A 57,671-nucleotide genomic window follows, 5' to 3' on the forward strand; every position below is an offset into this window, starting at 1 on the left:
ATGCTACCCGTGTTGTCATCAGGCGGTCATGACAATGATTCCATCCTTGAAACACTTCGCCAGACCCTGCAGAAGAGTCTCGGTCCCAGGCGATACCAGAACTGGTTCGGAGGTTCCACTCGTATGGAACTCGCCGGAGCGCAGCTGGTCCTGCACGTCCCCAGCCCCTATCTGGTCAAATGGGTGCAAAAGCAGTTCGAAGCAGAACTGCTGAAAATCGCCTCGGGCATCGTCGGTCCCGACGTCAGCATCCGCTACGAAGTCGGAAACGAAGTCACACTGACTCCGGTCGCCATCGCACCTGCTCCGGCAGTGGAAGCGACAGCTCAGCCAACGATGCAGTCCAGCTTCGCCCGTCGAACCACCGCAGGTCCAGGAACCCGCGACGTCCATGGCCGCAGCAAACGCATCTACTCCCTGAACGATTTTGTCGTAGGGGAAGCGAATGCTCTCCCCATGGCTGCCGTTCAGCAGTTCCTGACCGAGCCATCCACCGTCTCGCCCCTCTACCTGCATGGGGGAGTCGGAAACGGGAAGACACACATTCTCGAAGGAATCCGGGCACGTCTGCGAAAGGATTATCCCCAGCTGCAGGTGATGCTCCTGACCGCAGAACAGTTCGGAAACTACTTCACCCAGGCATTGGCAGGTCGCAGCCTCCCGAGCTTCCGTGCGAAGTTTCGCAGCGTTGACGTTCTGCTGGTCGACGATGTGGACTTCTTTGACGGGAAGAAAGGTTTCCAGGAAGAGTTCCTGCACACCGTCAAGCAGTTTGAACAACATGGGCGGCACATCGCCGTCACTGCGAACCGTCATCCACGACTGCTCACCCGCACTTCTGATGAACTGGTCAGCCGGTTTCTCTCCGGTCTGGTCGGCCGCATCGAAAGTCCCGACGAAAAGATGCGGATTGAAATTGTCAACCGCCATGTCGTGCGAACGAAAGCCAAGTTCACTCCCGATGCCATTGAACACGTGGCTTCCCGGTTCACCGGCAATGTGCGCGAGCTGGAAGGGGCTGTGAACGTCCTCTCCACCTGGTCACAGATGACACGCCACAAGGTCACCATCTCCTCAGCCAGACAACTGCTGGGAAGACTGGAACGCGATTGCCTGAAACTCGTCCGGGTCAGTGACGTTGAAAACGCGGTCTGCGAGTTCTTCGGAGTGGAAGCGGAGTCGCTGCGTTCCTCCTCCCGGAAGCGTTCGCTGTCACAGCCGCGCATGCTGGCAATGTATCTCTCCCGCAAGTTGACCCAGTCCGCCTACAGCGAGATCGGAACCTACTTCGGAGGTCGTAACCACAGCACGGTCATGTCAGCGGAACGCAAGATCGCTGGCCAGATCAACTCGCAGGAAACAGTCCGGGTTGCTTCGGAAAGCTGGACAATTCAGGACATCCTCCAGACACTGGAAGATCGAATCAAAGCGGGGTAACGGAGAGAAATCCGAAGCACGAATCTCGAAATCCGAAACAAATTTGAAATTCAAAAATGTATTTGAGTTTTCTGGTTTTGGATTTGTTTCGGATTTCAAGATTCGGATTTCGAATTTACAGAAGAGATGTCCGATGCCGAAATTTGCTGTCATCCTGGCTGCGGCCGGCAAAAGTTCACGCTTCGGCGACCCTCACCGCAAGAAGCCGTTCATCGATCTGAAAGGACGGCCGATCTGGGTTCGGGCCATTGAACCCTTTGCCAATCACAAAGATGTCGTGCAGTCCCTGGTGGTAGTCTCGCCGGAGGACATGGACTGGTTCAAGGAGAAGTTCCGTCCCAACCTGGCGTTCATGAACGTCGATCTGATTGCCGGTGGGAAGGAACGGGCCGACTCTGTTCAGAACGCACTGGCCCACGTGAAGTCAGATGTCGACTTTGTCGCTGTCCATGATGCCGCCCGCCCCCTCATCACAAAAGAATGGATCGACGCTGTATTCGCTGCAGCCGTTCAGAGCGGAGCAGCGATCCCCGCTTCCCCCATCTCCAGCACGGTCAAACGTGTCAGCAGCGGATCGATCATCGAAACAGTCCCGCGTGAACAGCTCTGGGGTGCACAGACCCCGCAGGTGTTTGATCGCAAGATCCTGCTGGAGGCTTATGCAAAGCGGGATGGCTTCGTCGCGACTGATGAAGCACAGCTGGTCGAGCGAATTGGCCAGAGGGTTTCCGTCGTTGAGTGCTCTCCGCTGAACCTGAAGATCACGACTCAGGAAGATTTCCGCATGGCGGAAGTTCTGCTGAACGCACTGCCGCAGGGAAAGTCTCTGAAGTCACTGCATCCGTTCGCTGCGGACAACCCGCATCATTTCCTGGGAGATGAGTAACGAAGTCAGGCGGGCATCAACTCTTCTGCAGCGCCCACCAGAAGTGCCAGTCCCGTTCATTGAAACCCAGATTGTTGCCGGTCATTTTCTCCAGGGCACTGAGCACCGGCAGATTCTTGAACTCACGTGTGACGGTCACCTTCTTCATCGCCACAGGGACATTGTTCGGAACCACTGTCGCTCCATAGGGAAGCTGACCGGTCCTCGCAGCAATTTCGACCCCCGGCGGAAGTGTTCCAGAAAGTGGACCGATCGCCCCGCCGTTGGAGAACGTGATTCCCTGATTCGCTGGGACCTGAATCTGAACCGGATGACGTGTGACGAGGGCATCAATGAGAGCGGGAACCGCGCGGAGGTCCCCAATTTCCCCAAGTGCTTCGGCTGCATGACAGAGTACCGTGTTCGATTTATGCCGTAATGCAGCGATCAGAGCGGGAACAGCGGCAGCGTGTCGCGCGGGAGTCAGGCCTCGCAGGGCAGCCCCCCGCACGAAATGACTGCCGTCCATCAAAATACGGTCCACGAGTGGCGGAACAGAACGGGGACCTTCCATTTTGGAAATGATGTCGACGAACAGGAGCCGCACATCCTCCTGAGGATGCTGCCCCAGATGTTTGTTCAGCGCTGCAATTGCGTCGGGGTCTTCAATTTTCTTCAGTTCTGCCAGTCCGTTGGCAGATCGCTGAGCGTCGTTCCCGGTCAGCCACATCAGCCAGACGCGAACTTTCGGCATCCAGGCAAGTTCTGCTTCCTGTTGACTGGCGTTGGCGAGTTTGAGTTCCAGTTCCTGCCGGGTCACCCATCGTCCGTTGTGCCGCAGATAACCTCGTTCTGCCATCTCATCTTCGCGGGTCATCCACCGTCCGAGATGCCGCACGTAACCCAGAATCTTCCGCGCCGCTTCGTGATCGGGATCAATGTCGAGAAGTTCTTCGAGCTGTTCTTTTCGTTCATCCAGCAGATTTTGTGTCCGGCACCATTCAGCCAGTTCCCACTTGGCCTCAGCGGTCTGAGGAATCTGCCGCGAGCGTGTGATGTATTCCTCCATCAGCGGGCTGCGACGTTCGACGAAATCGATCTCTTCCCGATCGATCGTGATGCGTGTCCCGGACTGAGTCTGAACAGAAGTGGATGCCTCCTGAGAACCGCTTCCGAGAATCTCGCCCCGGACTTCGCCCCCTTCGCGCAGGCGGACCACATCCGCGTACGCCATGCCCGTCAGCGCCAGGCAGGCGCAGAGAATTTTCCAGGAGTGATCGTATTCCGCAGACATCGTGGATTGACCGGATTTCAGCTGCCCATCGTCCTTAGATCATACGGCAGGCAGCAGAACCGACTCAATTCGAAAGCGGTGAAAGTCGAACGATTTCGACGAAGGCACCAGGATTTCCGATTTCACTCCTGTGCCATCCCTTTGGCGAGTGCAGCTTCCGGCAGATCCTTACCGGTAATCGCCTTGAACTGACCGGCGATCTGCTGCTGATAGGTGCTGAAGCTGTCAATCACCCGACATCCCCGGTCGCGGGCCTCTCCCATCAACGACGATTCGATGGGGAGGTTACCGACGTCCAGGACGGTCATCGTCGGACGAAACAACGACGGATTGACCTGTCCGTGCCTCGTCCCCGAAGTGACGCGGGCATCCGCGACAACGACAATATCAGCCAGAGTTTCATACAGATTGTGAAACGGAACGTAGCGACACTTGCACTCGCCAGCCATCTGCTGGGCCGCTTTATCATCAGCTCCACACAGACTCACCAGCCCTTGCCGCTGGCTGATGGCATGAACCATGGAATGGGCAATCCCCCCATTCCCGATGACGAGCGTATTCTGATTGGCCAGCGAACGCGAACGCGTTGCCAACTCTGCTTCCAAGGCCTTCAGCCCCGAGCGCCAGAGAGTGTTGTACCCGTACCAGCCGTCATCCCGTTTCAACAGCAGGTTCAAATAGCCGCTGCGGGCATCGTGTGCATCGACATGCTCGGCCAGCTGCATGAGGGCACTCCCTTGCAGTCCCTGCACGAGAATCGCTCTGACCCGCAGGACGTCCAGCATCTTCTTCAGGTGCTTGAACTCTCCCACTTCAATCGGCAGGCAGCGGACATTCAGATCGAGTTCCTGGAACCCGGCATTCAGCACGCGAGTCGTGATGACTTGGGATGGTCCGAAACCAGCCACAGCAACAAAGGCGGTCTTGGAATTGATTTCGTGACAGTGATACGTCTCCGTCAGTTCAAAGACGGTCGCCTGTCCGGGATGTGCTTCCATTCCCTGTTCCAGAGCAGCATAGATCCACGGTGATCCGTACTTCGCTCCGAGCAGAGAAAAGGTGAGTTCCGGCCGCCCCAACCCCATTCCCACGACCGGGACCATTCGTTTCTGGCTGACCGCAGCCAACAGCGGCCAGGCTGCGTCCAACGTCGGAGTCGGCCAAGTGAATTTGACGATATCCGCTTTGGCGTTGGTCGCTTCATCGAAGATGGCATCGACATCCGTTTCCGGTCGATCAAGCCGGGTGAAACTGATGACCCGCTGTGTCTTGCCGAACCGTGGAATACTGTTGGCGATGTCCAGATCCAGTTCGACATAAGCCGGCCCCGCGACAATGGCCTGCCGCAACAGCATCATCCGCTCTTCTTCGGTCCCCTGCCATTTCCCGCCATCCTGAGGGCGACGGCACGAGATGATCATCGGCTTGTCGATCGCCGAAATCAGATCTTTGACATCCGGCTCCTTATGGAAATGATCGAGACACAGCTCGACAATGTCCCCCTGACGGGCAGCGTTTAATAAGTCGGCTTTCGCAAGCGTCCGTGAATTGGGGGTGACCGTGACGCAGATCATGTGGCGGAATCCCGGAGAGATGCGTGAACGAGGAGATTCAAGAAGGTGAAATCATACCTCATGTTCCAGAGCTTGTCGCCGCGCGCCAATCACTTAAGGCCGTCAGCGAAGGACGCTGGTCTCCCAAACCACAAAATGAGTAACCACGGAAGAGACGGAATTCACGGAAAGGGTTCAGAGACTCAACCGCGAATCAAGCGAATAGAGCGAATGAATTCCCAACAGTTCAGAGCCCTGCTTCTGCTTAAGAAAACTGGTGCGATCCAGTCGGCTCTTCAATGATTCGCTAAATTCGTTTGATTCGCGGTTCTTGTCTTCTTTCCGTGAATTCCGTCTCTTCCGTGGTTCAAAATTCCCGGATCCGGGGCGGTCACTCCGTCATCTGTGGAACGAAGTTTCGCCAGCATTCGTATTTGCTCAGCGAGAGCTGTCGGCTCAGCAGCGGGCTCCGTTTCGGCTTGAGCGGTTTCTGCAGCAGCTTCATTCCAGCTTCTGCAGGAGTCCGGCCCCCTTTATCGACGTTGCATTTGAGACAGGCGCAGACGATGTTCTCCCAGGTATCGGCCCCTCCCCGGCTCTTAGGCAGCACGTGGTCGAGACTCAAACGCGGAGTACTGAATCGCTTGCCGCAATACTGACACCGGTGTCCATCCCGCAGGAAGATATTCCGACGGTTGAATTTGACGGTGTTCCGGGGAACCCGTTCATAGGTCAGCAGCCGAATCACGCGCGGCGCCTGAATATCGAAGTTCACCGAGCGAACCCAGTCTTCGTACTCGTAGCGTTCGCCCATCTCGGTTTTGAGCTGGCAGAGTTCACGCCATGCAGCGAAGTCGTAGGCGCTGTAATGGCCCCCTTCGACATGGATGATTTCCGCCAGATCCTTAACCAGCAGACAGAACGCGCGACGGACGGTGATCACCTGAACCGCGAGAAAATTGCGGTTGAGTGCCAAGACGTTCGCCTCAAGCGCGGACGATGAGGATCGCCTGTGCGGAATAGGCTCTTCGAGGGCCGAAGAGTCTGGAACGGGAAACTGCGCAACGGAAACCATGCACGCTCCTGAACCACCAATTTGCTCTTCCGTCCAAGCCACGCTGAGCACTCAGCGACACTCTCCGGAAAGGCAGCATCTTCGATGTTCGGAAAATTCTAGTAGTCGGGACGAATCCTGACAATATTTCCGGTTATGAAGTTCGGGGGGAGCCGGCCAGAAGAAGGATTTGAACCACGGAAGAGACGGAAATCACGGAAACCAGAAAAGAAAAAGAACCGCGAATCTCGCGAATCGAGCGAATGAATTGAAGACAGTCTGGGATCAAACCCAACGACGCGGGGATGATCAGCTTCACTCTGTCAGTCGACCGATTCGCTAAATTCGTTAGATTCGCGGTTCCCTTTTTGGCTTTTATTTCCGTAACTTCCGTGCCTTCCGTGATTCAAATCCTTTTTGGGCTCAGTCCGCTGAGCCCGTCCTGCGGTAGGCCAGAATTGAGAGGTCATCCGGCTTGGAGGGGTGGTCCAGGCTGGGGACCAGCATGCGGTCGCGAGCCAGTTCCCCCAGCGATTTCACGCAGTCCGCCAGCTTCCCTTTCCGCACGCAGTCGACAATCTCTCCCTGCATCAGGTTGTCGAACAGTCCGTCCGACGCCAGCAGCACGGTATCTCGCGGCGAAAGAGTGACCCACGGCCCGAGTTCCACCGACATCTGGTCGCTCCCGATCACATTGGAGACCAGGTGACGATCGGGATGGAACAGGGCCTCTTCCTGAGTCAGCATCCCCGATTCGACTGCATATCCAATCGGAGAATGGGAAATGCTCGAGAACTTCAGACGCCCGCGCTGACTGACGATCAGGATCTCCGAATCCCCCACATGGTAGCTGCGAACGCGGTTGCCGTTCACCTCCACCAGTGCGAGGGTGGTTGCGGATCCGACTCGCGAGCGAAGCAGCCGCTGGTTGACCCGTTCAATTTCGTTCAGAATCCAGTCCCGATGATCCTGTCCGACCTCGTCTCCCTTCGGGGCCTGTGTCGGGACCGGGACGACTCCGCTGATGGTCATCGCGGTGCCTGGATCGGGCGAGGTGATCCGTTTGGCTCCCCGGTTCAGCAGGGTCTTGACCAGATGGGACGCACGCCGCCCCCCTCGATGTCCTCCCAGTCCGTCAGCCACCATGAGGAGTCCCTGCTGGGAGTTCAGCGGGAAGACGCCCACTGCATCTTCGTTGGCGGTCAGTTTTCCGGGGGACTTACAGGTCAGCCAGGCGGCATTGCCGGGCCCGACTCTCGACTGGCTGACAGCGGGCAGTGGTTCGACTGAAGGAAGCAAAGGAAAAGGGACTGACGTGACCTCTTCCCTGTCCCGTTTCCCCTCATCCGGTTTCCCCGCATCAGGCAGATCGAATGCGGCGGCGTTCGGCATGGTTCAAAACCCTCGGCTTCAATCTCAGGAAGGCGTTCCGCATCTGCTCCGCATCTCGAAAACGCCGTCGAGGATCAGCATCGATCGCCTTCTGCAGAAATGCAATGAAATCCGGGTGCATTCGTGTCCGTAACTTCCGAATTCCCGGAGGGGGCCAGCTATACGGCCATGCCGGCCATTCGCCCGAGAACATCCGGTAGATGATCAATCCAGCGGAAAAAACGTCGGATCGCTGGGAGGGCTTGCCCATCGCCTGCTCCGGAGCCATGTAACCGATGGTCCCGGTCCCCGAGCCTTCAATGGTCTTCTGAGCAAACTTGGCGATCCCGAAATCGGCCAGTCTCAGCCGGTCTCCGGCAAAGAGCACCATATTCTCGGGCTTTACGTCACAGTGAATGATTCGTTGCTGATGAGCGTACGCCAGCGCTTCGAGCATCTGTTCCGCGAAGTACATCGCCGACCGCAGCGAAAGGCGGCGGGAAAGCCGGTCGGAAAGTGTCCGCACCCCCAGCGGGAAGGTGATGACGAAGTATTCCTCGATGACCGAGGCATCCTTCAGCGGCAGAATATTCGGGTGTTCGAGCCGGGCAGCCAGACGAACTTCGTGCCGGAAGAGCTTCAGCGAATCTTCGCTCGGCTTGGGCCCGCGAGGAATTTTCAGGGCGACATGCACCCCTTCGATGGTGTCAAAAGCCTGATAGACAGTCGCGAAGCCCCCTTCGCTCAGGCGCTTCTCGATGCGGTATTTACCCAGCTTTTGACGTGCTCGAAGTGACAAACCCGCGCCGCCCTTCATCCCGGATTGACAGTGGAACGATACCTCGAAAACAGCTGGAAGCACTGGAAATGGAAGAAGATTCTCCCAGTTTCAGCCCGCCCTGAAATGCCCGCATCCAGACGAGCGCACAGGGACAGTTGCTAACATCGGCAAAGCCCCTGCAAACGGCCATCCGAACTCCGACTGCCTGCAGACTCAACCAGACCGGCACATCTCCACATGCGGCCGCCAGCCAAGGGAGCAGAGCCCGTCCGCCAGCATGGGACGATGAAACTGAGCAGAAGGGAACACAGATGCTGCCCGGTGCCGTTTTCCTCATGCCGGAATCGACGATCTCCGCAGGCTCCCTCCATCCTCGTCGATGCCTATTCTTGGAACCGGAGTGACAGAAAGGAAGAGGCTTCCAACCACAATTTTCATCCTCAAAACCGGGCTTGGCCTCAATCGTTGTCGATCATCGTGCCGAAATCCGGTCGGACTTCCGCGCCCGCGAGAGAATCCGCAAGGAATCCTCTCAATTTTCCCTCCCGGGCGTGTAGAATGGGCGCTCCCCGCCACCTCCCTGCGGCAGTCGTCCGTCCGGGATCGACGGAGACGAACACAGAAAGAGATCCCGGAAATGCTGTCGTTCTCACCTGTTTCCCGCCGACTGCTGTGCAGCCTCATCGTCATCGGGATGATCGGCGGAACGGCCGTGAGCGCCGTGCAGGGGGCGGAGAAAGACCCGCAGTCGGACCGGGCCGCCAGCCGGGCACTGGAATTCCTCGCCCGGGAACAGCGTCGACAAGGGTATTGGGAAGCCAACAGCGGGCAGTACCGGGTCGCCATGACAGCCTTGTGCGGAATCGCACTTCTGACAGAAGGCTCGACGACGACGCGGGGCAAGTACGCCCGGAATGTCAGCCGCGCGGTCGACTTCCTTCTCGACACCGCCCAGCCGGGGGGGCTCATCGGCTACGCGGACGACTACCACTACACGTACGGACACGGGTTTTCGATGCTATTTCTCTCCGAAGTCTATGGAGAGGAAGAGGATGAAGAGCGTCGCCGGCAGATCAAAACGGTTCTTGAAAAGGCGGTTCGCTTCAGTGCGGAAGCCCAGACCACCAAAGGGGGCTGGGGATACGTCTCAGCCCGCGACGGAAATGACTTCGACGAGGGGTCAACCTGTGTGACGCAGGTGCAGGGGCTGCGGGCCTGTCGAAACGCTGGAATCCCAGTTCCGCGAGAGATCATCGACCGGGCAAAGCAGTACATTCACGAATGCCTTTCGCCCGAGGGGGGAGTGCAGTACAGCATTCGCGGAGGAGGAGCGCGGGCTCCGATCACAGCTGCAGCGGTCGCGAGCATGTTCAGCGCCGGGGATTACGGCGAATCCGACGACGTCCGTCGCATGCTCGATTACTGCAAAAGCAACATCTGGCCGCAGGGGGGCGCCATCAAAGCCAACGGCTTCGGACACTGGCATTACCTGCACTACTACTACGCCCAGGTGATGTACCGCGACGAGGAACTCTGGCCGAAGTATTACAATGAACTCAAACAGGTTCTGCTCGCCACGCAGTCCGCGGACGGAAGCTGGCAGGATGCCCAGGTCGGCAACGTCTACGTCACCGCCATCAATCTGACGATTCTCCAGCTGGAAAAAGGCTATCTGCCCAGCTACCAGCGATAACTTCCAGGATTTGTCCTTCCGAAAGGATGAAGATGTCTTCGCCAGCTGCGTCACGGCAGGCGACGTCGAAGCCGGAAAATATCGAAAAATGAGGGCCGATCCTTCACAAATTCCGTCTGCACCTGCACAGCTGTCTGACGAAAATTCTCCGTCCCTTCGTGTCTCCGTGGTGAAATCTTTACTATAAAAGAAGATCCAATACCCAGGCTCGGACTCGTGAACATCTCCATTGAGTCCCAGGAATTTATCGACCAGGAAAGTGTTATGTCGGCTGCTCAGGTGTCTCCCAATCTTCAAGCTGCGGATCCGGATCTCTGGAACGCCATTCAGCAGGAACGTGGCCGTCAGGTCGATGGCCTCGAGCTGATCGCCTCCGAGAACTACACAAGCGCCGCGATCCAGCAGGCTGCCGGCACGATCCTGACCAACAAATACGCGGAAGGCTACCCGGGGCGTCGCTACTACGGCGGATGCGAGTACGTCGACGTGGTGGAAACACTGGCACGCGACCGGGTCTGTCAGCTCTTCGGTGCTGATCACGCCAACGTCCAGCCTCACGCCGGCTCGCAGGCGAACATGGCTGTGTACATGTCGGTGCTGAAGCCGGGCGACACCATTCTCGCAATGAATCTCGCACACGGGGGTCACCTCACGCACGGGATGCACCTGAACTTCTCCGGACAGCTCTACAACGTCATCCCCTACGGCGTTCGGGAAAGCGACCATCGGATCGACTTCGATCAGGTCGCCAAACTCGCCCGCGAACACAAGCCGAAGATGATCGTCGCGGGAGCCAGCGCTTACCCTCGCGAAATCGATCACCCGAAGTTCGCTGAAATCGCCAAGGAAGTGGGAGCCTACCTGTTCGTCGACATGGCTCACTACGCCGGACTGGTGGCTGGGGGAGTGCACAACAACCCAGTCAAGGTCGCGGACTTCGTCTCTTCCACCTCACACAAGACGCTGCGTGGTCCTCGCTCGGGCTTCGTGCTGTGCAAGGAAGAACACGCCAAGGCTCTGGACAAGACCGTGTTCCCGGGACTGCAGGGGGGGCCGCTGATGCACATCGTCGCTGCCAAAGCCGTCTGCTTCCATGAAGCACTTCAGCCTTCCTTCAAGGCGTATGCCCAGCAGGTGGTGGCAAACGCCAAGACCCTTTCTGAAGTTCTGATGGCGGGTGGAATCCGGCTCGCCAGCGGTGGAACGGATAACCACCTGATGCTGTGCGATATGACTGCCATCGGCCTTTCCGGAAAGATCGGCGAAGAAGCCCTGGATCATGCTGGGATCACCGTCAACAAAAACATGATCCCCTTTGACCAGCGGAAGCCGCTCGACCCCAGCGGAGTCCGCATCGGGACTGCTGCTCTCACGACTCGCGGGATGAAGCAGGATGAAATGAAGAAGGTGGGCGCCTGGATTCTGGAAGTGCTCAAGTCACCTGAAGACAAAGCGGTCGCTGCCCGCGTGCGGGGAGAGATCGCTGAGTTCGCCCGGAACTACCCGGTTCCCGGAATTGAATCGTAGGCCGCTGATTGAAGGCGCAACAGAGCTTGAACCACGGAAGGGCACGGAACTCACGGAAAGAATTAAGACAGGAGAGAACCGCGAATCGCGCGAATGAGGCGAATGGATTGAAGACAGGGATCGACCTGTGATGGGTTGATTCTTCTCTTCAGTGTCGGTCAGCAGTGGAATGAATACGCCAAAGTCATTCGATTCGGGGTTCCCCAAGTCCTTGTAATCTCTTCCGTGAATTCCGTGCCTTCCGTGGTTCTCTTAACTTTGAACATTGAGAACAACCCTTGCGATACAAAAAGAGCCACACACTCACGAGTGCGTGGCTCTGACTTTTTCTCAGGACCTGTCGGTCAGTTCTGCTTGCGACGAACTACTTCGCCGGAGCAGCTTCTTTGTGCTCGTGATCGTGATCATGGCCATGATCGTGGTCATGAGAGATCTTGCCGGTCGATTCCTTGCCGGCGATGATCAGAACAACTTCGCCCTGCAGGTCTTCGATGTCGATGATTTCGACAGGAATCAGTTCAGCGGCAGCAGTGAAGCGGCTGGTCTTGCCGTCAGTTTCCCCGTCCTGCGGAGCCGCTGTCAGAGCGATCTCTTTCTTCTCATTCCCCACCTGAGCGTGCAGCTTGGCTGATGCATCTGCCACTGGCACCGCAGTCGCTGCGTCGTCGCCGAGGATGTAGACGGTCACGTTGCGACCATCATCCATGACCACTTCGCCGTGGAAGTCCCCCAGCTCGATGATGTGGCCGCCGTGCGGGCCGGCGTCGTGGTGATGATCGTCCGGATGGGTGTTGGTCACGTCATCCTTGGCCCCCATTTCGCGATACCCGTCTCCCTTGGGAGGGCATCCCATCATGAGCGGCAATGCACAGGCCCCGATCAGTAGAGCTGACCGCGCCTGAATGCATCCCAACTGAAATCGTCCTGTGATCATGATTGCGCTTTCTGTCTGGAAGTGAGTTGATTTGACCGTTTGATCAAAGCTGAACGGCACAGCGTCCCTTGAATGCGTTCCGATGAAATCGCGCATTCAAGGCATCTGGCTTATTGCATCCCCTCATCGCGATTCGACCACCAGGGCAGGGAGATTCCTCCGTCCATGAGCAGAGTGCTTCCGGTCATATAGTCACAGACATCACTCATGACGAAGTTCACGAGCCGGCCAATTTCGTCCGGCTGCCCCATGCGCTGCCAGGGGATCGACTTCGCTGCCTCTTTGAGTTGCTCATCGGTGAAGAACTTGCGTTCTCCCGGTGTGTCGATCCAGCCTGGGTGAATGACGTTCACACGGATCCGGTAGCGGGCGAGTTCGATGGCAGCTGTGCGGGCCATGTGATCGATCGCGGCTTTGGCCATATTGTACGCCATGGCCGTGGGGATCGGGATGACCGCGTGCGGCGAACTGACGACCGCAATGGATCCCCCGTGTCCCTGCTCGACGAGCTGCTTGGAGACCGCTCGCACCGCGTAGAAACCACCCCACATGCTGACGTCGATCGTCCGACGGAATCCCGCCATATCAGCGTTGATCATCCGTTCCCGGTCGCTGTAGGCGGCGTTCGAGACCAGACCGTCAATCCCCCCCCATTCAGCGACGACCTTTTGAACCATGCCGTCGACATCTTCCTGATTGGAAACGTCTCCCTGCACCAGGATTGCCCGCTGTCCCAGCGCGCGGATTTCATTCGCAACTTCCTCTGCTTCTTCGGGATGCGAACGGTAGTTCACAGCGACATCTGAGCCCCCGCGGGCCAGCTGAACGGCACATCCCCGACCAATTCCACGAGAAGCTCCAGTTACGAGAATTCGCTTGCTAGCCATAAGATCGACACGTTTCCAATTTCTGCCAGCGGATGGCTCCCATGCGAGTGAATCCACTCAAAACATGTCGTCCGTAGTCGCGTGGCGGTTGTTATGAAAAAGGGAATGACAGAACTTCGACGACTCTAAGTCGCCAGAATACCACATCCATGGGCTCCTCCCAACGGAGCGGACATTACGGGGAAAGGCCCTACTTCAAGATCAGACGTTTCCACCTGAGAGAGGGACAAAGAACAAAGTGCCGCCTGCTGATGCGTATTTCTACTCATCCTGATTCAAACTGTTCCCGAGTTTGAGAACTGTTCTCAACTGTCTCGGCAGGAAGAGAATTCCTCTATGTCACCGCTGCATTGCGTTCTAAGATGAGATTCTGGTCCGGCACATCAAGGAAACGATCTAATGCCTGCGAGAAGAAACGCGATTCAGAAGCAGCCCTCCATTTTGAAACTGCAATCGCGATCCAGCGAACTGGCAAGACTGCAGAAAGACATGGTCGGACTGGAGAGGCTCCACGCTCTGCAACTGACCTTGATGCAGGAAATCCGACGGCAGATCGAAGATCTGGTTACCGCTGAGGAGTTGAAAGGCTTCCTGGAGTAATCGCAGAAGGTCAACAGACCGGCGCTTCGTTCTGCCTCCGCTGGAGGAGTCGCAGTTCTGGACAGCCTTCTGTCAGATTTCCAGAATTTTCGCAGCAACTTCATCGACATGGCCTTTGACCTTCACTGAAGGCCAGACCGCCTTGATCTTTCCGTCTTTCCCGATCAGAAACGTGGTCCGGTGAATCCCCATGTAGGTCTTCCCGTAGTTCTTCTTCTCCGCCCAGACTCCATATTTCTCCGCGACAGCGTGATCGACATCCGCCAGCAGCGGAAACGGCAGTGAAAACTTGTCCGCGAACTTCTGGTGCGATTCCACTTTGTCGGGACTGATCCCCAGAACGACCGTGTCCTGATCCTGAATCCGGGCGATGTTGTCCCGAAAGTCACAGGCTTCCTGCGTACAGCCGGGAGTGTTATCCCGCGGATAGAAGTACAGGACGACATTCTTCTTGCCGGCAAACTCGCTCAGTTTCACAGTTCCGCCCGACGAGGAAGGAAGTGAAAACGCGGGAGCCTTCTTGCCTACAGCCGGGATGTCAGTCATTGCTTGGAACCTTTCCGAGAGGGATCATTTGGCCTCCCGCGAGTGATTGTCATGGAGTCGGTTGCGAGTCGCCTTCTCTTGTTTCAGCGACTTCCACGCAACATAGATTGCCGCGGAAATCGAAAAGACGCTGGCGATAAGGCCATGTTCCCAACTGTCAGGCGGGAATGGTAACAGCAGTAAAAACAGGACATCAAAAAATGTCAAAGCAAACAAAAAATAGGCAACGGCTTTCAATGCCGTTTGAAGTTTTTCAAAAAGAGGACGATTGAAAATCACTCGATCACTGGACCTGAAAAATTCTACCATGATCGACCCGAGCACGGAGAGTCGCTAGCAGCCCTGCCCTCTGCCCTCTGCCCTCTGCCCTCTGCCCTCTGCCCTCTGGACTCTGGACTCTGGACTCTGGACTCTGGACTCTGGACTCTGGACTCTGGACTCTCCGACGAGCGGCCGGCACCGGACGGGTGGCTTGGAAGTCCTGTTCGCTTGCAATATTCTCTACGATTCCCGCGAAGCCATCTCGCGTCGGCGAATGTTTGCACTAAGTATTTCAAAGGACTTCACGTGTCTCAACTCGGCCTCGATCACTTCTCAAAAAAACATGACTTTCTGATCGGCATCGACTCCGACGGCTGCGCATTCGATTCCATGGAGATCAAGCACAAAGAATGCTTCATCCCCAACTTTATCAAGTACATGCACCTGCAGCCGATCTCCAAGTACGCCCGCGAAGCTGCCGAGTTCACCAACCTGTACTCCAAGACACGCGGAGCCAATCGCTTCCCGGCATACCTGCTCGCCCTGGACCTGCTCGAAAAGCGAGAGGAAGTCATTGCCCGCGGCGTTAAGCTGCCCAAGTTGCAAGGCCTGCGGGACTGGGTCAAACGCGAAACCAAGCTCGGCACCAAGACGCTTGGACCGGAAGCTGAGAAGACGGGCGATCCGGACCTGAAGCAGGCCTATGCCTGGTCCAAGGCGGTCGACGACAGCGTTGCCGACCTTGTTCATGACGTCCCTCCCTTCCCCGGCGTGCGTGAAGGGCTCGAGAAGATGAAGGCCAAGGCCGACCTCATCGTCTGCTCAGCCACTCCCAATGCAGCTCTTCAAAAGGAATGGCAGGAGCACAGCATCGACCAGTATGTGCAGTGCATCTGCGGTCAGGAATCGGGCAGCAAGAAGGAATCGCTCACTGCCTGCAAGAACATGGGTTACGAGCCTCACAAGATGCTCATGATCGGTGATGCCCCTGGAGATCAGGCCGCCGCTGAAGCAGTCGGCGCTCTGTTCTATCCGATCAATCCCGGACATGAAGAAAAGAGCTGGGAACGCTTCAACGCAGAAGCTTGCGACAAATTCTTCGCAGGAACCTTTGCTGGAGACTACCAGAAGAAACTGATTCAGGAGTTTGAGAAGTACCTGCCGGAACATCCGAGCTGGTAAGAATTGAATTCGGCGAGCGGGGGGCATCAGCCCCCCGATTGTTTTGTGCACGCCATTGAGTCTTGATCGGGAGACGAACGTCTCCTGCTCGCACGCTTCAAAATCGCGAGTCTTTCATTTGGACCGTTACCGCAAACAGACGTTGTTCTCCGGAATCGGCGAGTCCGGTCAGCAGCGTCTCCGTGGCAGCCGGGTGACGTTGGTCGGCTGCGGAGCACTTGGATCGGTGATCGCGGAGTCGCTGGTCCGTGCGGGAGTCGGTTTCCTGCGAATCGTCGACCGCGATTTCGTCGACCTCTCCAACCTGCAGCGGCAGGTCCTCTACGATGAACAGGATGTCGCTGACCGGCTTCCCAAGTCGATCGCAGCCGCTGAGAAACTTCGCCGCATCAACAGTGAAGTCACCATTGAGCCCCATGTGGGTGACGTCACCCATGCCAACATCCTCGAGTTGATCCGCGATGCCGATGTCATCATGGATGGCACCGACAATTTCGAAACCCGATTCCTGATCAATGACGCTGCTGTCGAAACGGGAACCCCCTGGGTCCACGCTGGATGCGTCGGAAGCCAGGGTCAGGTGATGAGCATCATCCCTGGCCAGACCCCCTGCTTCCGCTGCCTGATGCCCGACATCCCCGGCCCGGGTACGAGCGAAACGTGCGATACCGCCGGCGTGCTGGGGTCTGCCGTGCAGATCGTGGCATCAATCCAGGTCGTCGATGCCCTGAAGATTCTCACTGGGCAGCAGCACCTGATTCAACCTGTGCTGACCATTGTGGATGTCTGGGATCACACCTGGAGACAGTTGAATCTGGAGAGTCTGCTGAGCCAGCGAAACTGCCCGTGCTGCCAGGGGACAGAGAGAACCTGGCTGGCGGGGGCTTCCGGAACCCAGACCAGCGTGATGTGCGGACGGAACTCGGTCCAGATTTCACCCGTTGCAGGTTCGCAGCTTGTGCTCGCACAGCTGAAGTCCCGCCTGGAAGGTTCAGGGACAGTTCGAATGAATCCGTTCCTGCTCGTCTTCCAGCCAGCGGGTTGGGAGGGTGAACTGACGATCTTCAGCGACGGCCGCTGCATCGTGACTGGGACCGAAGATGTCAACCAGGCCAAGACCCTGTACGCCCGCTACGTCGGCCTGTGAGACGTTTGCGAGGGAAGAGCTGAGAGTCCAGACTACACCAGCCCTTCCAGCGTTCCGGAGCTGTCACCGAAGCTGGTCGCGGGAATGTCCATCTGCTGCAGCATGTTCACGTACAGGTTGCACAGCGGAGTGTCGACAGGCGGAGCGAGATGTTGGCCGGTCTTCAGCGTGCCGTTTCCTTTTCCACCCAGGATGATCGGCAGGTTACGGGGATCGTGGGAGTTTCCGTCGGAGAAGCCGCAGCCCAGCAGAATCATGGAGTGATCCAGCAAGGTCCCTTCCCCTTCCTGAATGCCTCGCATCTGTTCCAGCATGTTCGCGAACTGCTGGACATGCCAGCGGTTGATACGGCGATACTGTTCGATCTTCTCTTCCTTTCCTTCGTGATGGGACATCTCGTGATGTGACCCCTTCACGCCATCGACGAACGAGAAATTCCGGCCGGAAACATCATTGGCGAACATGAACGTACTGACGCGGGTTGAATCCGACCAGAACGCCAGCACCATCAGGTCCAGCATCAATTTCACATGGGCCTCATAGTCGCCCGGGATGCCTTGCGGGACGTTGGCATAGGCACTCTCCGGGACGTTCGGTGTCCATTCACGGGCATCGGTCTTCTGGAAGAATTCGACCTGACGTTCGACGGCGCGGACCGAGTCCAGATATTCATCCAGCTTGAACTGGTCGTCGCGGCCAAGTGTCCTGCGTAGGTCATTTGCATCCTGCATCGCCAGATCCAGGAGCTTGCGGCGATCCTCGGACGACGACGATGCGGCCCCTTTCTGAGTACCGGAATTCCGCAGCCCGAAGAGACGTTCGTAAACCAGACGCGGGTTGATTTCTTTGGCCACAGGACGATTGGCTGTCTGCCAGGAAATGTTCGAACCGTAAAGCCGCGTGAAGCCGACGTTACTGTCGATCCCGGAAATGACCGGATCAATCCCCAGTTCAAGAGATGGCAGCGGAGTTTGATTTCCGACATGCTGTGCCATCAGCTGGTCCAGCGAAATTCCCCCTGTGCTGATGTTCTTGCCGGTTGTTTTCTCAACCACGAGTCCAGTGAGGAAGTTCGCCGTCTTGGCGTAGTGGCCGTCACCTTGATGGCTGTGTCGTTTATCGAGATGCGAGACGACGACGATGGAATCCTTCACCGGAGCGAGCGGTTCCAGCGAGAACGGCAGCGTGAATTCAGTTCCCGTTTCTTTGGGAATCCAGGAGTCCCGCCAGACACCGTTCGGGAAGAACAGGCATCCCATGCGAACAGGAGGGCGACCGGTGGTGGCTGCTCTCACCGACCTTGGAAGCAGGGAGTGCAGAAATGGAAGGGACAACGCAATCCCGGTCCCGCGAAGGAAACCGCGTCGGGTGAAGTCGGCCGGCCTGTTCATGGCGACACCTGTCATTTCTTGCAGTATCGATGACGGAACTGGTAGCTCAGAACAATCTGTTCCACCAGCGTGGCGGCCCGGTACTCAGATTTCTTCAACGCCTCGACGGCATTCTGGATCACGCAGTCGTCGTACTTGTTCAGATCGCGACCGATGGCATATCCGTACATTTTTCGACTCAGGTGCTTGAGAACCTCATCTTTTCGGTTCATCAACACGGTTTTCAGCTCAACGGGCCCATTGAAAGTTTCGCCTGAAGGGAGAGTCCCGGTCGAATCGATTGTTTGACCGGCGATATCAGCCCGCCACCGCCCCATGGGATCGAAGTTCTCCAGCCCGAAACCCAGCGGGTCCATGCGCGAATGGCAGGACGCACATTGTGGATTCGAACGATGAATCTCCAGCTGTTCCCTCAATGTCAGCTTGGAATCCTCCGGCTGTTCAGGAAGTGCCGGGACATCCGGCGGTGGAGGTGGGACCCGGCTCCCCAGAATCTCTTCCAGCAACCAGCGGCCACGCAACACCGGACTCGTACGCAGTGGATACGACGAGACCGTCAGCACGCTCGCCTGCGTCAAAACTCCTCCTCGGTTTCGATCGGTGAGGACAACCTTCCGCAGCTCGGGGCCAGTCACCTCTGGAATGCCGTACAACTTCGCCAGATCTTCGTTCACGTAGCTGTAATCCGCATCGAGGAGTTCCAGCAGGCTGCGATTCTCTGAAAACAATCCCGCAAAAAACCGTGCGGTTTCTCCTCGCATCGCCGCAGCCAGATCATCCGTGAACTCGGGAAAGTGCTGAGGGTCGGGGCGAATCCCGCCTCCCAGTGAAGTCAGTCCCAGCCACTGCATGGCAAAGTTTTCGCCCAGTGCCACAGAGCGCGGATCCTGAAGCATTCGATGGATCTGTCGCTGCAGCTCTTCATCTTTCTGTAGCAGGCCCGCATCCGCTGCATCCAGAAGCTCTTCGTCGGGAAGAGAGGACCACAGGAAGATTGCCAGCCGGGCTGCCAGAGGATGATCCGCTAAAGGGTAGATTCCTTCGCGTTCAGGCTCGGGCTCGGCCAAGAACAGGAAGTGAGGAGAAATCAGAACCCCCTGCAGCGCCGTCCGCAGACCTGCAAGATGACTCCCTCCCTGTTGAACCGTGGCGTCATAGAATTGCACGTAGCGATCAAGTTCTTCAGGGGAGACGCTTCTGCGAAATGCGCGACGAACCAGCGGAGCAAGAGTTTTCACCGCGAGATCTCGTCCGTTGACTCCATCAGCCAGTTGAGCTCCGCCGATTTCTGCACGACGTTGCTTCAGCAGGTCAGGTTCATCCTGCACGGGCTGATCCGGCCAGAGTGCAAATGTCACCCCTTCCGCGGTATCGAGATAGCGTTCGAGATGAATTGGAGAGAGAAACAGAGAATCACCGACAGCATCGAACCCCTCGCCTCCCGATCCGTCGGACGGAAGTTCCTGGGCGGCATCAACCTGGACTCCAGTCAGATCACGAATCGAGTTGACATACTCGGTTCGTGTCAACCGACGGCTCATCACATGGCCACGATAGAAATTCGTATTGCCGTCGTTTGCAATCTGATTACACGCCCCTTCTTCCTTCACGATTTCTTCGAGCCAGACCATCATGCGCCAGCGCTCGTCTTCGCTGGGCTGCGGCGAACCTTCAGGCGGCATCTCTTTGGGAACAACTCTGGACTGGACCGTGTCCCAGATTTTGCGGTCTGCGTGTGCCTGCTCGTACGTTTCAAAGCGAGTCAGGTCGAGTCCTCCTTCGCTCTTTTCCGCGGAGTGACATTTGCCGCAGAACTGGATAAGCAGCGGCTTAACGCTCTCGAAATTCTCCTGCGGTGTCCCAGCAGCAGCGACAGATTGAATCAGCACGACGAGACACGCTGTCAATCGAAATGTCGATGCGGAGGCGTTCATGACGGGAACTCAAACGTGGGGCAGTCGACGTGGGACCACAACTTTGAACAGATCAGAACCGGGTGAAGCTCCGTGGGGGAGCTGCAGTTGTCAGTTTAAAGACACGAATCTGAACTGATGCCAAGGCAGGTGGAAACAGGTGGGCGGGCGCTTCAATTGAGGTTTTCCAGATATGAGTTAATCAGACTGAAACCCCGCTGGCAAGTCCGTTTTCCGAGCCCCCCTGGCCTTCTCCGAGAATCTGCGTCCCGGCCGCCCCCACTTCCGATTAAATCACCCGACATTTGCGCCAATGCAACAATTTTCAATAAAAGAGAGGCCGACCCATATCACCTGCGAAAACGCGGTATACTGAAGGAACCTGAGGCGCGCAAGGCAACTTGCGCCACGACCGTTGCCAGCATCACCTGTTGAGGAACATCCGATGTCGTACGAAGAACTGATCCCGATCTACCAGACCACTGATGTCGGACGTGCCGAAATCATCAAAGCGGCACTCGAAGAACAGGGGATTCACTGCGCAATCGAAAACGCTCATCAAGCCGGCTTGAGCGGAGTGCTGGAATGCCGCCTGCACGTGCTCGCCAAGGATGAAGCGTTTGCACGCGAATTCATTTCGCAGCACGAGAAGACGGCATAAAAGTGTGATCCAGTGTGTTCAGCTCTTCGGCGCTGCTGCCTGATCCTCAGCGGGCAGCAGATCCCGGATCCAGATGTTTCGAAACCGGACCGGGTTGCCATGATAGCCCAGCTGCAATGACTCGCGGAGTCCATGTGCATGGTACTCGGGGGCCTTGTCCCAGGCTGTCGCCCCCAGCAACTGAAAATGATTCTGAATCAGAACCCCGTTCTGCAGGACCGTCATTGCTGCAGGTGATTCCAGAGTGCCATCAGCATTGAATCTCGGTGCGGTGAAGAAGATGTCATAGGTCTGCCATTCCCCGGGCTTCCGACAGGCATTAACCAACGGGGGATGCTGCTTGTAGATAGAGCCGCACTGGCCATCGAAATAAGTCGGATTCTCGTACGAATCCAGAATCTGCAGCTCATATCTCCCCATCAGGTAGACACCGTTATTCCCACGGCCCTGACCGCTTCCGGAGACCTTCTCTGGAGTAGCGAACTCCAGATGCAGCTGGCAGTCCCCGAACTTCTGCTTCGTTGCAACGGCACTTCCTGCGATGCCGTAACCGTCCTGAAATGTCCAGTTCTGAACATTCTCCCAGGCGTCCAGATGCTTGCCGTCCAAGAGCACAATCGCGTCTGAAGGAGGGGCGCTGCCAGTCCCCGGGGTGACGACTTTCGGCTCTTCCCAGGCAATGTTGCTTTTCCATTCGTCGAACGCCCAGGCGGCGGCTGTGACGACAAGCGCTGCAATCGCAAACGCACAGACTGACATCTTCGAGCGTACGCACGACATGAGATGTTCCCCACGGAGAGAGGTATCGCCTGACAACTCGCAGATGTCGGCGCGGATGATGTTCTCAGCTTTGATGATCCCGCGATTTCAGGACATCCGTCAAGTGTGCGCATGAAAACGCCGGGATTGTCTCCCGGCGTTTTCCCTGGCATCAAGGAGAAATTACTCGGCCTGCATCTTCTTGCAGATTGCTTCGGCCATCTGCAGCGTCCCGACAGCGGTCGGATCGTTGCGGTTGTCCTTCATGTCGTAGGTGACGTCTTTCCCTTCAGCGATCACAGCAGCGACGGCGCGATCCAGTTTGGCGGCCGCTTCCTTTTCACCCAGGTGTTCCAGCATCATACGGCCGGACAGGATGAGAGCTGTCGGGTTGACCTTGTTCTGCCCCTTGTACTTGGGAGCGCTTCCGTGGGTCGCTTCGAAGACGGCCCCTTCGGTTCCGATATTGGCTCCTGGAGCAACTCCGAGTCCGCCGACGAGTCCTGCACACAGATCGCTCAGAATATCTCCGTAGAGATTCGAGGTCAGAATGACGTCGTACAGTTCGGGCTTCTGCACGAGCTGCATGCACATGTTGTCGATCAGACGTTCGGTGTACTCGACCTTGCCGCCGAGATCAGGAACCTTGCCGACCAGTTCAGCATCGGGTGCGACTCCTTCAGCCAGATTGGGCCATTCGAACTTCGCACCGTAGGCCAGAGCCACTGCCCGGGTCTCGTCGTACCACAGGCCGTCGGTGTACTTCATGATGTTCGCTTTGCAGACCGAGCTGACGGACTTCCGGTCATGCTTGTGGGCATACTGGAAGGCGTAGTCGGCAATGCGGCGCGTCCCTTCATAAGACATCGGCTTGATGCTGATCCCGGTCTTGTCCGGACGGGTCCCGATCTTCTTGCCGGTGGCGAACTCATTGATGGTCTTGATCAGCTGTGCCGTCTTCTCGGCTCCAGCCTGAAACTCCACACCGGCATACAGGTCTTCCGTATTTTCACGGATCAGCACCAGGTCGACGGGGACGTGTTCAAAGAAGGTCCGCACACCTTTGTACTGCTTGCAGGGTCGAACGCAGGCGAACAGGTTGAGCTCCTGTCGCAGGTACACGTTCACGCTTCGGAACCCTTTTCCGATCGGAGTTGTGATCGGAGCCTTCAGAGCGACGCCGTTCTTTTTGATCGACGCCAGCACGCGGTCGGGAACCTTCCCCTCTTTCTCAATGACCTCGATCCCGCACTCCTGAACGTCCCAGTCGATTTTGACACCGGTGGCATCGATACAGCGACGTGTGGCTTCTGTGATTTCCGGGCCGACACCGTCTCCAGGAATGAGCGTAACATTATACATTGTCAGAACTTTCTTACCGTAAGCGAGAGGAGCCGAAGATCGGCGTATTCCGTCTTTTCTGCTGAGGCGTTGACCGTATCAGGATGAAAAGATGCTTTCAAGCTGCGGATTCTCCAAGGGAAAGCCCTTCAACACCTCAAGTGTAGTCATTTTGATAACCCTGAAAATCAACCCGACATCGCAGCAGACTCCCACCCTGCACGACTCAGTTTCCATAAGTCAATTCCACAGCATTAATTACCGCAGAAACACGGCTCGCCAAAGCAAGTGGCATCGGACCTGCAAATTCTTTCTGGCACGAATCGACCACCAGACTCCTCAGCGTGAGACCGGCCGGGCGATTTTCAACCTTAAGAATGCAGTCTCTCCTGCCTCCAGGCAGGCTCGATACCTGGTGCCGTGTGCGGGGCAGGCGTATTGCCCGTCACGTTCCTGCTCCGCCGCGGCACCTTAAGACAGAACACCCAGCAAGCCCCCTGAAACTCCCCCAGCGAACGAGAGCCATGATGCATCAGGAGCCCCTCGCCATGATGAACTGCCATGTGCCCCATCAACTTCGCCTCTACTCGCACCCACAATCGACACGCCATTCCTCGAAGGCGTTTTCAGACTGCGACTCTCTGGAACTCACAAGGAGCGTTGAAGCAGATTTTCTGCCCGCATCCTCGCTCTCCTACCACATGATGCCCGACTGCGTGGAAGATCAATCCGACCTTCTGGAGCAGTTGATCGGCGACTTCATTCAGTCTGTCCCTCCCGCGAAGTCCGTCGAACACGAAGCGGAGCGCTTTGTCGGCTGGATTGAAGAACACGAGCAGATCGACCCCGAACAGCGTGATCTGGTCCTGTGCCTGTATGCCCACCGGGCTGTCGAGACCGCAGCCCTTCAGAAGCGGCTGGCGCACGCCAGATTCACGGAGTTGCTGAAAAAATCCCAGACGCAGATCCCCACCCTGACCCGCCGCTCCAAGGTCACTCTCCGTCTGAACCCAGTGCATGTCTGGGCAACCTTCCAGACTCGGGTTCTGCTCAACCCGGAAAGCGAAGTCCCCGCGTGTGCCCTGTTCTATCAGGTCGGCCGGGAAGTCCAGACGGCCGTTCTCAATGGTCACCTGCTGGAACTCGTCCAGATGCTGGAGGAAGGCTCACTGAAAGTTTCCAGCCTCTTTGCCCATCTGCATCCCCACCTGGCCGATGACGTCTGGAAGGCCCTGCTCCGTCTGATCGAATTGAAAATCGTCGCGTTCGAATGACGGATCCATGCAGCCGCCCGAGATTCTTGCCCCGTCAACTCGCTGTCTTGCCGCGCAGTCTGTAAAAATCAGCCCGGGGCAGAAAGCGGTGGCCGGTTCTGCTGAACTCATTCTGGAAATCTCCATGAAGGAATTCGCGTGACGAAAAAACAGCCGGCAGGACGGACGACGTTTTTCTTCTTGGCAACGATCATCATGGGAAGCTGGGCAATGCCTGTATGCGGTGAGGACAACCCGGACCCCTTCGAAAAACAGACCTTCACATCTGCATCCGGCAGAACCCTCCCCTATCGCCTGCTGCGCCCCGCCGTCGTCGAACCGGGAGTTCGATATCCCGTCGTCCTGTTTCTGCACGGCGCGGGAGAACGAGGCGATGACAACCAGTCGCAGCTGGTTCATGTCGCCCGAGAGCTCGCGAAGCCCGACACCCGATCGCGTCACCCTGCGTTTGTGATCGCCCCTCAGTGTCCCGTCGACCACCAGTGGGTCGATGTCCCCTGGTCTGCCGACAGCCATACGATGCCGGAAAATCCCTCGGTGACTTTGGAGCTGGTCATCGAGCTGCTGAATTCACTGCGTGACAACGAATCGATGGACCAAGACCGGTTTTACGCAACAGGCCTTTCCATGGGAGGGTTCGGAACCTGGGACCTGCTGCAGCGGGAACCCGACAGATGGGCAGGCGCCATCGCCATCTGCGGAGGGGGCGATCCGGCATTCGCCTCGAAGATGAAGGATGTCCCCGTCTGGGCCTTTCACGGAGATGAGGATACGGTGGTGAAAGTGCATCGATCCCGCGAAATGGTTGACGCCCTGAAATCGGCCGGAGGCAGACCCATTTACACCGAGTACCCAAGGGTTGGCCACAACAGCTGGACAGCGACCGCGGAGAACCGACTCGTCTGGGACTGGCTGTTCTCTCAGACTCGATAGTCTGAACTCGCTCGGGTGTGGTATTCTTCGCTGCTGACCCCGACGGCCTTCTCAATCTTTGTGCATGCCACCCTGATCATCGCTCGACCGAGGAGTATATGGCCCAGCCCCCGCTGCGAGTGATTCTCATTGCAGGCGACCCGCGCGCCAGCGTCCAGAACACACTGGAGTCGCTGAAGGAACGACTGAATCAGCGACCCGGTATTGACCTGATTCATGTTTACACGGAAGACTCGGATCCGACTCCCTGGGGCGACGCCGAAATTGCTGTTGTCCTGGGTGGAGACGGGTCGATCCTGCGCGCCTGCCGGGCCTTCGGATCTCATCAGATTCCCATCCTGGGGGTGAATCTGGGCCGACTCGGATTTCTCGCCGATTCTTCTCCTGAGGATATCCCGAAGCTGGTCCCGCAACTCGAGGCCCGCGAGTTCGATATTGTCCCGCACCTGATGTACGAGTGCGTGCATCATCACGAAGACGGCACGGAGGAACGTTACCTGGGCCTCAACGAAGTCAGCCTGCTGGCAGGGGCCTCGCTGCAGATGGTCGATATCGAATTGTCGATCGACGGGGAGATGGTGACCACCTTCAGCGGAGATGGGCTGATCGTCAGTACGCCGGTGGGATCGACAGCTCACAATCTGTCGGCCGGGGGCCCGATTCTGCGTCAGGATCTCAAGGTGTTTGTGGTCACGCCGATCTGTCCGCACACATTGACGATTCGGCCCATCGTCGATCGTGCGACCGTTGAATATGTGATGACCGTGCCGCAGGCTCCGCCGGGGGTCATGCTGGTGGTCGACGGTCAGGTGAAGGTTCCATTCCTGCCGGGGGACCGCGTCACGATGCGTCAGGCCGATGTGAGTTTTCAACTCGTGCGACTGCATGGCCACAGCTTTTATGGCACCCTGCACCGCAAGCTGGGATGGCACGGACAACCCAGATACCGGCGTCCTCGCCGGGGCGAAGACCGACACGAAGGTGAATAACCGCAGGCATGCGGCGTTCGCGAAAAAAAGAAAAACCTCCGCAACGTGCCGGCGGATCGTCTTGTCCAGACCCGCAGTTTGAGGTGGGCACCACAGGCTCGGATTGTGGGAGCCGCTGGTCAGCCGCCGAAGCGGTAGACGAGCGGATATACACGCTGCCAGGCCAATGCAGTTCCCTGCGGGAAGGAAGTCGGGTCTACAAAATTCGATCCGGTATCGTACACAGCAGAGGTTTGTCGAAACCGCTGAATCAGCTGCTTCGGTAAGTGATCCTATCGCCCTGCGGGACCCGAAACAAGAGGCCACTTGCGGAGAATTCAAAACTGGAAATTCGTCGATGTTTTCAGTTGATTTCTCCCGAAAAGTGCGGTCCGGATTCCGAATTGCATGTGAACTGCCCGAAAACGGTTTCAGAAACTATGATGGACTTTCAGGGGATGTCCGCTGACGGACTTCCCCTTCGAATTTGAATCGAAGAGCCCGGGCTTCTCACCCGGAAAAGGATTTTCGAACGTGGAGCAACGTACACTTCCCCGCAATCCGACTCGCGCAGTTCGCATCGGCAGTGTCACCATTGGCGGCGGCCAGCCGATCGCGGTGCAGAGCATGACCGCGACCCACACCCAGAACATCGACGCCACGGTCGGGCAGATTAACGACCTCGTCGCTGCCGGGGCCGATGTGGTGCGGGTTGCCGTCGACAGCAAGAAAGATGCGGAAGCCCTCGCCGAGATCGCCCGACAGGTTCAGGCGAATCTCTCCGTCGACCTACAGGAAAATTATCGGCTGGCGGAAGTCGTCGCTCCACACGTCGCGAAGCTCCGTTACAACCCCGGACACCTGTACCACCATGAGCGGGAAAAGCCCTGGCAGGAGAAGGTTCGCTACCTGGCACAGATCGCACGTGATCACGATTGCGCTTTGCGGGTCGGAGTGAACTGCGGTTCGGTCGACCCCGACAAAAAGCAGAAGTACGACGAGCACGATTCCATCTCCCCCATGCTCGAAAGCGCAGCGGAACATTGCGAACTGCTCGACTCACTCGATTTCACCCGCTACTGCGTCTCGTTGAAAGATTCCGATCCCCGAAACGTCATCGAAGTGAATCAGCGATTCGCAGCCCTGCGTCCTGACGTGCCACTGCATCTGGGCGTGACCGAAGCCGGACTTCCTCCGGACGGGATCATCAAAACCCGCGTCGCCTTTGAACAGCTCATCAGCAGGGGAATCGGAGATACGATCCGTGTTTCGCTGACCGTTCCCAACTCCCGCAAGCCTGAAGAAATTGAAGCGGGTCGCAAGATCCTTGCTGATATCGCAGCTGGGCGGGTCCGTTCCGTCGTCGACTTCGGAACCAACTCGCTGAACATCATCAGCTGTCCCAGTTGCTCGCGTGTTGAAAACGAAGCCTTCATCGAACTGGCTCAGCAGGTCAAAGAGATGACCCGTTACGCAGAGCAGTATGCCATCACCATTGCCGTGATGGGATGCCGGGTGAATGGGCCCGGGGAAACGGACGATGCCGATCTCGGACTCTGGTGCGGCCCGAATCACGTGAATCTCAAACGGGGCCCGGAAAGTGTCGGTGCTTACACCTATGAAGAGATCCTGCCGAAGCTGCGGGCGGAACTCGACGCGGTGATTGCTCGAAAGCAGAAGACCCAGACTGCGTAATGTGATTCAGGGGGTCGCTGCGGGACGTTTCTTCGCGAGCACCTCTGGGGCGCACGCAAGAGTCTCCCGAGCCAGGTGAGCCATCTTTGGATGGCTCGGTTCCAGGTCCGGAGGCAGTCCCAGCGAGACCAGTCGCTCTGAGGCGGTCGGTCCGATGCTGCCGACGACACACCGATTGGCAGCTGCCAGCCACTCCTCGTTCTGCCCCATCGACTCTGCGACTTCCAGCACATGATTGAGTTGCTGCGCACTCGTCCAGAGGAGCACCTCGAACTCTCCTGCAATGGTGGCCCGGATCGCCTGTCGGAGCGGCTCGAGATCTTCAGGCAGGGCCCATTTGTAGACCGGGACAGGGATGACCTGGGCGCCTCGCTGCCCAAGCCAGTCATACAGGTCATGACTGGGGGCCCCGTATTCCTGCACCGCGACCACTTTCCCCTCCAGCTGCACCTGTTGACGATCGAGCTCGGCAGCCACATCCTGCCAGGTGTTGGGTTCGGGAGCCTTGATGTCGACCCGGATTTTCAGTTTCGACAGGGCTGCAACCGGCTTGGGTCCGCGAGCAACAACCAGACGTTCCTGCAGGGCGGTCCCCGTCGATTCATCCTGCTGCTGTGAGGCAAGGGCAGCGAAGAGTGCTTCCGTCCCCACACCGGTCATGAAGATGACAACATCGATGTTTCCAGCCTGCAGCCGGTCGGCGAACTCAAAGGCGGCCACGTTATCCGAAAGCCGGATTTCCCGCATCGAGGGGGCGATCGTCGGAAGTCCCCCGGAACGTTCGATCAGACGAGACATCTCATCACGGCGACGACTTTCGAACGAACAGACACGCAACTGAGGAGTATTCATGGCCGAATCATATCGACCCTGGAATCGAGTTGCAGGTGAAGAAACTTACCCGGAAGAGACCGGCGAAACCTGCTTCAGAAAATAACAAAAGCGAGTGAAGATGACTGGGGGCGTGGGCGCTCGCCCGGAAACAGGCCAACAAGGACAGCTCCGGCCACACCCCCAGTCATACATCACTCGCTTTTGCTGATTGACCATAAGGCAAGCTTCGTGCCAGCTACAAAAACTCTCTAAAAATTATTTTTAACATATTGTCACAAAACAAGTTACAAGATCCGAACTGACGCGAAGCGAATTTTCAGTGCCGAGAGAACAGGCAGATTTCCAGGATCGTGCCTGTTCGCGCAACAGGTCATACGCACACGAACCGAAACCCTCATGGTCAGAAGGTCATCGCTGTATCCGGTTCAGGGACGCAGTCGATCCTGAAATGAAAAGAGCGAGCGTCCGCAGACGCTCGCTCGACTAAAGGTCTTCGCCCGAAAATGCTCAGACTTTGGCCAGTTCCCACCCTTTACGGTAGGGCTTGCTCAACAGGTCGTTGGCAGCTGCTGAGCCGGTGAATTTGAGATCCGGAGCGTTCCACTTCAGCAACTCACCCGGGAGTCGGCAGGCAATCGTTCCGAGCAGAACCGTTTCTGTCAGCGGACCGGAGTAGCTGAAGAGTGATGTCGTTTCACCCTCTCCCCGGCAGGCGTCCACCCAGGAGGTGTAATGATCCCGCGGAGTCAGCGTGGGGAACTTGTAGTCGGTAAACTTTTCCTGCGGGTAAACCTGAGGAGCAGCGACATGCGGGATGACGAGAAATCCCTTCTCGCCGATCAGCACGGAACCGGCGGTCGGAAGTTCGACACTCTCCGGGATTCCGAGCTTTTCACGCGGAGGCTTCACTTCGGCGCCGTCGCACCAGGTGACATTGATCGTCGGACCGGCCGTATACTCCGTGCCGGGGAAGACGTATTCCACCAGCGAGGCGTTTTGCCAGACTTCCTTGTTCATCTCCGGGGCCTGCCCACGAATGGAAGTGGGGGCGGTCAACTTCAGACTGGTGAAAACGGGATCGAGGATATGGCACCCGAAATCTCCCAGCTGTCCGGTCCCGAAGTCCTGCCAGTTCCGCCAGTTGAACGAATGATAGCATTCAGACTTGTAGGGCCGTTCCGGAGCAACGCCGATCCAGTTGTCCCAGTGGACGGTCGACGGCACGGGATCGCTCCCGGGGAGACGATCGGTCCACTTTCTCCAGCTCGGGTCTCCGCTCCGCCAGGAAAAGACTTCCTTCACCTTGCCGATCGTGCCGTCATGCACTGCCTGCGTGGCCTGACGGTAGAAGTCATGCGAATGGATCTGATTCCCCATCTGCGTGACCACCTTGGCCTTCTCGGCAGCCTGACGCATCAGCCGGGCCTCCTGAACCGTATGCGTCAGTGGCTTCTCACAATACACGTGCTTGCCGAGTGCCATCGCAGCCAGAGAAACCGGGGCGTGCATGTGGTCCGGAGTCGAGACCTGGACAGCGTCGATGCCTTTGAGTTCCAGAAGCTTCCGCCAGTCAGTGAAGCGTTCCGCCTTGGAAAACTTCTCAGCCGCACGTCCCATAAACTGCGGCGATTCATCAATATCGCATAACGCCACCACGTTCACATAGGGACTGGCGGCAATCGCGTTGAGATCGCCCCAGCCCTGTCCGCCGACTCCGACAACGGCCAGATTCAGCTTGCTGTTGGCATCCGCCCGGGTGATGCGAGGAGAAATCAACGTTCCCGCCAGTCCAGCCATGGCGGTTGATTTCAGAAACGTTCGGCGATTCAGTCGCGACATGAAATCTCCTCTGAAGATCAGAATGACTCGGCAGTCAGTCAGGCAACTCGCTGCAGCCCGCAAGAGGCGTGGAGCGAGCACCGGACAACGCATCCATCATGACTGTTCCGTGTTCCTGCGCCCAGCGAACAGCTCCATTGGCCGACTGCCCGGCACCATGCCTTCGATCGTTCACTCTGTTTCGACAACGAGTGAAAGAGAAAACACGTCCAGTCAGGTTACTGTCCCGGTTTCGCCGTCAGCGAAATGACGCTCGTTCCCTGATCTGCGACCGTCACCGGGATCTTCCATTGCTGGGTTCCGAAGTGACAAAGACCGCCGGTGCCGTGCTTGCAGTACTGATAGGTGAGTGTCAGAGTGACTTCACCGCTCCCGGCAGTTCCCGTCAGCGGAAGAGAGAGAGTCGCTGTCTTCGCGGACTTTTCGGCACGCATCCGTTTTCCGAGCGCAGCCGGATCAATCAGTTGACTTCCCTCTGACTGGGTGACCTGATAAATCACCGGGGCCAGTTCATTGAGTTGATGATCGGTTGGAAGTTCGAAGCTGATCTCCACCTTGGCGGGCTCACCGGATGCCAAGGTCACCGCTGGCACTGCGACCCCTTTGCCGGTGAAGTTCTCCTCTTCAGCGGACTTGGCAGGAGCGGGAGGAGTCAGTCCTTCAATCAACAGTTCCTGCGTCGCCTTGGATTGCAGATCCGTCACCAGAATGCGGTGATTGTTGGTATCGGCGATGAACATTTTGTTCCCCGCGATCGCCAGACCCGCCGGTTCCGACATCTGCACCGGGTCGAGCCCCTTGCCACGTTCGCCGGTCCCCAGCCACGTGACGGCAGTCCGCTTGAGGGGATCGACCTTCTTGATCTTGTCGTTGTAGGTGTCAGCGACATACAGGCTGCCGTCGTGATAGACCAGTCCGATCGGATGCTGCAGGCGAACGGTATCCCCTTGGCCGTCGATATCTCCGAACTCGAAGAGTGATCTGCCTTGCGGGAAGTCATGCGGTCCGACCACGGTGACCACGCTGCCGGGATTTCCCAGTTCGATGCGTCGAACGGCAGAGCCTTCACTGTCCACGATGTACAGTGCCTGTCCGTCCGTGACGATGTCCGACGGCTGGGCGAGAGCCGACTCCTGCAAGGTGCCGTCGATGATGTCTTCCCGGCCGCTTCCAACCAGTGGAGTAATTACCTCGGAACCGATCTTATGTCTCCAGATCTGGTGCGGCCCGGCCATGGCGATGTACAGCATCCCTTTGAATTCCTGCAGCGCCCATGGGCTGTTGAGAGGGGTCTTCTTGGTCGAAAGGGCTGCCCCCAGTGCTGGCCGAAGATGCGACTGCACACCGGTCCCGGCGATCGTCGTGACCTTCTCGTTCTTCAGGTCGACTTTGCGAAGCTTGTGATTTTCCGTGTCCGCGACGTAGAGATCGGTGCCGACCAGTGCCAGTCCCTGCGGGTGATCGAACGAGGCCTGATCAAAACTGCCATCTTTGGCGCCGATCGCACCTGTGCCAATGATCTTCTGCAGCTCCCCCGTCAGGGAGGTGATGACGATGCGGTTGTGATTGCTGTCGGTGATAAACAACCGCTGCCCTGCTTCGTCAGCAAGGATCTTTCCGGGATACCGCAGCGGGGTCGGTTCTGCTTTGGCCCGTTCGAGATTGAACTTCACCGGGGTTTCGTCCAGCGTCTTCTTGGCACGGTGATAAGTCACCATTTTGCCAATCACCTGATCGAACAGATCTCGATTTCCTTCGCCAGGCTGGCGACCGACAAAGTTTCCTTCGGGGTCGATCAAGACCAGTGTCGGCCAGCTGTTGAAGTCGTACTTCCGGGCGATGACCATGTTGGAATCGTTGATGACCGGATGCTCGATCTCATAACGCATGATCGCTTCACGAATGTTTTCGCTTTCTTTTTCGTTATCGAATTTCGCGGAGTGCACGCCGATGACCACGAGCTGATTCGGATACTTCTGCTCCAGGTACTTCAGGTCCGGCAGGATGTGCATGCAGTTGATGCAGCAATACGTCCAGAAGTCGAGCAGCACGATTTTCCCACGCAGATCCTGCAGCGAGATCGGGCCCGATGTGTTCAGCCATTCAGTTCCCCCATCCAGACTCGGAGCTGGAAACTTCCCGGGGAATGGATTATCCCCTGCAGCAGCGAGTCGAGTTCCGGGAGCAGACTCATCTGCCTGAAGCCGGGAAGCGCCCATCCAGGGCCCAGCCACAGTCGATGTCAGGATCATGGCTGCAGCCGCAACGATCAGGCGAACTTGATGAGACATCCTCAAACTCCTTCCTCAAGGGCTTCTGGCCATCACCAGCCATCACGTCGCTGAGAGGCCCGGACTTTCCAGGAAATCAGTTCCCCTAATGGTAGAGAAGGCTCCAAGAAGCGGCCACCCAGCGGGCTGAAAAATTGGCACAATCCATCTGCCGCGTAGCACTTCCGTTACCGAGAGCCCCCAGTTTCCTGCCCGTCTGATGTGCACCTTTCACTCAGCTTTCACCGCATTCTACGACGGAAGGAAGTCGCCACGCGGATCAGCAACGTCCCCTTCTCATCAGGACTTGTTGATTATATGCATCAAAATTTCCTGTTCTGCGTTTCGAAAACTTCAGGCTGTGGGGTGTGTCGGAATGCCCCACAATATCTATCATGTGTCAGACTCGCTTGAGAGGGGCCAGAAGACTTGAGGCCGGCGGAAACGTCCGGGACTGTATGGGTCCCCCGCAGCAGCTCATCGAAGCGACATAGCACTGAACTGCCAGTTACCCAGAACAATGTCACCGCTGACTCATTTTGACAATTCCGGTGCGACCCGCATGGTGCAGGTCGGCTCCAAGAATGTCACTGCGCGATCTGCCCGCGCCGAGGCGGTTGTGACGATGTGTCCGGAAACCCTGCAGCTCATTCTCGACCGAAAAGTCGCCAAAGGTGACGTGAGAGAAGTCGCTCGCCTGGCAGGGATTATGGCGACAAAGCGAACAGCGGAACTCATTCCACTGTGCCATTCGCTCGGTCTGGACGGCGCGGAGATCGAGTTTGAAGTGTTGGGAGATCACCAGCTGCGGCTGGAGTCATCCGTGAGTGTTCACGCACGGACCGGGGTGGAAATGGAAGCGCTGACGGCCGTGTCTGTCGCCGCTCTCACCATCTATGACATGTGTAAGTCAGTCGATCGGAGCATGGAAATCAGCGGGATTCGCCTGCTGGAGAAATGCGGCGGGGAAAGTGGCCATTTTCTCCGTGAAAAGACACAATTGAATGCGGTTGGCGTGCAGCAGCACGACCGCGCACTTTGAAGGTTGGTCATGGCCCAGTTACAGAATGTGAATGAATTGCTCGAACGAACCCGCTTCATCCTGGGGGATGCCCTGGAGGATGTGGACCAGCGTTTCGAGATGGAGCTGGCATCGGAAAATCCGTTTGTCCACGATATCAACGAGCACACCCGGCGTTTCCGTGGAAAGCGTCTGCGTCCGCTGCTGTGCCTGCTCACCGCTCAGGCCGTCGGCAAGGTGACGGAATCCCACCGGATTCTCGCAGCTGTGGTGGAGATGATTCACACAGCCACGCTGATTCATGACGACGTTCTGGACGACGCTGATGTCCGTCGCCACGTCGCGACCGTGCATGTCCGCTGGAGCAACCAGACCAGCGTGCTGTACGGGGACTACCTATTCACACACGCGTTTCATCTGGCTGCCAGCACCGGCAGCGCGGAAGCCTGCCGCATGATCGGCCGGGCGACCAATCGGGTCTGCGAAGGGGAATTGATGCAGACCCGCAGCCGCGGAAATCTGTCTCTGACCGAAGAAGACTACTTCGCCATCATCGACGGCAAAACCGCCGAGCTGTGTGCGGTCGCCTGTGAAATCGGTGCCCGTTACGCCGACGCCAGCGATGAAATCGTGGCGGCCATGGAAAATTACGGCCGAAACCTCGGTAAGGCCTTCCAGATCGCCGACGACGTTCTCGACCTGATCGGAATTGAATCCTCCGTCGGCAAAACGCTGGGAACGGACTTGTCCCAGCAGAAGTTGACGTTGCCGATCATTCGACTGCTCAACAACGCCACCCCCGAATTGCGGGAGCGACTCGTCGCACATCTCGAGGGCGGTTCGGACGAAGATTGCCGGGAGATCGCCCGTCACGCTCGCGAGCAGGGAGCGATTGATGACTCCCTGGCGACAGCTTACGAATGCGCCGAAGCGGCCCGACGTGAACTACAGCTTCTTCCGCCGTCTGCTGCTCGGGATGTTCTGTTTCAGCTTCCGGCCATGTCCATCGATCGCAGCTGTTGACTTCCGTCCAAACCACATCACATTGAACTGCATCGGCGAGATAAACCCGAAACTCAGGCCTCCTGCAGTTTCACGCCCGATGAGTCGACATACCGAGCTTTGAAGAGTCTGCAGTTGAGCGATCCGACTGTGCCTGAGGTCAATTCCTGCCTGTCCGATGAAGCTCGTTATCAGCGTGCCATCGACGAGATGTATGGTCGGCTGAATTACGAACGGACTCCGGACGCGGCCCGCTCACTGCAGGATTTCCGCCTGACGCAGATGCGGGAACTGCTGGCCGCTCTGGGAAACCCGCAGCTGTCCGTGAAGACCGTGCACATTGCCGGCTCCAAGGGGAAGGGCTCGACTGCAACCATGGTTGCCCGCATCGCGGAAGCTGCCGGACACCGCGCTGGTCTCTTCACCTCACCGCATGTCGATCGCTTCGAAGAGCGATTCACAATCAACGGAAAAACTCCCACTCAACGGGAAGTCGCGGATCTGTACGACCGACTCCGCAGCGTGATCGATGCTCTGCCTGCCGATCATCCGGCAGCGAACCCGACTTTCTTCGAAATCGCAACCGCACTCGCCTGGATGTATTTCGCCGACCAGCAGGTCGATCTGGCGGTGATGGAAGTCGGCCTCGGGGGTCGGCTCGATTCGACAAACGTCTGCAGTCCGCTCGTCACTGTCATCACAAGTATCAGCCGCGATCATGTGCGTCTGCTCGGCAATACTCTGGCGCTGATTGCCCGTGAGAAAGCAGGCATCATCAAGCCGGGCATCCCGATCGTAACGAATGTCCCCGACTCTGATCCGGCCGAAGCGACTGAAGAGATCGCACTGGCCAATGCAGCTCCTCAGTATCGGTTGGGCGTCGAATTCCATCATCACCCGCATTCGCTCAACAGCGGCGATCAAGACCTGCCGGCTCACTACACATTCGACTTCAAAGGATTCGGAGTCGACTGGAAGAATCTGCAGCTCGGGATGCCGGGGGAACATCAGACTCGCAACGGCGCCCTCGCGGTCGCGGTCACAATGCTGCTTCGCGAACGGGGTGTGAACCTTCCCGAGGAAGCGATCCGGCAGGGATTAAAGAACGCCTGTTGCCCGCTGCGGGTCGAAGTTCTCAGCCGGGCCCCGCTGACGGTCGTTGACGCTGCCCACAATCCCGCGTCCATCACTGCCCTGTGTGAAACGTTGCGATCGGTTTCAGCGAAACGCCGTATTGCGATCTTCGCCAGTTCGCGAGACAAGGAAGCGGATGTCCTGCTCAGCATTCTGAATGAATCGATGGACGAGATCTGGTTGACCCGGTTCACCAACAATCCCCGCGCTATCGAGTTCGCGGAACTGGAAGCCATCGCTGCCCGGCACCTGACCAAACCGTGGCGACTATTCGAGACTCCACAAGAAGCGATTTCGACAGCACAGGCAACGACCCGACCGGACGACCTGATCTGCATCACGGGGTCATTCTTCCTGGCGGCCGAAGCGAAGGCGATCCTGACCGCGGATGGCTGAATTGCCCTCTCCGGGAAGCTCTCCCTGATGGCGATACGGTTCACTACAGAGACGCCGAGGCACGGAAAGGTAAGAACCGCGAATCAGGCGAATTGAACGAATGAATGATCGGCGATCGCCTCCGAGCCAAGTCTTCATTTTTCAAAATCGGAATATATTCTGATTCAATCCCCTGCGTTTCAGTCGGCCTGATACAAGTGTGAAATTCGCATGATTCGTGTCATTCGCGGTTTATAACTCCGTGCTACCGCGTCTTCGTGGCAAGAATCAATATTCTTTGATCTCCCCGCTCGCGCCTCCAAGTCTCGTTCCGGTCGCCGAAACCGGAGCGCTCTTGAATGCCGCTGGGTGTCTCTTTACGATTTCCCCCGGAAATGCCGGCTGCCCGTGAACCGGGATAAGTTGAGCTGTCGCGTCTCATGAACACTCAGCGGGCGTGCGTCTGGGAACTTGACTGTCTTGTGAAGTTCCCCATCCATTTGTGCGAATGCTCGCACCACTTTTTCAATATTGGAGCAAGAACATGAAAGTCGCCTGTCTGACAGGGGGCGGGGACTGCCCGGGTCTGAATGCAGTCATCCGCGGAGTCGTTCGAACGATTGCCAATAACGGCGGTGAAACGATCGGCCTGCTGGAAGGCTGGCGCGGCGCAATCGAAGGGAATTTCGTTCCCCTCGATCCCATGCAGACGGATGAAACTCTGCACCTGGGTGGAACAATTCTCGGATCATCTCGGACCAATCCGTACAAGAACGAAGGCCAGGTTAAGCAGATTGTGGAGACGTTCCACAAGCTGAAGCTGGACGCCCTCGTCGCGATCGGCGGAGACGACACGCTGGGAGTCGCCAGCAAGCTGTACCGCGATTATCAGCTGCCGACCATCGGTTGCCCGAAAACAATCGATAATGACCTCAGCAGCACCGACTTCACCTTCGGGTTCGACACCTGTCTGAACACCGTGATGGAAGCGGTCGACCGCCTGCGGACCACGGCGGAATCTCACCGCCGAGTGTTGGTCGTGGAAGTGATGGGTCGCCACGCCGGCTGGATCACCTGCTTCTCCGGAATCGCCTGTGCAGCTGACGCCATTCTCGTTCCTGAACAGGAGTGCGATCTGGAAGAGCTGTGCGATCGCCTGAAGCGTCGTCGCGCTGCCGGCAAGAAGTACGGAATCGTCCTGGTGAGCGAAGGTGCCAAGCTCAAAGGTCAGGACTTCATCACCAAGGATGCTGAAGTCGATGACTTCGGACATATCAAGCTCGGGGGCATCGGTGCCCGCGTCGCCAAGATCATTGAAAAAGCGACCGGCATTGAAACTCGTGATGTCACCCTCGGACACCTCCAGCGTGGGGGTTCCCCAAGTGCCTACGACCGCGTGCTCGGTACCCGTCTGGGAATCCACGCCGCACGTCTGGCCATCAAGAAGGACTTCGGCAAGATGGTCGCCCTGCGTGGCCTGCACATCGTCGCTGTCCCGCTGGCTGAAGCAGTCGGCACGATGCGGACGCTGTATCCGGAATTCCTGGACGAAGCGAGCGAGTTCCTGAAGTAGGAACTTCTGACCAACGCAATGCTTTGAAGCTGAAAGAGCCGGGATTCCAACAGAATCCCGGCTCTCTTTTTTTTGCATCAGCGATGAAGCGCGTCAGCCTCTTCTGCCACGACGGGGACTCATCTCCCCGACTGCTTGGCGGCGTTGACCATCCCTTTGACCTGTTCGACGACGTCGACCAGTTTGACCATGGCAGGATCCTTCTCCGTCCGGAGCTTCACTTCCGCCACGCCGTCCTTCAGGCTCTTGCCCCCGATGACAACCCGCAGCGGAATTCCAATCAGATCCGCGTCCTTGAACTTGAAGCCGGGACGGGCATCCCGGTCATCCATCAGAACATCGACCCCTTGTTCCTTCAGGTCGGCGTAGATCTTCTCGGACGCTCCCATCACTTCCGGATCGGTGACATTCAGCGGAATCACCAGCACTTCATACGGAGCAACAGACATCGGCCAGATCAGACCGTTTTCGTCATGCTTCGTCTCAGCCAGACCTGCAATAATGCGGTTCACGCCGATTCCGTAGCAACCCATGATGATCGGGTGACGCTCTTCCTTTTCATCCACGAAGTTCGCGTCGAGCGAGACGCTGTACTTCGTCCCCAGCTTGAAGACGTGTCCCACTTCAATCCCGTGGACGAATCCCATGTTGGTCGCACATTTCGGACAGGGATCGCCGTCGGCCGCGTTTCGCAGGTCGAACGTCTGGTGTTCACCAGCGGCATTCGTCTCCAGCTTGTAATCGCGGCCAAGGTACACGTTGATGAGATGGGCATCCACCTCGTTGGCCCCGGTGATCGCGCCCGAGATGCTTGGAATATCGTGATCGGCGATGATCGGACATTGAATCCCAACCGGACCGGCAAACCCCGTCGGAGCGTTGGTCACCGCCTGAATTGTCGCAGCGTCCGCGAGTTCGACCGTCTTCGCCCCCAGAGCACGGCGGATCTTCCCTTCGTTCGCTTCATGATCACCGCGAATCAGCACAGCGACCGGCTTCCCGTCCGCCAGATAGATCAGCGTTTTGATCATCTTGTTCGGCTTGCACTTGAGCACCTTGCAGACGGCATCGATGCTTCCGGCGTTCGGCGTGTCCAGCTTGGCAATCGCCTTCATCTCCGATTCGGCGACCAGCTGGCTGGACCGCGCTCGTCCGGTTTCGGCCCGTTCGAGATTCGCTGCGTATCCGCACGAAGGACAGCGGACAATGCTGTCTTCGCCATTTGATGCAGGGATCATGAACTCATGCGAGGCATCTCCGCCGATCGGTCCGCTTTCAGCTTCCACCGGAATGTATTCCAGTCCGCACCGTGAAAAAATCCGGCAATACGCGTCGTACATTTTGCGATAGGAATCATCCAGCTGTTCGACGGATGTCGCAAAGCTGTAGGCATCCTTCATCAGGAATTCGCTGGTCCGCAGCACGCCGAATCGCGGACGTTCCTCGTTCCGGAACTTCGTCTGAATCTGATAGACCGTCAGGGGGAGCTGTCGGTAGCTGGTGATGTGGCGGGCGATCAGGTCGGTCACCACTTCTTCGTGAGTCGGACCGAGCGCCAGAGCCACCTTGTGGTCTCGACGTGTCACATTGAATTTGATCAGCACGTTTCCGAAGGAATCAATTCGCCCGGTCCGCTCGAAAAGCTCGATCGGCTGCAACGCAGGCATGAAGAGTTCGACGGCGCCGGCTTTGTCCATTTCCTCCCGGACGATGGCCTCCGCCTTGCGAATGGCGCGATATCCCAGTGGCAGATAGGTGTAGGCTCCCGCCATCAGCTGACGAATCAACCCAGCCCGCAGCATCAGCTTATGACTTGGAACCTCCGCATCCGAAGGATCCTCTTTCATCGTGGGAATGAATGTCTGTGACCAGCGCACGGGAATTTTCCAATTGGGAACGAGATCAGAAGTAGGGTCCGCTGTGCGGACCGGCATGACTGTGGGGAATCATCGTCAGGAACGGCGAAGATGTCGAGAGAGAACGCATATTGATTGTATGCGGGTCGCAAGTGCGATCTGGCCAGAGTGAGCAGATGCCGAAGTCGAATCAATAATGCAGAATTCAAGACATGCTCGGATTGTCTCTTGGTTGATCACCCTGTTTTCGACCTGTTCAGCTGATTCACGACGGGATTCAAAGCAGCTTCCAAGGATCGGTCAGATACTGCTGGAAGAACTCTTCCAGCGTCGATGACACGCGAAGATCTTCGAATGCCCAAACGGAGGAATGCTGTGGACTCTCGTACTGGAGTCGCCACGTCACGATTTCGATCGAGTGATCGCAGAACATGACACCTGGAGTCTGACTTTCCTCATTTCGCTTTTTCAGCCATTCCCACGGCCACAGCGACCAGACGAATTCTTTATCAAAAGTGTATTCAGCAAATCCACCACAATAGGAGTACAATTCGAGCACATCATCCGAAAGCCCCGTCTTGCAGGACGCCCAGACCCGTTCGATTTCAGCCTTTTCAACGGGCGGCGCGAGAAAGATTCCCTCTGCGGCCCACTTTTTTTGGCATTTCCGCAACAGATTGGTTAGCACCGAGGAATCTCCCGCAACAACGTCACTCTTTCCCCGGGCTGCGGTAGCGGCTGCTCGCGCGTTGCAGGAAGCGGTGTTCATCCGCGGTGAGAGAAGCTTTCCCGTGCTGGTGAATCTTCTCCAGCAGCTCATCCAGCCGACGTTCCGTCTCCAGCTTCTGCAGCTGTTCCTGCTCCCGTTTCTTCTCGGCACGTTCCCGGCGCCAGCGTTCCAGAATGCCTGGGCGACGGGCTTCCCGGTCATCACCTCCCTCCAGGCTGGTGTAGCCCTGAGAGAAGTCGTAACCCATGAAGGAATCGTCGAACGAGCGTGAGATCTGGGCTGCGATGAACTCATACTGGCAGATCATCATCAGCACGAATCCCATCACGATCAGGTTGATCGATTCCCATCTCCAAGCCACAAACAGCAACAGCAGGCAGCAGACCATCCCCACCCACAACGAGCCGATTTTTGCCGTCTGCCGATCCCAGTATATCTTCGCGGCGCTGTAGATCAGCTGGCCGCAATCTAGCGGAAAAATTGGCAAGAGCAGATTGAGCACCAGCAGTTTGAAATTGATGGACAACAGGAGCAGACACAGCCCGTTCGCCAGATCCGCAGTGAGGTCGACCCTGGGAATGGTCAACAGCGAAAGGCATTCTCGAACCGAGTCGGACGACATCGCGACCGGCAGGCAACACAGGCAGAGAATTCCGTTTGAGATCGGCCCGGCAATGATCGTCCAGAACTCTGAGTAAAACGTCGGCGCGGGGCTGGCAAACGCGAGCCCTCCCAGCGGCCAGATCAGAATCTCATGTCCGCTTCCGCCGGTTTTCCTGGCGGCCAGAATATGGGCCAGCTCATGTACCAGCAGGCTGAGAAACAACAGAACCGTCACCGCGAGTCCGACCTGCCAGCCCAAAGTCAGGCAAAACCCCAGACCAAAGAGGAAATACCAGACACTGACGCGGATTTCGGTGTGAAACAGCTGCCCGCTCGGGATGCTGAGCCACAGAGGGTTCTGTCGAATATCCATGAAAATCAGGGGTTTCGGTTGTACTGGACGTGCATTCAAGCACTGCACGCCGCTTCTGAAATCGTATCACCCCCCTGCGCAGCAAGCAATTGGCAACTTTCCCGACTGCCACGAATGGCTTCGTCCGGACTTCCACGATCCCAAACGTTCGTGCGGATCGAACACAACAGCTCGTCGCGTCCGGCCCTTCAGAATTGCCGTCGAATCTGACGACTCCATCAGGAGTTCAGACGCCAGAGAGTAAAGTTCAGGACCCCGGCAAAGGTCGTCCATCCCACGTATGGAGCCATCAGCACAGCTGCCAACTTACTGAAACGGGAGAACGAAATCGTCGTGGCCACGATCAAAATCCAGAGTGCAACCAACTCCAGAAACGCCCACCCCGGTTGACGCAGGTAGAAAAAGATCCAGGACCAGGCGAGATTGAAAGCCAGCTGCACGCTGAAAAGTCCCAGCGGAAGTCTCGCAGTCTTCGAGTCGCTCTTCATCCAGACAAGCCAGGCAGCAATCGCCATGAGGATATAGAGCGTCGTCCAGACCGGACCGAAGACCCACGCTGGCGGATTCCACGACGGCTTCTGCAGCGTGCGATACCAGCCATCGATCTGAGGGGTTGTCGCAATCGCTCCCAGCCCGCCGACACCCAGGCAAACCGCGAGAAAGAAAACCAACCCCAGGATCCGCTTTGCATTCGTCATGATGTGAACACGTTTCTTTTCGGTGCAGACCCAACTCGATTCAGACCCTTTGGAAATCGACGTCCACCCCCGTGCACGCTCAACTCCAACGTCCTCTGTTCATTGAAGCGACAGGAGCCCGAATTGCAACCCTCTTCTCCCGCATTGAACTGACCGTTTGCAGGCACGGAACCTCGCTTTGCCAGACAGACTCTGCCCTGAAGAAAGCCCCTCACACGCCGTTCAACACGGACGATTCGACTCCGCGAAACCGCGTGAGCTTGGAAAATCCTGCATCCGCAGAGACTTTTGTCCTTCCCCTTGGCTGGTTGCGGACAGGCAATTCGCCAACCGGAATTCCGTGCGTACAATGACTGGCGTCCGAACTCGCCGTAGGAAATCACATATCACAAACGCCTCCGGTGCAACATCGCAACCGGTCTTCGACGTTACACGGAGAGACCACCATGCCTGATAAAAAGTCCATTCTCGTACTCGGTGCGGGCGAACTTGGAATGGCTGTTCTGCGGAGTTTATCCAGGCGCGCTATCCAGCGATCGGACGGGGAACTGACTGTTCTCCTCCGCCCCTCCACCATCGCGAGCAATGATCCTGCCAAACAACGGGACATCGCTGAACTTCGATCGCTTGGCGTGAAATTGCTCGCTGGTGATCTTGTGAAGAATTCCGAGGCCGAACTGGCAGGTTTGTTCAAGGACTTTCACACCGTCATTGGATGCACGGGCTTCGTCACCGGGCGCCGCATCTTACTGAAGCAGGCCCAGGCGGCTCTCGATGCGGGCGTGAAACGTTTCTTCCCATGGCAGTTTGGCGTCGACTACGACATCATCGGCCGGGGCAGTGCTCAGGATTTGTTCGACGAGCAACTCGATGTGCGAGATCTATTGCGCTCCCAGGATCGCATGGAATGGGTCATCATTTCGACGGGGATGTTCACCAGCTTCCTTTTCGTCCCGGAGTTTGGCGTCGTCGAACTCGCGAACAATACAGTGCACGCCCTGGGCAGTTGGGATACTGCAGTGACAGTGACAACGCCGGAGGATATTGGCGAGCTGACGGCGGAGATTCTTGACGCGGAACCGCCGATTGTGAACCGGGTCGTCTACACGGCAGGCGATACGATCACTTACCGGCGATTGGCAGACATTGTCGAATCTGTACTGGGTCGAAAATTCCAGCGTGTAGAATGGAGCGTCTCTCTTCTGAAAGACGAACTATCGAAAGATCCCGAGAACACTTTCAAAAAGTACCGGGCCGTTTTTGCCGAAGGCCGCGGGGTCTCCTGGAAGATGGAGCAGACATTCAATGCTCAACACGGAATCAGAGTCAAAAACGTCGAGCAGTGGATGAGGGACAACCTGTGTGTCGACAAGCCACAATAAGCTGCGGTGCTGCCGACAGCCAAAGATTGCCGAAAACGAAGCAAAATCGACAGACTTAGCCCCTGTCTCAGGGGAGTGTGGCGTCGATTCTGGGTGATTCATTGCTCGAAAGCTGCGCTTATCGCCGCCGGAACGCCACTCAATTGTGAGATTCGCTCCAGCTGACAACGGCACCTTCGGTATCGAGACACCCCAAAGCACCTCAAGACAACTCAGCAACCGTGTCGGCGAAACCTGCGACGGTCCACCTCAGATTGTCAGTCGGAGTGACAGGATTCGAACCTGCGGCCTCCTGCTCCCAAAGCAGGCGCTCTAGCCAAGCTGAGCTACACTCCGAGCTTTTTTCAGTCGTTCAGGAATTCGCCCAGTACGGCGGGGGAAACCGGGTCGGCTGTCGTCTTTCTCAGGCGTTTCACACTGGGTGAACGCAGCTGCGGACGCGACACGGCTTCAGAATTCCCAAGGAATTGAAAAGGCAGCGAAAGGTATCAGATCTCGCAAGATGGGGAAAGGGAAAACTTCCGGAGCCCGAAATTCCCGGTCAGGTTCGGTGAAAATCGGTCGCAGCCCGGAAACTGACGTGAAAAATCGGCCGATTTCGTTTCCCGTTACCATTTTGAAACTGTTGGATCTGTGAAATTTGGGTTGCCCTTCCGCGAAAAGTTTTCCACGGATGCACGCTGGCTGCAACCGAAATTGGCACTGACAGACGAACGCCGGGCCTGTGGCCTTGTCACGGTTTCCAACCGGGAAGCGCAGCGGACTGCCTGATCCAGTCCGTGAGCTGATCGATGTCGAGTTCCTCGTTCTCATACAGATCGACCCATCGCGCCTCTTTGCTCTTTTCTGTACCACCGGACGGGACGGGATTGAGCGACAGTCCGTTGAAGAACGTCAACTTGACGTAACGGGTGAAGACGTGGAAGGAGAGAAACCAGCCCTGCCCCTCGACTCCGTAGAAAGGAGAATTCCATTTCACCGCCTTGAGCACTCCCGGAACGGTGCGGGTGACGATCTCATCCACGAGTTTTCCAATTTCACGTTTCCATCCGGGCATGGCAGCGATGTACGCCTGCACGGGAGCATCGCCATCCCCTTTGGGGATCTGAGGATTTCCTCCAGAGAGGAGAACGACTTCCCCGGGCCCGCTGACCTGCTTCTTCGCGGGGAGAACAGAATTTGAGGCAGCTGCGACTTTCGCAGTCTTCTTCGCTGGGACTTTTGTCGCCTTCAAATTTTCAGCGACAGCGGATTGAATCAGCTTGCGGAACGCATTGGCATTGAGCTTTTCCCCTTCGCGAAGGTCGATCGCACGGCGAGTCGATCCGCCCAAGCCGGCGTTGAACAGGGATGTGGTCGACTCCAGAGCGGCTCCGCGAGGGAACGTCAACTTGACCGTCTCTTTGTAAACTTCTCCGCTGCAGACGATCCCGGCATGCGACCAGACCGCGACACCAAGAGGGTGACTCGCTTTGACCCATTTGCACTCTTCCACGATCTCCGGATCCGACTTGTGAATCAGCGACCTGACAGTTGCAAGGGTCTCGCCGCGCCAATCGGGAAGCGACTGAATCTGCTGATCGATCCGCAGCGAGGCCGCTTGTTGAGAATCACCCGGCTTCGCTTGAGCACTCGTCCGCGTTTTGGTGGAACGAGTCGCAGCCACATGTTCACTTGAGAAATGCGAAGATCGTTTCGGTTTTCCGGACATCGTCATCAGACCATTGCAGGGGACGATTGAGTCATCTCAGCAACTGATTTCTGATGATTTTAATCGGGAATGTCCAGTTCCAGGTCACTTTGACGCGCCTGACGTCGTCGACAAAAAAGAACGCAATCAGGAAAAACTCGCAGCGACGCCTTGCCTACAGTGTCTGCCAGTCCGCCGAGATGGAAACTCACAGAGGCGAAACGCACTTCAAGCGTGCATTTCATCTATTTTCCCATCGCGATGCCCTTCGAGAATGACTCATGAAAGCGTTTCACTCGAATGTCAGCCGTGAGAGCGTGTGCCAACATTCTTTCCACATGACATTGACGGCTGGTGACTTCACCGACCTTGATGCTGGCCTGTGGTGTCATTTTCTGGTAGGTACAGGTCTTCAGAAACTTGCCTACCCACACTCCGCCAGTGTATCGGGCTGCCCTGCTTGTCGGAAGAATATGGTTGGTCCCGATTGATTTATCCCCGTAGGCGACCGTCGTCTCTTCGCCGATGAACAGAGATCCGTAATTCTGCAGTCGCTCGGTGTATTCATCAACATTCTGAACATGAAGTTCGAGATGCTCCGGAGCATAATCGTCACTCAGGGCAATCGCTTCATCCCGGTTATCTGCCACTATGACGATGCCCTGATCCCTCCATGCCAGGGCGGCGATGTCTCGTGTCGGCAGCACTTCAAGTTGACGTTCCAACTCCAGAATTGTCGCCTTTGCGAAATCTTCGCTCAGACAGATCAGACAGACGCCACTATGGGGATCATGTTCCGCCTGCCCCAGAAGATCACAGGCAACCAGTTCGGGGTCAGCTGAATCATCTGCCAGGACCAGGATCTCCGTAGGACCTGCCAACAGGTCAATTCCACATCTGCCGAAGAGTTGCCGCTTGGCTTCTGCAACGAACTTATTGCCGGCACCGCACAAGACATCCACAGGCTCCACATCGGCGAGACCAAAGGCCATCATTGCCAGCGCAGGCACGCCGCCCAGAATGAAAATCCGATCGGCGCCGGCTGCGTGCATGGCATGAACAGTGGCAGGATAGCAGCGAGGACCATCCGCATCGGTGATTGGCGCAGGCGGGGTGCACGCAACGATGTTTTTAACCCCCGCTACGCGTGCCGGGATGATGCTCATCTGAGCGGAGCCAAACATCGGATATCGGCCGCCCGGAATGTAGCTTCCAACGCGCCCTACCGGAATATGCCGGTGTCCCAGAATGACGCCCGGCCGGATTTCCTTTTCCAGAGGGAGCAAGGTCTCCTTCTGCGCCTCAGCAAACATACGAACGTTCTGCTGGCAGAACTCCGTGTCGGCAAGAAACTGATCCGACAACGACTCTGTAATCCGTCGGATATCCTCAGGGAACAGTTCGAACTGGGCGGGTGACCATTTATCAAAATCCGCGCTATACTTCCGTACCGCGTCCATCCCTTTGGACTCGAGGTTTGAAAGCATCTCCGAAACAATCCGGGAAGTCTCAGGATCCGAATCAAACAGTCGATGAGCACCCTTCTTGACGTACTGCATTTAAATCGGACCTTCTGACTTTCCATGATGAAGAGGACGAGGCCTGCTCACAGGCTGGATTCGACCAGCGAAGTGGTCTCGCCCGATTGACGCGAAAGACGAAACTCACCCGATGCAATCGGAAATCAGCGAGCAGCTACGAGCTTCGTCCAACCTTGGAAGAACTACTTTCCTGCATCCATGTTGATATCGAACTGGGTGGCCCTTGCATTCACGTCCACAAGCAAGTTGCTGGTTCCGACGTCGCGATACTTCTGGGGAATCTTGATGACCGCGGATTTTCCAATAGAAGCGTCGGCCCCCTTCGACCGGGGATCAGGTGGCGGCAAAGGGGCCACTGACACCTGATATTTGTTCATCGGACAACTCAAGACATACTTGCCATCAGCTTGAATCTGGGCGCTCGCAGTCGTGCCATCATCCGCGACGAACAACACAGAGCCTTCGGTGACCGGCTGGCTGGAAATCATCACCGTTCCGGTCACTGACGACTTGGCGGGACCACCATTCTTCATGCACCCCGCGGCCGCGGCGATCAGACAGCAAGACAGAATTAATCGTTTCGTTCGCACGCCACACACTCCGCAAAGTTTTGAAATTCAATTCCACTGAAATGAGTCAACCCAATTTTGACAGATTCGTCCTGTAGCTTGAGTGGACTATCGACGTGAACTGCAAACCCTGCCCTGAATGCAGTTCATCAATCGTGACTTGAGAATCAATGCCCGCCCCAACGCATCGTTGATGGCGAGCACCTTCCTATGCCCGGGCAAAATGATCCGGCATTCGGCAGCAGGTCCTGGCTGTTGCCGTTGATGGAATCTTTTGCCGCCAGAGCGAAGCCCATTCAGGAGCGATCGATGTATCGAGGGGAGGCCCTGTTCGACTCAAAATGACACGCCTCCTGAAGCCCCTGCCGACTGGTCCTCGAATCAGAAGACTTCACTGCTGACGACGTTTCCGTCGTCTCGGATGGAAATATTCCGCAAGATCCCGAAGTCGGTGCTATTGCTGAGAAAAGAAACTCCGCCATCTCCTCGTAAGACGTGAGCTCCTCCAGTATGCGCCGATTGCAGTGCGTTGTTCGTACTGTTTGCGTGATTTCCCCCGTCCTCAGACGTTTCGTCGATTCTCCCGACCGGATACCGAATGGCAGTGACATTCCGACTCCAAGGGTAATTGTCCCAGCGATAGCTGCCTGAACTTGTCGGCGGAATTGTATCCGCTCCGGAGCCCCCCCAGGCTCCCCACACGGAGCTGCTGCGAATGTCGACTTGCTCACCGGAAGCCCCCTTCCCCCACCCGGACGCTTCACCCAGGAGAAGAGTCATGCTCAATCCGTCCGTAGCATCTCTCATTTTGGCGGAGAAGTTTGGCACCAGCATTCCGTTGGAGCATGAATATCCCTGATTTCCGGCAACACACCGACCTCGTCCGGTGGGATCCGTTGCATCGGCAGGGCCCGTGCTGGCCCCCATGATTCCAATATAAGACGTCGTGCCGAAACGATACGGCTGATCGGTTCGCGTGTTAATGATACTGGCAGAACTTGATGGACACCGGATCACTGCAGGAGCAAATCCCGCCAGCAGGCTGCCGTTCGGGCCGTCCGGGTAGCCGGTGGAACCCGTGTCGAAGTTCATCCTGTTATAGACAGCAGCCTGCTCAAGATACGGCAGGATGGCCATTGCCCAGGAATGACGAAACACACCAAACGCAGCAGCCGGGAAGGCATTGTACGTGTCGTGATAGTTGTGAATGGCCAGACCTAACTGCTTCAGATTGTTCTTACACTGAGACCGACGTGCAGCTTCCCGTGCCTGCTGAACTGCAGGCAGCAGCAGGGCAATCAGCACCGCGATGATGGCAATCACGACCAGCAATTCAATTAATGTAAACCCTCGATTTTTTGACTTCTTCATGTGATATGCCTTTAGAAGTGATGTGAAACAAAACGAAGCTCTTGAAGATGGAGCTGAAATGCTTTCAACTGAGAAATTCAATTAACATGGAAGTTGCAATGAACAGGTCGGACCTGCAAATTGACTAATCCCCTTCCTGACGGCTGAACGTTTGATCGACTGGAAACGGAGCTCTTCCCACTAAGCAATGATTTCGGTGATCGGTTTCCCGTGGTCGATTTCCAGTCGCTTCCGACCGGGAATCTCAAGTTTGCGGGAATCCAGCCCCAGTTGCTGCAGAATCGTGGCGTGAACATCCGTGACATAATGGCGGTCTTCCACAGCATGAAAGCCGATTTCATCAGTCGCCCCGTGGACCACTCCGCGTTTTAATCCGCCTCCCGCCATCCAGACACTGAACCCAAAGATGTGGTGATCACGCCCATCAGCTCCCTGCGACCCGGGAGTGCGACCAAACTCCGTCGCGAAGATGACCAGCGTTTCATCCAGCAGTCCGCGGCGGTCCAGGTCTTCCAGAAGACCTGCGATCGGTTTGTCCACCGCTTTGGACAGCTGCGTGTGATTCGCCTTCAACCCACCATGAGCATCCCAGGCCCCGGCGCCTCCCCCTCCGTGCTGAATCTGGATGAACCGGACTCCCTGCTCGACGAAACGCCGGGCCGCCAGCAGCTGCATGCCGAACTCTCGGCATTCCGGCTGATCGATTCCATACAACGCCTGTGTCTCAGCTGTTTCGCGGGAAAAGTCGACAATGTCCGGAATGGAGGTCTGCATGCGAAACGCCAATTCATACGACTGAATCCGCGCCGCCATCGCGGGATCTGATGGATATTCCACTCCCCGGAGGAGGTTGAGTTCATGGATGAGCGACTGGCCGATCTCCCGCGACTCCCTGGTGGCGGCGCGGGCCGGCTTGCTGAAATCGAGGGGATTAGCCGGGTCGATTCTCAGCGGGACTGCATCATGGGCGGGCCCGAGGTAATGACCATCCCGCTTGTTCCAGTATTCACGCGTCCCCATCGAGATGAACTGCGGAAGGTTTTGATTCAGCGAACCCAGTCCGTAATGGACCCACGCCCCTAGAGTTGGAAACGCCCCGTCATTCATGTGGCGGCCCGAATGAAACTGCGTCTGAGCGCCGTGATTGCTGTCGGTCGTCCACATCGAACGAACAATGACGAGTTTGTCGACCTGGCTGGCGATGTGCGGGAACCAATCGCTGACCTCAATCCCGCTTTCCCCGTGCTTTTGAAATCCAATCTGCAGCGGATAAAGAAGGTTTCGCTGCAGGCCGTTGCCATCCGGAGCGGTCAATCGCTCCAGGGCCAGTTTCTTCGGGTCCTGTGTATCCGCAAATGGAGTTTCGGCAATCGTCTTGCCGCCATATTTGGTGAGCATTGGCTTGGGATCAAAGCTCTCCATGTGGCTGACTCCGCCATTCATGAATAGCCAGATCACACTTTTGGCCTTCGGAACAGTATGCGGTACTCCCGTCGGAGGAGCCCAGCCCCGACTGTTGGCGGACGCATCCTGAGACAACATCGCTCCCAATGCCAGCCCGGTGAATCCCATTCCGGCGTCTGCCAGAAACGTTCGTCGGGTCGTCGCTTGAATGAATGGCCGACGCATCACCGGCTCCTGCAAAATTCCGTTGAACAATCTGCCCTTGAACCTGCTGCGCGACATCACGCAGCGACCCTCAATTCGGGCTGGCCCGTTTATCTCACCGTGACAAAGTCATTGTGGTTAATGAGTGTCCAGACGAACTGGACCCTCGCCTCCGTCTCGTCTCCTGCAGCAGCTTCTTTCCAGGCGTCCAGCGCCTTGACGCTGAGGGCAATCTCTCGGTCCGTCGCTTCAATGCCATCAAGAAGTAGAAAAGTGTTTCGAACAAAACTGAGACTGTCAGGAGCATCCTGAGAGATTCTCGCTGCGATTGCGCGAGCGGAATCCAGGACCAGTCCACTATTCAAAAGTGCGAGCGCCTGCTGCGGAACAATACTCTGCTCCCGTCGATAACATTCGCTCACCAGAGCATCATCAAAGGTGGTCAGAAAGAGATTTCTTTCGTTACTGGAATGAAAGAAATAGAGACTGCGCCGATGAGATTGATCCTGATCGTTGGGCATCACCGGGGGACCACCCATCGTATTATCCAGCGTCCCGGACAACGCCAGCAGCGAGTCCCTGACAGCCTGCGACTCCAGGCGGAGTGGATTGCGTCGCCAGATCGCCCGGTTTTCGGGATCGATTGCAACATTGCCCTCCGCGGCAGTCGCACGCGAACTCATCCGATACGTTGAGGATGTCACAATCAGACGATGCAGGTGCTTCATCTTCCATCCGCTCTGCATCAATTCGCTGGCCAGCCAGTCCAGTAATTCCGGATGGGTCGGCTGGATCCCGTTTCGTCCGAAATCAAATGTGGGCGAAACAATGGGATCGCCGAAATGACGTCCCCAGATGTGATTGACGGCAACACGGGCTGTGAGCGGGTTCCGAGGATCGATGATCCATCGAGCCAAGGCGGTCCGTCGACCGGTACTGCGTGACGGGAACGTGACTTCCGGGTCATCCGCCCCCGTGTTCTTGAATCGGGTTGCCGACCAGCGGGCTCCCTTCAACGGGGTGAAGTGATCCGCTGCAGTCACCTCCGTGTCGACTTTCTTCATGGCCGCGTCGACGGCTTCTTTCGCAGCCTGAAGTTCTTTCTCCGCTTCTGCCTTTTTCTCAGCGTCGTCGGAAGACAGGGAGTTCAGCTTGACTTGAGCTGTTTCGAGCCGACGTTGCTGTTCGACCAGTGCGACCTGCCACTCTGCCCGAATCGCAGTCTCCCGCTTCTCTGCCGTAGTCGATGAATCAGCATCGCCCCAGCTGGCTTCCATGGCAGCAGCCCGGGCAGAAACGCTCTGCAATTCCGCCTGAGCCAGCTTGAGATTCCAGCGGGCCAGTGCCACTTTCTGTTCTGCTTCGATGGATGCAGACGACGCCTCGTCCTGCGACTCCGCCAGGAGCTGTGGGTCCAGTTCAGAAATCCGGAACTCGTAGAATGTCGCGACCGCGTCATAGGTGAAGATTTCAACAAACCCCGGTCGACGCGGGAGCGGCGATCTCCAGGAGATCACCGGCTTTCCGTCCAGAGTCGCAGAAATCAAATTCCTGTTGGCTCGAACTGTCAAAGTGTATTCACGGTCCAGCTCAATCTTCTGCAAAGACATTCCCTCTGACGGGTACTGGGAGACTGTCCCTTCACGATATGCAGCCTGTACTTTCGTTCCGTCGACCGCCCCGCTCACATAGACGAACTGCTGCGACGGCGACTGGGTCCCCTGCTCAGGAGTGCCAGTCCCGTCGGAATCGAACATGATTCCAACGCTGCGCCAGCGACTTCCCCCGTGTATTCGAAATCGGATCGTCGCTTCGAAATCTCTGGGAACGCGGGAGGTCAGCCTGAGCAACGAGTTTTGTGGACCATCCTGATTCTGCTGCAGATGGCCTCCTTCCAGATTCCAGCCTCCCTGTATCGCCTGCCACCGCTGACTGTCGAGTTCAGCAAAGAGATCGTGAAAAGGGAGTGCCATTGCTTTTGCGTCATCCCTCGCGACGTCAACGGCTGAATCGGAATCCAGTTCCTTGTAATGCTGGAGAGCCTTTTCGGCAGTCTTCAGTTCAGCTTCCGCTTTTTGAACCCGCTTCTGAGCTGCTGCGAGATGTGTTTCTAATAGCCCGTTTCCGCGAACAGGTTCTGAAGCGATCGGGGGCAGCTCGACCGGTGAAATTGTTAATGGTTCGAATTCGAGCACCTGGGGAATATCGGGATTGATGGGATGAGACTTGTCTGCCAGAGCTTCATCTCCCCGGACGAACCGCCATGTCGGAGCATCCATGAGTCCGTCAAAGACCCGGGCAATTCCATCCCTGTTGAGATCCACTTCACCGGGAACCATATCGATGCGAACCTGATACGGCTCAAAGAACGCCCGCATCTGGTAATACTCGACTTGTTCCACGGGATCGAATTTATGATCGTGGCACTTGGCACAGTTCATCGTCAGCCCAAGGAAGCCCTTGGATGTATGCTCGACAACCTCCTCGAGCCACTGACTACGGTTGAAGATATAGTAATTTCTGGCGAGATAGCCCGTGGCTCGCAACTTGTCGGCGTCGCCTGGAGCAAGTTCATCCGCCGCCAGCATCAGACGGACCATTTCATCGTAAGGCAGATCCTGATTGAGCGACTCCACAATCCAGTCGCGCCAATGCCAAAGATGACGCTGACTGTTCCGTAATTGCTCGCCCAATCCCCACCAGTCGCTGTAACGCCAGACATCCATCCAGTGACGTCCCCAGCGCTCGCCGTACCGTGGATCTTCCAGCAGCCGGTCGACAGTTTCTTCATACCAGTCCGGAGAAGTGCTGTTCACGCAGTCGGCAATCTCCTGCTGAGTTGGTGGAAGGCCGATCAGATCAAAGGAAAGCCGACGCAGAAGTTCCACTCGCGATGCTTCCGGCTGCGGAGTTAACCCCAGCTCCTGATGACGATGGGCAATGAAGGCATCGATCGGGTTTCGTCCCCATGACGACTCCAATTCAGGAACGTCGGGACGCTGGATGGGCCGGAATGCCCAATGATCTCTGGGGTCGGACTCGGGTTGTTCATCAAGCGGTCCCTGCGCCCCCTGCTGAATCCAGTTCCGCAGAATGGAAATCTGCTCTTGAGAAAGTGGCTCACCTTCATGTTCCGGTGGCATCCGGTCAGCCGGATCTGTGGCACTCACCCGCTGGAGAATGAGACTCTGGGCAACTTCATCACCGGTCGAAATCACAGCCCCGGAGTCGCCCCCCTGCTGAATCAGGCTGAGGGCATCAAGACGGAGCCCCCCTTCCTGCTTGAGCGCTCCATGACAGGCGTAACAACGTTCCTTCAGCAGCGGCTTCACCTGTTTGAGGTAGTCATGCTGAACCTCTTCCGCAGCCAGTGACGTGCAATACGCAATCACGATCGCGCAGAGCGAAGCGTTTCGCAGAGGCTGAAAACGGGTCTGCATTTTCCACCAGAACCTATGACTCACAGTCCGTCGATTTGACGGAAGACTGCTCGATGCCGGTCAAAATGGGGTGATTCTTGAGGATGTGAAACGAAAGCGCCGCCCGAGCTGCTGCCCAATCCCGATTCAGCAGAGCCGTGAGAATTTCCCGATGCTGGCGAATCGTTTCGACAGCCACCGAGAACTCATGATCTTCCCACTGGAATAACAAACGGTAATAACGCCCCTGCCGCTCAAAGAACTCTTTGATGTACGAATTATTCGCCGTCTCGATCAGATAGGTGTGCAGAGATTCGTCGATGCGCAAAGACTCGCCCGGCTGTTCCGGGAGAACATTGAGATCCAGCAAGCGTTGCAGCTCCGCCGGATCCAGCCGATCCAGCGAGAGATTCAGCGCCGTCAATTCAAGCGACTCCCGCACCTCGACGTAGGACTGCAGGTCCACCTGACGAAACGGTCGCAGCCGCCAACCTCGACGTGGAATGTGGTCCAGAATCCCTTCACCCGCCAGCCGGTGCAGTACATTCCGGATCATCGAACGGCTCACCCCATACTTCTCCGCCGTCACCTCCTCGCGGAGGTACAGAGGAACCCCCTCAAGACTCATTTGAATCAGATCTCGCGAGATCACGTCAAAAGGATCCCGGGGCGGTTCGGGGAGCTGTGCAGCTTGGATCACACTACCCTCTTTTTTCACTGGAGAGTTTGCCACGAGACGGCGATTGGGCCCTTTGGCCAGCAATCCCTCGTCTATTAACTCAGCCACCGCCGCGCGAATCGGCGTGAAGCTGACGTTGTACATCTCCGCGAGCGAGTCCAGGGTCAGCTGCTGCGGCAGCTCGCGACCAGTCTGAAGACGGACGGCCAAGTCATCTTTGATATAGCTGGCGATTGACATAAAAAAGAGCATACTTGTTTTTGTCGCCAAACGCAAGTACATTGGCGCCAAAATCACATTTCAGCTCAATGTGATCCTCTTTTTCCCGCTTTCTCAGCATTTTTTGAGACTCCGCTTCCCCCCGCTGGACGCCACAAAGCCATGAAAATCACCGCCATCAAGACTTTTGTCTGCAATGCCCGCATGAGAAACTGGATCTTTGTGAAGGTGATCACTGACCAGCCCGGGCTGTTCGGGTGGGGCGAAGCAACTCTCGAGTGGCACACAAGAAGCGTCGTCGGGGCGATCGAGGATATGTCCGAGCTGCTGATCGGCGAAGACCCGACCCGCGTCGAGTACCTGTGGCAGATGATGTGGCGGCAGCACTTCTGGCATGGTCAGGGAATCGTGCGATCGACAGCTATCGCTGGAATCGACCTGGCGCTGTGGGACATCGTCGGAAAAGTTCACAACGTCCCCTGCCATCAGTTGTGGGGAGGGCCGGTGCGGGACTCGATCCGCCTCTACTGTCATCTCGGGGGCGGGAATCTCGAAAGCTTCTACGAGACTCCCGTCGAAAACGCGAGCCGCTTTGCCGACCTGGCGCAGGAAGCGGTCGAGGACGGCTTCACCGCGTTCAAGTCGATGGCCGTCCCCCCCACCATGCCGATCGAGGGCTTAAAGGCGATCAAAGCGGCGGACGCCTGTGTGGCAGCCATGCGGGAGGCTGTCGGTGAAGAGATTGACATCATGGTGGACTGCCACGCCCGACCTTCACCGGCAATGGGGATGCAGTTCGCAAGGGCACTGGACCAGTACGGACTCTACTTCTTTGAAGAACCTTGCTGGCCGGAAAACATCGAAGCACTGGCTGCAATCAATGCTGCGGTCGCCACACCGATTGCGACCGGAGAACGATTGACGCATCTGGCAGCTTTCCGTGATCTCTTCGCCGCGCGGGGCTGCGAGATCTGCCAGCTCGACCTCACGCACTGCGGTGGTTTCACCGAAGCCCGCAAGATCGCGGCCCTGGCCGATGCCTATCGGATTGCTCTGGCTCCCCATAATCCGCAGGGACCGGTCAGTACGGCGGCCTCTCTGGAGTTCGGGTTCTCCCAACCCAGCTACATCATCTGCGAGTCGGTGCATTCCGACGTCCCCTGGCGGCAGGAAGTCGTGAGCGAAGGCTACATGGTCGACAAGGCGACGCGCACCGTTACTCCGAACAACCGCCCGGGACTCGGAGTCGAAGTGAATGAAGAGGCTGTCAGCAAGTATCCCTTCCAGCAGGAAGTCCTGCAGCGGGTCTTCTATGCTGACGGTGCCGTCGGCGACTGGTAGCCACCGGATTCAACGATCAGTTCGCCCAAGATGTCTTCTCCGATTTCTGGAAAATCTGCCATGCCCCCGCACACTCCACCGCCGTTCAGACACGCGGGATTTCGTGGCCGAATCGGAATTGCCCGCCGGGACATCACACCCCCTGTAGGCATTTACGCCCGCAACTGGGGAGCTGCACAGCATGACGTCGCTGAATCCATTCACCGTCCCCTGACGGTTTCCGTGCTCACGCTCTCGACGTTCACTGAAGATTCACCGCTGGTGCTGGTCGATGCCGACCTGAGCTGGTGGCAGACCCCACAGGTGTTCGAAAAGTTTCGCAGCTTCCTGCTTCAGGAACTGAAGCTGACCAGTTCGAGACTGATCCTGGCGCTCAGTCACTCGCATGCTGCACCGCCGCTCGCGGAAGTCGATCCCACATTGCCGGGTGCCGACATCCACCGCAGCTGGTTGGAGTCAGTTCCCAAAACCATTGTCGAAGCGGTCCGGGAGGCGAGACAGGAATCCTTTGATGGGCTTCTGGAATTCCAGACGGGTCGCTGTGGACTGGCCGCTGTGCGAGATCTTCCCGACCCGGATGAATCGAATGCACGTTACCTGTGCGGATATTCGCCGTCGGGTCACGCGGATGACACGATGCTGGTCGGACGCATCAGCGATCACGCGGGAAAAATTCGCGGCGTGATGGTGAACTACGCCTGCCATCCGACCACGCTGGCGTGGCAGAACAAGGCCATTTCACCTGACTATCCGGGGGCAATGCGAGAGACGATCGAAGCTGCGACCGGTGCCACCGCCTTCTTCCTGCTGGGAGCGTGTGGAGAACTCGCACCACGACATCAATACGTTGCCGACACGGCGATCCCCGATCAACACGGAAGAGAACTCGGATACGCAGCTCTTTCAACACTTGCAGGAATGCAGCCTCCTGCAACCGCACTCACCTTTGCCGGCGCCGTTGAATCGGGAGCTCCGTTGGCTGTCTGGACACCGCAACCTGCTGACGTTTCACAGGAACTGCGTACTCTGGAAACCAAGGTCGAACTCCCACTTCAGAACTGGCCCACTGCCGCGGAACTCGAGCAGCAGCGACGCGATTGCACCGACCGCGCAATCGCTGAAAGGCTTCGCCGAAAGCGGGACATCCGCAAAGGGCTGGGGGATGGAAACACCTACGAACTGTCACTCACCGCCTGGAAGCTGGGAGACGTCATTCTCCTGGGCAACTGCTGCGAGGCCTATTCGCTGTTGCAACAGGAACTTCGAAGTCGGTTCCCTGAGACCTGGCTCATCTACCTGAATCTCATCAACGGCTCACTCGGCTACCTGCCCCCCAGCGAACTGTATGACCAGAACATTTATCCCGTCTGGCAGACCCCATTTGCCCGGGGGAGCCTGGAACTGACGCTCCAAACTTTCACGAATGTGATCCATGAACTACTCCGATAAACCAGCGTTGCACGGCGTTCTTCCCGTT

47 protein-coding genes, 1 tRNA gene and 1 other RNA gene (1 of these 49 running past the window's edge) are annotated in these 57,671 nt (G+C 57.1%); 20 read left to right on the forward strand and 29 right to left on the reverse strand.

The window, feature by feature from the left end; genetic code table 11:
- Positions 1–1,437, forward strand: coding sequence for a chromosomal replication initiator protein DnaA (gene dnaA / locus SH661x_RS00005; protein ID WP_437226760.1), 1,437 nt, complete (start codon positions 1–3; stop codon positions 1,435–1,437).
- A gap of 133 nt (positions 1,438–1,570) precedes the next feature.
- Entirely contained in the window at positions 1,571–2,323 is a 753-nt protein-coding gene (gene ispD, locus SH661x_RS00010; RefSeq protein ID WP_437226762.1) for a 2-C-methyl-D-erythritol 4-phosphate cytidylyltransferase, read from the forward strand.
- A 16-nt stretch (positions 2,324–2,339) separates the two neighbouring features.
- Here the strand turns inward: ispD and SH661x_RS00015 are convergent, their stop codons facing one another.
- From SH661x_RS00015 to SH661x_RS00035, 5 genes are all read right to left on the reverse strand, one after another.
- The gene (locus SH661x_RS00015) at positions 2,340–3,596 is read right to left on the reverse strand and encodes a HEAT repeat domain-containing protein (protein ID WP_437226764.1); all 1,257 of its coding nucleotides are present in this window, start codon (positions 3,594–3,596) and stop codon (positions 2,340–2,342) included.
- A gap of 122 nt (positions 3,597–3,718) precedes the next feature.
- A complete protein-coding gene (locus SH661x_RS00020; protein ID WP_437226766.1) occupies positions 3,719–5,170 on the reverse strand; it encodes a type I 3-dehydroquinate dehydratase in 1,452 nt (483 codons plus the stop codon).
- A 370-nt stretch (positions 5,171–5,540) separates the two neighbouring features.
- Positions 5,541–6,224 (reverse strand): HNH endonuclease, encoded by a 684-nt coding sequence (locus SH661x_RS00025; protein WP_437226768.1) that lies wholly within the window; start codon positions 6,222–6,224, stop codon positions 5,541–5,543.
- A gap of 402 nt (positions 6,225–6,626) precedes the next feature.
- Positions 6,627–7,595 (reverse strand): PP2C family protein-serine/threonine phosphatase, encoded by a 969-nt coding sequence (locus tag SH661x_RS00030; RefSeq protein WP_437226770.1) that lies wholly within the window; start codon positions 7,593–7,595, stop codon positions 6,627–6,629.
- The gene (locus SH661x_RS00035) at positions 7,564–8,373 is read right to left on the reverse strand and encodes a serine/threonine-protein kinase (RefSeq protein ID WP_437226772.1); all 810 of its coding nucleotides are present in this window, start codon (positions 8,371–8,373) and stop codon (positions 7,564–7,566) included. Before SH661x_RS00035 ends, SH661x_RS00030 begins: the two co-directional genes overlap by 32 nt.
- 619 nt (positions 8,374–8,992) lie before the next feature.
- Between SH661x_RS00035 and SH661x_RS00040 the strand changes: the two genes are divergently transcribed.
- Both SH661x_RS00040 and glyA read left to right on the forward strand, forming a co-directional pair.
- Positions 8,993–10,048 (forward strand): prenyltransferase/squalene oxidase repeat-containing protein, encoded by a 1,056-nt coding sequence (locus SH661x_RS00040; protein WP_437226774.1) that lies wholly within the window; start codon positions 8,993–8,995, stop codon positions 10,046–10,048.
- A gap of 264 nt (positions 10,049–10,312) precedes the next feature.
- Complete coding sequence (gene glyA, locus SH661x_RS00045) at positions 10,313–11,575, forward strand: serine hydroxymethyltransferase (RefSeq protein ID WP_437226776.1); 1,263 nt, start codon at positions 10,313–10,315, stop codon at positions 11,573–11,575.
- A 364-nt stretch (positions 11,576–11,939) separates the two neighbouring features.
- Here the strand turns inward: glyA and SH661x_RS00050 are convergent, their stop codons facing one another.
- Together SH661x_RS00050 and SH661x_RS00055 are read right to left on the reverse strand one after the other, a co-directional pair.
- Positions 11,940–12,509 carry a hypothetical protein gene (locus SH661x_RS00050; RefSeq protein ID WP_437226778.1) on the reverse strand — a complete coding sequence of 190 codons (570 nt, stop codon included), beginning with the start codon at positions 12,507–12,509 and terminating at the stop codon, positions 11,940–11,942.
- Positions 12,510–12,619: 110 nt separating this feature from the next.
- The gene (locus tag SH661x_RS00055; RefSeq protein ID WP_437226780.1) at positions 12,620–13,396 is read right to left on the reverse strand and encodes an SDR family NAD(P)-dependent oxidoreductase; all 777 of its coding nucleotides are present in this window, start codon (positions 13,394–13,396) and stop codon (positions 12,620–12,622) included.
- Positions 13,397–13,795: 399 nt separating this feature from the next.
- Between SH661x_RS00055 and SH661x_RS00060 the strand changes: the two genes are divergently transcribed.
- Positions 13,796–13,996, forward strand: a complete 201-nt coding sequence (locus SH661x_RS00060; protein ID WP_437226782.1) for a hypothetical protein — start codon at positions 13,796–13,798, stop codon at positions 13,994–13,996.
- Positions 13,997–14,068: 72 nt separating this feature from the next.
- Here the strand turns inward: SH661x_RS00060 and bcp are convergent, their stop codons facing one another.
- Together bcp and SH661x_RS00070 are read right to left on the reverse strand one after the other, a co-directional pair.
- Positions 14,069–14,542, reverse strand: a complete 474-nt coding sequence (gene bcp / locus SH661x_RS00065; protein WP_437226784.1) for a thioredoxin-dependent thiol peroxidase — start codon at positions 14,540–14,542, stop codon at positions 14,069–14,071.
- Between the two features lie 24 nt (positions 14,543–14,566).
- Complete coding sequence (locus tag SH661x_RS00070) at positions 14,567–14,851, reverse strand: hypothetical protein (protein WP_437226786.1); 285 nt, start codon at positions 14,849–14,851, stop codon at positions 14,567–14,569.
- A 258-nt stretch (positions 14,852–15,109) separates the two neighbouring features.
- Between SH661x_RS00070 and SH661x_RS00075 the strand changes: the two genes are divergently transcribed.
- Together SH661x_RS00075 and SH661x_RS00080 are read left to right on the forward strand one after the other, a co-directional pair.
- Positions 15,110–15,985, forward strand: a complete 876-nt coding sequence (locus tag SH661x_RS00075) for an HAD family hydrolase (RefSeq protein ID WP_437226789.1) — start codon at positions 15,110–15,112, stop codon at positions 15,983–15,985.
- Between the two features lie 118 nt (positions 15,986–16,103).
- Positions 16,104–17,132, forward strand: coding sequence for a ThiF family adenylyltransferase (locus SH661x_RS00080; RefSeq protein ID WP_437226791.1), 1,029 nt, complete (start codon positions 16,104–16,106; stop codon positions 17,130–17,132).
- Positions 17,133–17,164: 32 nt separating this feature from the next.
- On the opposite strand, the gene SH661x_RS00085 is transcribed toward SH661x_RS00080, so the two are convergent.
- Together SH661x_RS00085 and SH661x_RS00090 are read right to left on the reverse strand one after the other, a co-directional pair.
- On the reverse strand, positions 17,165–18,523 hold the full coding sequence (locus SH661x_RS00085) for a DUF1552 domain-containing protein (protein WP_437226793.1): 1,359 nt from the start codon (positions 18,521–18,523) through the stop codon (positions 17,165–17,167).
- Between the two features lie 11 nt (positions 18,524–18,534).
- Positions 18,535–20,457 carry a DUF1592 domain-containing protein gene (locus SH661x_RS00090; protein ID WP_437226795.1) on the reverse strand — a complete coding sequence of 641 codons (1,923 nt, stop codon included), beginning with the start codon at positions 20,455–20,457 and terminating at the stop codon, positions 18,535–18,537.
- 424 nt (positions 20,458–20,881) lie between these two features.
- Between SH661x_RS00090 and SH661x_RS00095 the strand changes: the two genes are divergently transcribed.
- Positions 20,882–21,097, forward strand: coding sequence for a putative signal transducing protein (locus tag SH661x_RS00095; RefSeq protein WP_437226798.1), 216 nt, complete (start codon positions 20,882–20,884; stop codon positions 21,095–21,097).
- An 18-nt stretch (positions 21,098–21,115) separates the two neighbouring features.
- Here SH661x_RS00095 and SH661x_RS00100 read toward each other — a convergent pair whose 3' ends face one another.
- The gene (locus tag SH661x_RS00100; RefSeq protein WP_437226800.1) at positions 21,116–21,877 is read right to left on the reverse strand and encodes a 3-keto-disaccharide hydrolase; all 762 of its coding nucleotides are present in this window, start codon (positions 21,875–21,877) and stop codon (positions 21,116–21,118) included.
- Positions 21,878–22,039: 162 nt separating this feature from the next.
- Entirely contained in the window at positions 22,040–23,218 is a 1,179-nt protein-coding gene (locus SH661x_RS00105) for an isocitrate/isopropylmalate dehydrogenase family protein (RefSeq protein WP_437226802.1), read from the reverse strand.
- Positions 23,219–23,721: 503 nt separating this feature from the next.
- Here SH661x_RS00105 and SH661x_RS00110 point away from each other — a divergent pair.
- The 3 genes from SH661x_RS00110 (at position 23,722) to SH661x_RS00120 (ending at position 26,393) form a co-directional block, all read left to right on the forward strand.
- Positions 23,722–24,471: a hypothetical protein gene (locus tag SH661x_RS00110; protein ID WP_437226804.1), complete on the forward strand. Its 750-nt coding sequence runs from the start codon at positions 23,722–23,724 to the stop codon at positions 24,469–24,471.
- A gap of 138 nt (positions 24,472–24,609) precedes the next feature.
- Entirely contained in the window at positions 24,610–25,404 is a 795-nt protein-coding gene (locus SH661x_RS00115) for an alpha/beta hydrolase-fold protein (RefSeq protein WP_437226806.1), read from the forward strand.
- A 98-nt stretch (positions 25,405–25,502) separates the two neighbouring features.
- A complete protein-coding gene (locus SH661x_RS00120; protein WP_437226809.1) occupies positions 25,503–26,393 on the forward strand; it encodes an NAD(+)/NADH kinase in 891 nt (296 codons plus the stop codon).
- Between the two features lie 31 nt (positions 26,394–26,424).
- Here SH661x_RS00120 and ssrS read toward each other — a convergent pair.
- Positions 26,425–26,628, reverse strand: a non-coding RNA gene (ssrS, locus tag SH661x_RS00125) — 6S RNA.
- 278 nt (positions 26,629–26,906) lie between these two features.
- Between ssrS and ispG the strand changes: the two genes are divergently transcribed.
- Positions 26,907–28,067, forward strand: a complete 1,161-nt coding sequence (ispG, locus tag SH661x_RS00130) for a (E)-4-hydroxy-3-methylbut-2-enyl-diphosphate synthase (protein ID WP_437226812.1) — start codon at positions 26,907–26,909, stop codon at positions 28,065–28,067.
- 6 nt (positions 28,068–28,073) lie between these two features.
- On the opposite strand, the gene SH661x_RS00135 is transcribed toward ispG, so the two are convergent.
- The 3 genes from SH661x_RS00135 to SH661x_RS00145 all read right to left on the reverse strand — a co-directional run bounded on the left by SH661x_RS00135 (position 28,074) and on the right by SH661x_RS00145 (position 33,031).
- Positions 28,074–28,919: a uroporphyrinogen-III synthase gene (locus SH661x_RS00135; protein WP_437226814.1), complete on the reverse strand. Its 846-nt coding sequence runs from the start codon at positions 28,917–28,919 to the stop codon at positions 28,074–28,076.
- Between the two features lie 489 nt (positions 28,920–29,408).
- Positions 29,409–30,740, reverse strand: coding sequence for a Gfo/Idh/MocA family oxidoreductase (locus SH661x_RS00140; RefSeq protein ID WP_437226816.1), 1,332 nt, complete (start codon positions 30,738–30,740; stop codon positions 29,409–29,411).
- Between the two features lie 218 nt (positions 30,741–30,958).
- Positions 30,959–33,031: a thioredoxin-like domain-containing protein gene (locus SH661x_RS00145; RefSeq protein ID WP_437226818.1), complete on the reverse strand. Its 2,073-nt coding sequence runs from the start codon at positions 33,029–33,031 to the stop codon at positions 30,959–30,961.
- A gap of 499 nt (positions 33,032–33,530) precedes the next feature.
- Here SH661x_RS00145 and moaC point away from each other — a divergent pair, with 499 nt between their 5' ends.
- The 4 genes from moaC to SH661x_RS00165 all read left to right on the forward strand — a co-directional run bounded on the left by moaC (position 33,531) and on the right by SH661x_RS00165 (position 38,115).
- Complete coding sequence (gene moaC, locus SH661x_RS00150; RefSeq protein ID WP_437226820.1) at positions 33,531–34,052, forward strand: cyclic pyranopterin monophosphate synthase MoaC; 522 nt, start codon at positions 33,531–33,533, stop codon at positions 34,050–34,052.
- 9 nt (positions 34,053–34,061) lie between these two features.
- Positions 34,062–35,054 (forward strand): polyprenyl synthetase family protein, encoded by a 993-nt coding sequence (locus tag SH661x_RS00155; protein WP_437226822.1) that lies wholly within the window; start codon positions 34,062–34,064, stop codon positions 35,052–35,054.
- Between the two features lie 114 nt (positions 35,055–35,168).
- Positions 35,169–36,563 (forward strand): bifunctional folylpolyglutamate synthase/dihydrofolate synthase, encoded by a 1,395-nt coding sequence (locus SH661x_RS00160; protein WP_437226824.1) that lies wholly within the window; start codon positions 35,169–35,171, stop codon positions 36,561–36,563.
- Between the two features lie 523 nt (positions 36,564–37,086).
- Entirely contained in the window at positions 37,087–38,115 is a 1,029-nt protein-coding gene (locus tag SH661x_RS00165) for a 6-phosphofructokinase (RefSeq protein ID WP_437226826.1), read from the forward strand.
- Positions 38,116–38,234: 119 nt separating this feature from the next.
- On the opposite strand, the gene SH661x_RS00170 is transcribed toward SH661x_RS00165, so the two are convergent.
- The 4 genes from SH661x_RS00170 to SH661x_RS00185 form a co-directional block, all read right to left on the reverse strand.
- The gene (locus tag SH661x_RS00170; protein WP_437226829.1) at positions 38,235–39,992 is read right to left on the reverse strand and encodes a proline--tRNA ligase; all 1,758 of its coding nucleotides are present in this window, start codon (positions 39,990–39,992) and stop codon (positions 38,235–38,237) included.
- Between the two features lie 256 nt (positions 39,993–40,248).
- Positions 40,249–40,659: a hypothetical protein gene (locus tag SH661x_RS00175; protein ID WP_437226832.1), complete on the reverse strand. Its 411-nt coding sequence runs from the start codon at positions 40,657–40,659 to the stop codon at positions 40,249–40,251.
- Between the two features lie 22 nt (positions 40,660–40,681).
- The gene (locus SH661x_RS00180; protein ID WP_437226834.1) at positions 40,682–41,677 is read right to left on the reverse strand and encodes a site-2 protease family protein; all 996 of its coding nucleotides are present in this window, start codon (positions 41,675–41,677) and stop codon (positions 40,682–40,684) included.
- 218 nt (positions 41,678–41,895) lie between these two features.
- Complete coding sequence (locus SH661x_RS00185; RefSeq protein WP_437226836.1) at positions 41,896–42,375, reverse strand: TspO/MBR family protein; 480 nt, start codon at positions 42,373–42,375, stop codon at positions 41,896–41,898.
- 446 nt (positions 42,376–42,821) lie between these two features.
- On the opposite strand from SH661x_RS00185, the gene SH661x_RS00190 reads away from it, so the two are divergent.
- A complete protein-coding gene (locus tag SH661x_RS00190) occupies positions 42,822–43,757 on the forward strand; it encodes an aromatic alcohol reductase (protein ID WP_437226839.1) in 936 nt (311 codons plus the stop codon).
- A 261-nt stretch (positions 43,758–44,018) separates the two neighbouring features.
- Here the strand turns inward: SH661x_RS00190 and SH661x_RS00195 are convergent.
- The 8 genes from SH661x_RS00195 to SH661x_RS00230 form a co-directional block, all read right to left on the reverse strand.
- A tRNA-Pro gene (locus SH661x_RS00195) sits at positions 44,019–44,093 on the reverse strand.
- Positions 44,094–44,490: 397 nt separating this feature from the next.
- The gene (locus SH661x_RS00200; RefSeq protein WP_437226841.1) at positions 44,491–45,423 is read right to left on the reverse strand and encodes a DUF1801 domain-containing protein; all 933 of its coding nucleotides are present in this window, start codon (positions 45,421–45,423) and stop codon (positions 44,491–44,493) included.
- A 269-nt stretch (positions 45,424–45,692) separates the two neighbouring features.
- Positions 45,693–47,006, reverse strand: coding sequence for a histidinol dehydrogenase (hisD, locus tag SH661x_RS00205; RefSeq protein ID WP_437226844.1), 1,314 nt, complete (start codon positions 47,004–47,006; stop codon positions 45,693–45,695).
- Positions 47,007–47,170: 164 nt separating this feature from the next.
- Positions 47,171–47,521 (reverse strand): hypothetical protein, encoded by a 351-nt coding sequence (locus SH661x_RS00210; RefSeq protein ID WP_437226847.1) that lies wholly within the window; start codon positions 47,519–47,521, stop codon positions 47,171–47,173.
- 417 nt (positions 47,522–47,938) lie between these two features.
- Positions 47,939–48,928, reverse strand: a complete 990-nt coding sequence (locus tag SH661x_RS00215; RefSeq protein WP_437226849.1) for a DUF1559 family PulG-like putative transporter — start codon at positions 48,926–48,928, stop codon at positions 47,939–47,941.
- Positions 48,929–49,108: 180 nt separating this feature from the next.
- The gene (locus tag SH661x_RS00220) at positions 49,109–50,557 is read right to left on the reverse strand and encodes a DUF1501 domain-containing protein (RefSeq protein WP_437226851.1); all 1,449 of its coding nucleotides are present in this window, start codon (positions 50,555–50,557) and stop codon (positions 49,109–49,111) included.
- An 89-nt stretch (positions 50,558–50,646) separates the two neighbouring features.
- Positions 50,647–53,976: a PSD1 and planctomycete cytochrome C domain-containing protein gene (locus tag SH661x_RS00225; RefSeq protein WP_437226853.1), complete on the reverse strand. Its 3,330-nt coding sequence runs from the start codon at positions 53,974–53,976 to the stop codon at positions 50,647–50,649.
- 13 nt (positions 53,977–53,989) lie between these two features.
- On the reverse strand, positions 53,990–54,886 hold the full coding sequence (locus tag SH661x_RS00230) for an FCD domain-containing protein (protein ID WP_437226855.1): 897 nt from the start codon (positions 54,884–54,886) through the stop codon (positions 53,990–53,992).
- A 129-nt stretch (positions 54,887–55,015) separates the two neighbouring features.
- On the opposite strand from SH661x_RS00230, the gene dgoD reads away from it, so the two are divergent.
- The 3 genes in view from dgoD to SH661x_RS00245 are tightly spaced (at most 60 nt apart) and all read left to right on the forward strand, a layout consistent with a single transcriptional unit that may run on beyond the window.
- Complete coding sequence (dgoD, locus tag SH661x_RS00235; protein ID WP_437226857.1) at positions 55,016–56,194, forward strand: galactonate dehydratase; 1,179 nt, start codon at positions 55,016–55,018, stop codon at positions 56,192–56,194.
- A gap of 60 nt (positions 56,195–56,254) precedes the next feature.
- A complete protein-coding gene (locus tag SH661x_RS00240) occupies positions 56,255–57,643 on the forward strand; it encodes an alkaline ceramidase (protein ID WP_437226859.1) in 1,389 nt (462 codons plus the stop codon).
- Positions 57,627–57,671 carry the beginning of a dihydrodipicolinate synthase family protein gene (locus SH661x_RS00245; RefSeq protein ID WP_437226861.1) on the forward strand. 879 nt of this gene lie beyond the right edge of the window, so the window shows 45 of its 924 coding nt (coding positions 1–45); its start codon is at positions 57,627–57,629; its stop codon lies beyond the right edge, outside the window. The genes SH661x_RS00240 and SH661x_RS00245 overlap by 17 nt, the downstream gene beginning before the upstream one ends.

Origin of the sequence: Planctomicrobium stercoris (assembly GCF_051465655.1) — a bacterium.
Lineage (GTDB): Bacteria > Planctomycetota > Planctomycetia > Planctomycetales > Planctomycetaceae > Planctomicrobium.

What these genes read in the sequence shown, in the direction of transcription:
- dnaA (WP_437226760.1), top strand. Translation starts at nt 1, where the DNA reads ATGCTACCCGTGTTGTCATCAGGCGGTCATGACAATGATTCCATCCTT.
- ispD (WP_437226762.1), top strand. Translation starts at nt 1,571, where the DNA reads ATGCCGAAATTTGCTGTCATCCTGGCTGCGGCCGGCAAAAGTTCACGC.
- SH661x_RS00015 (WP_437226764.1), bottom strand. Translation starts at nt 3,596, where the DNA reads ATGTCTGCGGAATACGATCACTCCTGGAAAATTCTCTGCGCCTGCCTG.
- SH661x_RS00020 (WP_437226766.1), bottom strand. Translation starts at nt 5,170, where the DNA reads ATGATCTGCGTCACGGTCACCCCCAATTCACGGACGCTTGCGAAAGCC.
- SH661x_RS00025 (WP_437226768.1), bottom strand. Translation starts at nt 6,224, where the DNA reads ATGGTTTCCGTTGCGCAGTTTCCCGTTCCAGACTCTTCGGCCCTCGAA.
- SH661x_RS00030 (WP_437226770.1), bottom strand. Translation starts at nt 7,595, where the DNA reads ATGCCGAACGCCGCCGCATTCGATCTGCCTGATGCGGGGAAACCGGAT.
- SH661x_RS00040 (WP_437226774.1), top strand. Translation starts at nt 8,993, where the DNA reads ATGCTGTCGTTCTCACCTGTTTCCCGCCGACTGCTGTGCAGCCTCATC.
- glyA (WP_437226776.1), top strand. Translation starts at nt 10,313, where the DNA reads ATGTCGGCTGCTCAGGTGTCTCCCAATCTTCAAGCTGCGGATCCGGAT.
- SH661x_RS00050 (WP_437226778.1), bottom strand. Translation starts at nt 12,509, where the DNA reads ATGATCACAGGACGATTTCAGTTGGGATGCATTCAGGCGCGGTCAGCT.
- SH661x_RS00055 (WP_437226780.1), bottom strand. Translation starts at nt 13,396, where the DNA reads ATGGCTAGCAAGCGAATTCTCGTAACTGGAGCTTCTCGTGGAATTGGT.
- SH661x_RS00060 (WP_437226782.1), top strand. Translation starts at nt 13,796, where the DNA reads ATGCCTGCGAGAAGAAACGCGATTCAGAAGCAGCCCTCCATTTTGAAA.
- bcp (WP_437226784.1), bottom strand. Translation starts at nt 14,542, where the DNA reads ATGACTGACATCCCGGCTGTAGGCAAGAAGGCTCCCGCGTTTTCACTT.
- SH661x_RS00070 (WP_437226786.1), bottom strand. Translation starts at nt 14,851, where the DNA reads ATGGTAGAATTTTTCAGGTCCAGTGATCGAGTGATTTTCAATCGTCCT.
- SH661x_RS00085 (WP_437226793.1), bottom strand. Translation starts at nt 18,523, where the DNA reads ATGAACAGGCCGGCCGACTTCACCCGACGCGGTTTCCTTCGCGGGACC.
- SH661x_RS00090 (WP_437226795.1), bottom strand. Translation starts at nt 20,457, where the DNA reads ATGAACGCCTCCGCATCGACATTTCGATTGACAGCGTGTCTCGTCGTG.
- SH661x_RS00095 (WP_437226798.1), top strand. Translation starts at nt 20,882, where the DNA reads ATGTCGTACGAAGAACTGATCCCGATCTACCAGACCACTGATGTCGGA.
- SH661x_RS00100 (WP_437226800.1), bottom strand. Translation starts at nt 21,877, where the DNA reads ATGTCGTGCGTACGCTCGAAGATGTCAGTCTGTGCGTTTGCGATTGCA.
- SH661x_RS00105 (WP_437226802.1), bottom strand. Translation starts at nt 23,218, where the DNA reads ATGTATAATGTTACGCTCATTCCTGGAGACGGTGTCGGCCCGGAAATC.
- SH661x_RS00110 (WP_437226804.1), top strand. Translation starts at nt 23,722, where the DNA reads ATGATGCATCAGGAGCCCCTCGCCATGATGAACTGCCATGTGCCCCAT.
- SH661x_RS00120 (WP_437226809.1), top strand. Translation starts at nt 25,503, where the DNA reads ATGGCCCAGCCCCCGCTGCGAGTGATTCTCATTGCAGGCGACCCGCGC.
- SH661x_RS00135 (WP_437226814.1), bottom strand. Translation starts at nt 28,919, where the DNA reads ATGAATACTCCTCAGTTGCGTGTCTGTTCGTTCGAAAGTCGTCGCCGT.
- SH661x_RS00140 (WP_437226816.1), bottom strand. Translation starts at nt 30,740, where the DNA reads ATGTCGCGACTGAATCGCCGAACGTTTCTGAAATCAACCGCCATGGCT.
- SH661x_RS00145 (WP_437226818.1), bottom strand. Translation starts at nt 33,031, where the DNA reads ATGTCTCATCAAGTTCGCCTGATCGTTGCGGCTGCAGCCATGATCCTG.
- moaC (WP_437226820.1), top strand. Translation starts at nt 33,531, where the DNA reads ATGTCACCGCTGACTCATTTTGACAATTCCGGTGCGACCCGCATGGTG.
- SH661x_RS00155 (WP_437226822.1), top strand. Translation starts at nt 34,062, where the DNA reads ATGGCCCAGTTACAGAATGTGAATGAATTGCTCGAACGAACCCGCTTC.
- SH661x_RS00165 (WP_437226826.1), top strand. Translation starts at nt 37,087, where the DNA reads ATGAAAGTCGCCTGTCTGACAGGGGGCGGGGACTGCCCGGGTCTGAAT.
- SH661x_RS00180 (WP_437226834.1), bottom strand. Translation starts at nt 41,677, where the DNA reads ATGGATATTCGACAGAACCCTCTGTGGCTCAGCATCCCGAGCGGGCAG.
- SH661x_RS00185 (WP_437226836.1), bottom strand. Translation starts at nt 42,375, where the DNA reads ATGACGAATGCAAAGCGGATCCTGGGGTTGGTTTTCTTTCTCGCGGTT.
- SH661x_RS00190 (WP_437226839.1), top strand. Translation starts at nt 42,822, where the DNA reads ATGCCTGATAAAAAGTCCATTCTCGTACTCGGTGCGGGCGAACTTGGA.
- hisD (WP_437226844.1), bottom strand. Translation starts at nt 47,006, where the DNA reads ATGCAGTACGTCAAGAAGGGTGCTCATCGACTGTTTGATTCGGATCCT.
- SH661x_RS00210 (WP_437226847.1), bottom strand. Translation starts at nt 47,521, where the DNA reads ATGAAGAATGGTGGTCCCGCCAAGTCGTCAGTGACCGGAACGGTGATG.
- SH661x_RS00215 (WP_437226849.1), bottom strand. Translation starts at nt 48,928, where the DNA reads ATGAAGAAGTCAAAAAATCGAGGGTTTACATTAATTGAATTGCTGGTC.
- SH661x_RS00220 (WP_437226851.1), bottom strand. Translation starts at nt 50,557, where the DNA reads ATGCGTCGGCCATTCATTCAAGCGACGACCCGACGAACGTTTCTGGCA.
- SH661x_RS00225 (WP_437226853.1), bottom strand. Translation starts at nt 53,976, where the DNA reads ATGCAGACCCGTTTTCAGCCTCTGCGAAACGCTTCGCTCTGCGCGATC.
- SH661x_RS00230 (WP_437226855.1), bottom strand. Translation starts at nt 54,886, where the DNA reads ATGCTCTTTTTTATGTCAATCGCCAGCTATATCAAAGATGACTTGGCC.
- dgoD (WP_437226857.1), top strand. Translation starts at nt 55,016, where the DNA reads ATGAAAATCACCGCCATCAAGACTTTTGTCTGCAATGCCCGCATGAGA.
- SH661x_RS00240 (WP_437226859.1), top strand. Translation starts at nt 56,255, where the DNA reads ATGCCCCCGCACACTCCACCGCCGTTCAGACACGCGGGATTTCGTGGC.